The following is a 57,671-nucleotide window of genomic DNA, read 5'->3' on the forward strand; positions in this document are numbered from 1 at the left end:
TTGCCGCCATCCCGGCGGTGTTCGGCTTCATCAAGGGCAGCCTGATCGGGCACAGCATGCTCGGCATCAACGTGAGCACGCCGATCCTGATCGGCCTGTTCGGCATGGTGCTCGGCTACGTGCTGGGTCTCGTGGTGCTGTACGTCGTGGCGATGAGCGTCAACGCGCTGGCGCCGTCGTTCGGCGGCCGGAAGGACCAGGTGCAGGCACTCAAGGCGGTCGGCTACGCATGGACGGCGGCATGGGTGGCCGGCATCGGGGTGGTCATCCCGTGGCTCGGCTGGCTGGTCGCGCTGGCCGGTGCCGCGTACAGCATCTACCTGCTGTACCTCGGCTTGCCGCACACCATGAAGTGCCCGCCGGAGAAGTCGCTGGGCTACACGGCGGTCAGCGTGGTCATCACCTTCGTGCTGAGCCTGATCCTGGGCGCGATCCTGGCCGGAATCACCGGCGCGGGCGCGCTCGCCAGCGGTGCGCTGGGCGGCAGCGGCAGCGGCGTGACCTTCGACGAGGACAGCCGGCTCGGCAAGCTGGAGCGGATGGGCAAGCGCATGGAAGACGCCGCCCGCGACGTCGAAGCGGCCAAGGCGAGTGGTGACGGCAATGCGCAGGCCAGGGCGCTTGGCGCGATGATGGGCGCCATGTCCGGCAGCACGGGCGCGGACGGCGAGCCCGTGCCGGCACTTGCGCCCGAAGAGCTCCGCGCGCTGTTGCCCGACAGGCTCGGCAACAGGACCCGGACCAGCATTTCCGCGAGTCGCAACAGCGGCATGGGCATGGAGATCAGCCAGGCATCCGCCACCTATGCGTCGGACGACGGTTCCGGCGAGATCCAGGTCGAGATCGTCGACCTTGCCGCCATGGGCTCGATGATGGCGATGGCCAGTGCCTTTGGCGTCGAGGAGAGCACCGAGACCAGCGACGGCTTCGAGCGTACCTACAGCCGCGACGGCCAGCTCTTCAGCGAAGAATGGAACAGTGCCCGGAAGTACGGCACGTACAGCGTCACCGGGACCAACCACTTCAAGATCGAGGCGAGCGGCAACGTGGACAGCTTCGACGAGCTCAGGGGTGTCGTAGGCCAGATCAAACCCCGCCGGAACTGATCCGGCAGCGGCCCGGAAAGGGGCGCCCGGGACCGGGCGCCCGCATCCGGTCAGTCGCCGTGGCGGGCGTATTCGATCGTGCTGCCATCGCGTTGGACAAGCTCGACCGCATAGGGATGGACCGTGCCGTCGGGGAGCTCCATCCCCGGTGATCCCGCCGGCATTCCGGGCACGGCAAGTCCGCGCGCATCCGGGCGCTCGGCCAACAGGCGCTTTACATCGTCCGCTGGCACGTGGCCTTCGACGAAATAGCCTTCGATCTCGGCGGTATGGCAGGAGCCCTTGGCGTAGGGCACGCCCACGCGGTCTTTCACCGGCCCCATGTCGTCGTGGTCGTGGACTTCGACAGCGAAGCCGGCGCCGCGCATGTGCTCGATCCAGGCGACGCAGCAGCCGCAGGTGGGGTTTTTGTGCACCACCAACAGTGACGACCCGGGAGTGTTCGCCGGCGCGACGGCAGTGTGCGCAGGCACGGGCGACCGGAGCGCGGGCGCGGCGGGGGCGCTGCTGTCGGCCGTGCAGGCCGCGAGCACACCGAAGACACCCGCCAACACCATTGCCAAACCCTTGTTGATGTCATTCATCATAAATATCCTGTAAGTAGCTGTTTAAAACCAGAATCTAAGGCCGAGAACAGCGCTCGTGTCGCGGATCGACCCGCCGTCGCCCCGACGCAACCGACTGGTGTTGCCGAACGTCCGTTCGTGGACCACGCCGATGTACGGCGCGAAGTGGCGATTGAACGCGTAGCGCAGGCGCAGGCCCGTTTCCACCGAGGACAGTCCCGAGCCGACACCACGGACCGGGTCGTCCTTGCCGAAGAAGGTGGCTTCCACCACGGGCTGCAGGATCAGGCGATTGGTGAGCAACAGTTCGTACTCGACTTCCGCGACCAGCGCCGTACGGCCGGATTCCGCGACATAGCCGGTCACCGAGACCTCGAACATATGGGGGGCGAGCCCCTGCACGCCGAACGCCGCCCAGGTCTGCGCGTCGCCGGGGGCGAACTCGTGCTTCACTCCTGCGACCACGTCCCACCATGCCGAGACGCTGCGCCCGTAGAGCAGCTCGAGCTCGGCCGACTCGGTCGTGCCTCCGCTGCGCTCGCCCTCGGTGCGCAGCCACAGCCGATGCAGGTCGGTGCCGAGCCAGCCTTGCGCTTCCCAGGCCAGGCCGCTGCCGGGGTCGGCATCCCGGGCCTCCAAGCGGTTGAACAGCAGATAGCTGTTGACCGCCGGGGCGTGCTGCATGTGTTGTTCGAGCTCCGGGAAGGCGGCTGCGCGATCGGCGTCGGTGAGTACCGGGATTGGCGTGATGGGGGCCGGGGAGTCCGACGGCCTGGCATGACCGGAGTGGTCCCCCGTCGAATGGTGCATCTTTGAATGGTCCTGCGCCTGGACCTGGCCAGCTGCGACTCCCGCCAGCATGGTGGCCAGCGCGAGCAGCGTGGCGTGCGTGCCGCTCATGCCTGCTCCTCCACACGCACTTCGCGCATCATGCCCGCCTCCATGTGGTACAGGAGGTGGCAGTGGAAGGCCCAGCGGCCGAGCGCATCGGCGCGCACGCGGAAGCTGCGCTTCGTGCCCGGCGGCATGTCCACGGTGTGCTTCCGCAGCTGGAAATCCCCGTCCGCGCCTTCGATGTCGCTCCACATCCCGTGCAGATGGATCGGGTGGGACATCATGGTGTCGTTGACCAGCACGATCCGCAGGCGCTCTCCGTAGGTCATGCGCAGCGGTTCGGCGTCCATGAACGCTTCACCGTTGAACGACCAGGCGAACTTCTCCATGTGCCCGGTCAGGTGCAGCTCCACCTCGCGGCCGGGATCACGGCCATCGGGATCGTCGAACAGGCTGTGCATCGCGCCATAGGTCAGCACGGTGCGGCCGTTGCCGCGCAGACCGACGCCGGGATCATCCAGCTTCGGCGCCAGCGACATCGCCTGCATGTCGATCAGCGGATTGCCGTCCTCGCTGGCCGGGTGCTGCTGCATGCCGCCCGGCCCATGGTCCATTCCCGCCATCGGCTGCGCGCCGTGGCCGCCGTGCGCGCCGTGCCCGGAGTGGTCCATGGCCGCGTGGTTCATCGCGCCATGATCCATCCCGCCATGATCCATCCCGCCGTGGCCCATGTCGTCCATGGTCAGCAGCGGGCGCGGGTCCAGCGCCGGTACTGGCGGCGCCAGGCCGTGGCGCACGGCCAGCGTGCCGCGGGCATAGCCGGTGCGGCCGCTGTCCTGGGCGAAGATGGCGTACGCATCCTGGCCGCCCGGTTCGACCAGCACGTCGAAGGTCTCGGCGGTCGCGATCCGGAACTCGTCCACCGTGATCGGATGGATGTACTGGCCATCGGCCGCGACCACGGTCATCTTCAACCCCGGAATGCGCACGTCGAAGTAGGTCATTGCCGAACCATTGATGAAGCGCAGCAGCACCTTCTCGCCGGGTTGGAACAGGCGGGTCCAGTTGCCCGCCGGCGCGGCGCCGTTGAGCAGGTAGGTGTAGGTGTGGCCGTTAATGTCGGAGATGTCGGTCGGCGTCATCCGCATCCGGCCCCACATGGCGCGGTCGCGCAGCGTGGAACCGAAGCCATCGGCACGCGAGTCGCGGATGAAATCGCCAACGGTTCGCTGATAGTAGTTGTCGTAGGCGGAATCCTTCTTCATCCGCCGGAACAGCGCCTCCGGATCCATGTCCGTCCAGTCCGACAGCAGCAGCACGTGCTCGCGGTCGTAGTGGTAGGGAGGCGGCTCGCGCGGATCGATGACGATCGCGCCGTACAGCCCGGCCTGCTCCTGGAACATCGAGTGGCTGTGGTACCAGTACGTGCCCGACTGGTTGACCTGGAAGCGGTACTGCCAGGTTTCGCCGGGCGCGATGCCGTCGAAGCTCAGGCCCGGCACGCCGTCCATGTTCGCCGGCAGGATCAGGCCGTGCCAGTGGATCGATGACCAGGCGTCACGCAGGCGGTTCGCCACCCGCAGGGTGACCGTGTCGCCTTCGCGGAAGCGAAGGATGGGGCCGGGCAGGCTGCCGTTGACGGTGGTCGCCAGGCGCGGGCGCCCGGTGAAGTCGACCGCAGACCGGCCGATCGACAGATCGAACCGGCTGCCGCGGAGCACGGGCACCTGCGGATGCGGCGCGGCAAGGCCGGCCCGGGGGGCGATGCCCAGTGCGGCCATCGCGCCGCCAGCGGCCAGGCCCTGGACGAAACGACGTCGGGGGAAGTTCGCGCCAGGGCGCGGGGGAGGGTGGTGCATGGAATCTCCGGATCACGCTGCAACGCCGCGGGCCGTGCCGCGACATCGAGCTTCGATGGATCACCGCCCGGACAGTGCCGGGCGACAGCCGAAAACCGGCGCCTGGTGGCGCCGCGGTCAGGCGATCGGAGGGCGGATGGGACTCGTCAGCGGCGGGGCCGGATGGCCGGCGGCCAGCCGGTGCAGGCTCGCATCCGTCCGCGGCCGCGCCACGCCGACCATGGGGGACGGCGCCACCGCCACCGCCAGCGACGCGTGCATGCAGGCCTGGCGGCACTGCGGGGTGTTGCCGCAATCGGAGCCGCAATCGGAGCCGCCGGTGGAGTGGCAGTCTGCCGCGGGATCGGGCGCGACGGTCCCGGGCCCGGCCGCGTTGGCCACGGCATCGGCATGGCCGGCGCAGTCGCCGGGCATGGCCGACAGGGCGTTGTCCGCGACGGTCGCGGCCGGCGCCACGACAGGCGGCGGCAGCCCGGCCAGCACGCCCGCCACCGCACCGCCGATCCCGTTCAGGACCAGGACCAGGGCAAGCAGGATCTGCAGGGGCAGGGCATACGCGCGCACAGTGCCGCCAGTCTAGCGCGTCCCGTCCCCGCCGGACGGCTGCGAGCCGCGCGCCATGGGCAGCTGCCACCCCCAGCGCAGGGCCGCCATCCGCAGGCCGAAGCAGACCAGCCCGCCGATGGCCGCGGACACCAGCACGGGCGCTTCCAGCAGGTTGCCGGCAACGACGATGGCCGCCCCTGCCAGCGCGGCAACCGCGTAAAGGTCCGAGCGCAGCACTGCCGGGACCTCGGCCAGCAGGATGTCCCGCGCCATGCCGCCGCCGATGCCGGTCAGCATGCCCATCAGCGCCGCCATCACCGGGCTGAGCCCGAACACCAGTGCCTTGTGGGTGCCGGCGACGGCGAAAAAGGCCAGGCCGACCGCATCAAGCATCCGCACCGGATTGCGCAAGCGCTCGACCAGCGTCGACCAGTAGAACGCGATCACGCCCGCCGCCATGGCGACCGCCAGGTAGCGCCAGTCCTGGAACGCGGCCGGCGGCGTCGCGCCGATCAACACATCCCGGCTGATTCCCCCGAAGGTCGAGGCCGCGAAGGACAGCACCAGCACGCCGAACAGGTCCAGGCGCTGGCGCACGCCAGCGGTCGCGCCGCTGACGGCGAACGCAAAGGTGCCGCACAGGTCCAGTACCAGCACCAGGGTGCGGTGGAATTCGGGGGACCCCTGGAGTTCGGCGGCAATCATCGCGGGCAGCTTACACAAGCCCTGCATGGTCCAGAAATGTGAAGCCGGACAATGGCTTAGGGGGGTCCCTAGGTTGTCGCGCGGCGCCGGTTGCAGGACTGTCACGGTATTGCCGAAAGGAAGCACCGCCCATGACCTTCGATTCCATTGCCGCATCCCCGTCCCACGCCGCCAACGCTGCGTTCGTCGACCGGCCCGGCGATTTCATCAGCCCCAGCGGCTATGACTACAACGACATCATGGGCGTGCGCGGCAGTCCGCACGTGACCCAGGCTTTCATCGACAAGGTGGAAGCCATCGCGGCGCGCATCGGCACCAAGCCCGAGTACCTGATGGCGGTGATGAGCTTCGAGTCGGGGCAGAGCTTCCGGCCGGACGTGGTGAACCCGCTCAGCGGCGCCACCGGGCTGATCCAGTTCATTCCGCCGACCGCGCAGGGCCTGGGCACCTCGACCTACGCGCTTTCACAGATGAGCGCGATCGAACAGCTGGACTATGTCGAGAAGTACTTCGGCACCTACAAGGGTGAACGGCTGGGCACGCTGGAAGGCCTGTACACCACCGTGCTTTACGGGCATCCGGTCTCCGACCCGGGCGCCACGTTGTTCGACAGGGGCGACGGCAAGGCCTATACCCAGAACGCCGGCCTGGACGCCAACCGCGACGGCCGCATCACCTCCGGCGAGGCGACCAGCCGCGTGCGCCAGCAGGCCACGACGGAGCTGCCGCCGCCGGGTGGCAACGTCTCCAACCCGGGGCCCACGCCCGATCCGGGCCCGGCACCGACTCCCACTCCAACGCCCACGCCGGCGCCATCCGGCGGCACCTACACCGTGCGTGCGGGTGACTCGCTGTGGGCGATCGCCAATGCCAACAACACCGACTGGCAGACCCTGGCCCAGCTCAACGGCCTGCGCGACGCCAACACCATCCATCCCGGCCAGGTACTGCAGCTTCCGGGCGGTGGCGGCCAGGCCGATCCGGGCTCCTATACCGTCCGCGCCGGCGACACGCTCTCGGGCATTGCCAGCGGATTGGGGACCGACTGGCAGACGCTGTCCCGGCTGAACAGCCTGGGCGATCCGAACATGATCTATCCGGGCCAGGTGCTGCGGACGCCGGGTGGCGGCGATACCGCGCCGGCCACGGGCACGCATACCGTGCAGTCCGGCGAGAGCCTGTCGACGATCGCCGAGGCCCGCGGCACCGACTGGCAGACGCTGGCCCGGCTCAACGGCCTGAGCAATCCCAACCTGATCTTCCCGGGGCAGGTGCTGAGGACGCCGGGTGGCGGCGACGCGCCGGCACCGGTCCCGGAGACCGGCACGCATACCGTGCGGGCGGGGGAGACGCTGTCGGGCATCGCCGGCCAGTTCAACACCAGCTGGCAGACGCTGGCACAGCTCAACGGCCTGGCCAATCCGAACCTGATCCACGTCGGCCAGACGCTGACCGTGCCCGGCAACGGCGATGTGGCACCGGTGCCGAATCCGGTGCCGGGTCCCGGCGGTGCCAGCACCGATCGCAGCAGCTTCTTCCTGGCCCAGCCCGATGGCTGGTCCTGCGGCCCGACCTCGCTGACCATGGCGCTGGCCGCCTGGGGCGTGCGCCCGAACACCATCGCCACCCGCAACGAGGCGGTCGGCCTGATCGGGCAGAACTGGGGTGAGGGCGTGCCGGGCAACGCCTCGCTGATCGCCCAGGGCGCGCGCAACGCCGGCCTGCAGGCCAGCTTCAACCCCAGCGGCTCCGCGGCATCCGTGCGCGGCGCGCTCGAATCAGGCCAGACCGTGATCCTCAACGGCGGTTTGCCCGGCGGTGGCGGGCACTTCATCTATGTGGCCGGCATCGATGGCAACGGCAACTTCATCGTCGGCGACCCCGCGCGCCCCGGGATCACCACCATGACCGCCAGCCAGCTCGAGGCCTTCTCCTACGCCAATCCGGGCCAGCACCCGAACGGCTTTGCGGCGATCTGGAAGTAACAGGCGGGTAGGCCGGCACGGATCCGTGCCGGCCCTCACCGGCGGGCTCGCTGATGCGCCGGCAGGGCGCGGGTGCAGGGGTGGCTTCGCCGGAATCGTTCCGCTGGCGATGTTCCACCGGTAGAGTTCGAGCGGCGCTATGCGCAAAGCGGCCAGTGAGTGTCTGTGGAGTTCTGGCCGGTCCACCTGTCGCCGGAGCTCGTGATGAACAACCGCATCGCTGTGCGCACAACACGCTGGCCCGTCCGGGTCGCAAGCCTCCTCGTTCTCGCCGTCGGCCTGTTCATGACCGTCGGCGGTGCGCGCCTGGTGCTGCTGGGGGGCAGCGCGTACTTCGTGCTCGCCGGCCTCGCGCTGACGGTGTCCGCGGTGCTGATGTTCCGCGGTCGTCGCCTCGGCGCGTGGATCTACGCAGCGACGATGCTGGCCACGCTGGGCTGGGCGCTGTGGGATGCAGGACTGGAGACCTGGCCACTGATCTCGCGGCTGTTCGCATTCGGCGTGCTCAGCGTGCTGGTGGCGCTGGCCTACCCGTGGTTGGCGCGGATGGACGGGCGGCCGGCGCGGCGCGCGGCACCGTACGCGCTCGCCGGCGTGCTTGCCCTGGGCTTGGCGGCCGGCGTTGTGCTCATGTTCCGACCGGTGGTGCCGGTCCAGGCCGATGCCGACTCGACCCCGATGCCCGCGCCCGCGACGCCCATCGGTGACGGACGCTGGCAGGGCAACGACATTACCGGCATGCATTTCGCTACGCCGGACCAGATCACCCGCGACAACGTCGGCCGGCTGGAAGTGGCCTGGACCGCGCGCACCGGCGACATCCCCGAAAGCACCGGCTCCGGCGCCGAAGACCAGAACACCCCGCTGCAGATCGGCAGCGACCTGTTCGTCTGCACCGCCTACGGCACCGTCCTGGCGCTTGATGTCGATACCGGCCGGGAGCGGTGGCGCTTCAATCCGAAGGCCACTGCGCCGAACTGGCAGCGCTGCCGTGGACTCGGCTATCACGAGGCGACCGCCGCGCGGGCCGCTGAAGGGGTCTCCGCCGAGTCGCAGCCCACAACGATGTGCCCGCGCCGGCTGTTCCTGCCGACCCTCGACGCCCGCCTGATTGCGCTCGATGCCGACAGCGGACTGCCCTGCGCCGGCTTCGGCACTGGCGGCACCGTCGATCTCTCCATCGGCATGGGCGAGATCAAACCCGGCTACTACCAGCAGACCTCGACCCCGCTGGTCGCGGGCAACCTGGTCGTGGTCGGCGGCCGCGTCGCCGACAACTTCGCCGTCGACGAACCGCCCGGCGTGGTGCGCGCGTTCGATGCCATCACCGGCGCGCTGGTCTGGGCCTGGGACCCCGGCAATCCTGCTACCACCGGAATGCCGCCGGCGGGCGAGACCTACACCCGCGGCACCCCGAACGTCTGGGCGTCGATGTCGTATGACCCCGCGCTCGGCCTGATCTACGCGCCCACCGGGAACGCAACGCCCGACTTCTGGTCCGGCCACCGCAGTCAACTGGACGAGAAGTATTCGTCGGCCGTGGTCGCACTCGACGCCGCCACCGGCCGTCCGCGCTGGCATTTCCAGATGACCCATCGCGACCTGTGGGACTTCGACATCCCCGCGCAGCCGCTGCTCTACGACCTGCCAGATGGCGCGGGCGGCACCATGCCCGCGCTGGTGCAGATCACCAAGCAGGGCGAGATCTTCGTGCTCGACCGCCGCAGCGGCGTGCCGATCACCCGGGTCGTGGAAAAGCCCGTGCCGCAGGGGAGCCTGCCCGGCGAGCGCTACGCACGCACCCAGCCGTTTTCGGTGGGCATGCCGTCGATCGGCAATGCGACGCTCACCGAGTCGGACATGTGGGGCGCCACGCCACTCGACCAGCTGCTGTGCCGGATCCAGTTCAAGGCCATGCGCCACGAGGGCGTGTACACGCCGCCCGGGCTCGACCGTTCGCTGCAGATGCCCGGCTCGCTCGGCGGGATGAACTGGGGCGGTGCGTCGGTCGACCCGGCCACGCACACGCTTTTCATCAACGACATGCGCCTGGGACTGGCCAACTACATGGTCAGGCGCGCGGACGTGCCCACGTCCGCCAGCGGCATCGAGATGGGCATCGTGCCGATGGAGGGCACGCCCTACGGCGCGATGCGTGAGCGCTACATGTCGCAGCTCGGCGTGCCGTGCCAGAAGCCGCCGTTCGGCACCATGACCGCGATCGACCTGGTTGGCCGCAAGGTGCTGTGGCAGGTACCGATGGGCACCGTGCGCGATACCGGCCCGCTCGGGATCAAGATCGGGCTCCCGATCCCGATCGGGATGCCGACCCTCGGCCCCTCGCTGGCCACCGCATCCGGGCTCGTGTTCTTCGCCGGCACCCAGGACTACTACCTGCGCGCGCTCGACGCGCGCACCGGCAAGGAGCTGTGGAAGGGCCGGCTGCCGGTCGGCAGCCAGGGTGGCCCGGCCAGCTACGTCTCGCCGCGCACCGGCCGGCAGTACGTGGTAATCACCGCGGGCGGCGCACGCATGTCGCCGGACCGGGGTGACTACGTGGTCGCCTATGCGCTGCCCGGGGGTAACGAGGCGCGGACGCCGCAGTGACGCTGCTTTGACGGAAGGCCCGGCCTGTTTGCTTCCGCCCACTGTGGCGGCTCCGCGCGCTCGTATGGCAATCCCCCCACATGTACGCTACGGATCGCGCCGCCCTCGTTTTCCCAGCTTGCAAGTGCTTTCGCGCGAAGCTGCAACGGGGTCGGGAATTGCAGGTCTTCGTCAGGCATAAAAAGCTCCGAAGCAGCAAGGCTCGCACACTGGATTCAGTGGTAACCGACGGTCATCACATAGTCTCGAAGCAGCGATTCCTCGTACTCGACTTCCTGCATGAGCGCTTGCAGCGCATCGCGGGCATTGAGCACTCCCATTGGCCGGGAATCCTCGTCTGTCACCGGAACGTTCTTCAAGCCACGCGTTTTCATCTTCGACCACACCTCGTCCATCCGATCTCCGGGCCGACAAGCAAGAACATCGCGCACCATTACAGATGAAACCGCGGTGGTGCAGCCGCATCCTTGGCATCGACTGATCTGGTCGACGACGTTGGTCTTGGTCACGACGCCCACCAGCACACCATTCACGTCGCAAATCACCACAAGGTCGGTCCCGGTATTGCGCAAGAGTTTGGCGGCCTCGATGAGTTGCGCGTCGTCGGCAAGCATGACGAGCCGCTCGCGCGCTACAGGCAGCGATGCTTCAATGAATATCATGGTGCTCCTCCGGGTTCACGCTCGCGTTCATTTGAAGGCTGTTTGCATGGTAGCCATGGCACCGGCAACGGCCAATGCGACACAGGCCAGACGCATCGCTACCAGCACCGCGAACCTGGCAGGTGAGTGCATGTAATCCTCAATGACCACCTGCAGGCCGAGTGCCGTGTGATGGAACAACGCCAGCAGCAACAGGATCATCGCAACGGCATTCAATTCCGGGTGCAGTTGAGATGGTGTGGCATCGGTAAAGGCGGAAGGGGTCTTCGAGTGCGTCGAGCCGTTCATCCGCTGCGTCGTCACGACTGTCGGCAAGCCAACGCCAAGCTTGGAGCAGTACCGCAGGGCCCAGGAAACGGTCGCCATTCCACCAATGACTGGGGCAGCCCGACGTGCAGCAGAAACATAGAATGCACTCGTAAAAACCATCGAGCTTGCGACGCTCCTCCACCGATTGAAGTCGTTCGCGCTCGGGTTCTGGCGTTCTGGACTTGAGCCATGGCTCGATCGCGGTGTATTGCGCGAACACATGCGTGAGGTCCGGAACAAGATCTTTGACGACCGGCATGTTCGCCAGTGGATAGATGGTTGCTGGCGAAGCCAGGTCGGTGATGAATCGCATGCAGGCGAGCCAGTTCGTGCCATCCATGGTCATGGCGCAGGAGCCGCAGATGCCTTCGCGGCATGAGCGTCGGAACGTAAGGGTTGGATCGACCTTGTTCTTGATCCAGAAAAGTGCGTCCAACGTCATTGGGCCGCAGTCGTCGAGATTGACTTCAGACGTATCCAGGCGCGGATTGGCCGTGGAATCTGGGCGGCGCGCGGCAAGTCATTGATCGGTTTGCGGGACATGATTTGTGGTTCGTGCCCGGAGTCACCGAGAAAGGTCATGCGAAAGTAGTCCCGCGAGCGGGAGATGCCCGTGAAGGTCCTTCAATGTGCGCGATCTGCGTGGCATTTATTGAAGGTGCTGACCATGTTGAACTCCCAGCGGTCGCACTTGCGTGCCCGCGGCCAAGCGGGAGAACTCCGAGCAGTACGCCATCTGCCAAGGTTCCCACCCATGCCGCATACCGCGTCGGTGCCGGAGTTGACCTTGGCCGAACTCCTGTGCATGAGGCTGCGGCCCTGGGCGGACGCCCCGGCGATGACCCGGCATTAACCCGGGGCCCATTAGCATGGCGGGCGCACCGCACCCAGGACAGGAGTCCACTTGACTTCCGTTTCCGACGCATTCGTGCTTTTCGGCGCCACCGGCGACCTTGCCTACAAGAAGATCTTTCCGGCATTGCAGGCGCTGGTCGCGCGCGGCCGCTTCGACATGCCGGTGATCGGCGTGGCCCGCGCCGGCTGGACGGTCGACCAGCTGCGCGAACGTGCCCGCGAGAGCCTGGTGCACAACGGCGGTGTGGATGAAGCCGCCTTCGCCCGGCTTGCCGCGCAGCTGCGCTACATCGACGGCGACTACACCGACGCCGGCACCTTCGAGCGCCTGCGCAGGGAACTCGGGGCCGCGCAGCGGCCGCTGCACTACCTGGCCATCCCGCCGGGCCTGTTCGGGACCGTGGTCCGCGCGCTGGGCGCCAGCGGTTGCGCACGGGGCGCGCGGGTGGTGGTCGAGAAGCCCTTCGGCCGCGACCTGGCCTCGTCCCGGGTGCTCAACGCCACCCTGCACGAGGTGTTCCCGGAATCCTCGCTCTTCCGCATCGACCACTACCTGGGCAAGGAAGCAGTACAGAACCTGCTGTACTTCCGCTTCGCCAACGCCTTTCTCGAACCGCTGTGGAACCGGGAGTACGTCGACAACGTGCAGATCACCATGGCCGAGGCCTTTGGCGTGCAGGGCCGCGGCGGCTTCTACGACGGCGTCGGCGCGATCCGCGACGTGATCCAGAACCACCTCCTGCAAGTGGTCGCGCTGCTGGCGATGGACGCGCCGATCGGCGGCGATCCCGAGTCGATCCGGGCGGAGAAGCTGCGCCTGTTCCGCGCCATGCGCCCACTGGAGCCCGGCGAGCTGGTGCGCGGCCAGTTCCGCGGCTATCGCGACGAGCCGGGGGTGGCGAAGGATTCGGACGTGGAGACCTTCGCCGCGCTGCGCCTGTACATCGACACCTGGCGCTGGGCGGGGGTGCCGTTCTACATCCGCGCAGGCAAGTGCCTGCCGATCACCTCGACCCAGGTGATGGTGGACCTCAAGTGCCCGCCGCTGTCGATCTTCGACGAGAGCCAGCCGGCGCATTCAAACTATTTCCGCCTGCGCCTGAGCCCGGAAGTGGTGATCTCGACCGGTGTGCGGGTCAAGCGCGCCGGGGACCAGATGTGCGGCGAGGCCGTCGAACTGACCGCGCGCCACCAGCACGTCGACGAAAAGTCGCCGTACGAACGCCTGCTCGGCGATGCGGTGCGCGGCGACGCCGGCCTGTTCACCAGCGACGAAGCGGTGGAGGCCGCCTGGCGAGTCGTGGATCCGGTGCTGCAGGAGCACGCGCCGGTCGAGTCTTACGAGCCGGGCAGCTGGGGGCCGGCGTCGGCGACCGGAATCGTTGTCAACGACGAAGGCTGGCACGACCCGCAGCCCGAGACGAGCGAGCCGTGCTAGACCGCGAGCCCGCCACCCCTGAACCCGCCACCGCTGAATCCGTATCGACACGACAGGAGTCGTCATGAACCACCTGCAATCCCTGCGCGAGCTCGGCCAGAGCCTGTGGCTGGACAACATCACCCGCGAGATCCTCGACGACGGCACGCTGCAGCGCTACATCGACGAGTACGCGATCACCGGCCTGACTTCGAATCCCACGATCTTCGACCAGGCGATCGGCGACAGCGACGCCTACGATGCCGGCATCGGCGAGAAATCCGCCGCCGGCAAGCGCGACGCCGAGCTGTTCGTCGAGCTGGCGCTGGAGGACCTGCGCCGGGCGGCGGACCTGTTCCGCCCCGTGTTCGATGCCACCGGCGGCGTCGACGGCTGGGTGTCGATGGAGCTCTCGCCGCTGCTGGCCGCAGACACCACCGGCAGCATCGAGGCCGCCAGGCGAATCCACGCGCAGGCCGGGCGCGACAACCTGTATGTAAAGATCCCGGGCACGCCGGAAGGCGTGTCGGCGATCGAGGAATCGATCTTCGCCGGCGTGCCGATCAACGTGACCCTGCTGTTCTCCATGCAGCAGTATGTCGCGGCGGCAGACGCGTACATGCGCGGCATCGAGCGGCGCATCGAGGCCGGCCTGGACCCGGTGGTGGGCTCGGTCGCTTCGCTGTTCATCAGCCGCTGGGACAGGACCAGCGCGGAGCAACTGCCGGAAGAGCTGCACAACCGCCTGGGCATCGCGGTGGGGCAGCAGACCTATCGCGCCTATCGCGATCTGCTGGCTTCGGATCGCTGGAAAAAGCTCGCCGCGGCAGGCGCGCGGCCCCAGCGCCTGCTGTGGGCAAGCACCGGCACCAAGGACCCGAAGGCGTCCGACACGCTCTACGTCGAAGCGCTGGCCGCACCCGACACGATCAACACGGTGCCCGAGAAGACGCTGCATGCCTTCGCCGACCACGGCAAGGTGCGCGGCGCGCTGGCCGACGATGGCGGCGACTTCGCCACCACGCTTGCGAAGATCGCCGCGGCCGGAGTCGACATCGACGCGCTGGCCGCGCAGCTGCAGCGCGACGGCGCCGACGCCTTCGTCAAGTCCTGGAACCAGCTGCTGCAGCGCATCGCCGACAAGGCGCGGTCGCTGGCCGGCGGCCGCTGAGCAAGGTGGCCATGGACACGAACATCAGCCCGATGGCCGGCAAGCCGGCGCAGCCCGCGCAGCTCGTCGACATCGACAAGCTGCTTGCCGCCTACTTCGACGTGACGCCGGATCCGTCGGTCGCCGCGCAGCGCGTGGCGTTTGGTACCTCCGGCCACCGCGGCAGTTCGCTGGACGGCAGCTTCAACGAGCACCATGTGCTTGCCATCACCCAGGCGATCTGCGAATACCGCAAGGCGCAGGGCGTCGACGGGCCGCTGTTCCTCGGCATCGACACCCACGCGCTGTCCGCACCCGCGCGCGACAGCGCGCTGGAGGTGCTGGCCGCGAACGGCGTGGAAGTGCGGATCGCGCAGGGCGACGAGTTCACGCCCACGCCCGCGGTTTCGCATGCGATCCTCGTCCACAACCGCGACCGTGACTCGCACCTGGCCGACGGCATCGTCGTCACGCCTTCGCACAATCCGCCTGGCGACGGCGGCTTCAAGTACAACCCGGCCAACGGCGGGCCGGCCGACACCGCGATCACCCGTCAGGTGCAGGACCGCGCCAACGCGCTGCTAGAAGCGGGCCTCAAGGGCGTGGCGCGCGTGCCGCTGGCGCAGGCGCACGCCGCGAATACCACGCGCGAACACGATTTCCTCAATCACTACGTCGCCGACCTCGGCAAGGTGCTCGACTTCGACCTGATCCGCGGCTCGGGCATCCGCATGGGCGTCGATCCGCTGGGCGGTGCCGGCGTGCACTACTGGGCGCGCATCGCCGAGCGCTATCGGCTGGATCTCGATGTCGTCAGCGAGCAGGTCGACCCCACGTTCGCCTTCATGACCCGCGACTGGGACGGCAAGATCCGCATGGACCCGTCATCGTCGTACGCGATGCAGCGGCTGATCGGGATGAAGGACCGCTATGACGTCGCCTTCGCCTGCGACACCGACCATGATCGCCACGGCGTGGTGACGAAGGCGGGCCTGCTGCCGTCGAACCACTACATGGCCGCGATGGTCGACGACCTGTTCCGCCACCGCCCGCAGTGGGACGCGAATGCCGCCGTGGGCAAGACCGTGGTCAGCAGCAGCATGATCGACCGCGTAGCCAAGCAACTCGGGCGCAGGCTGTACGAAACGCCGGTAGGCTTCAAATGGTTCGCCGACGGCCTGTTCGACGGTTCGCTGGGCCTGGGCGGCGAGGAAAGCGCGGGCGCCAGCTTCCTGCGCCGCGACGGCAGCGTCTGGACCACCGACAAGGACGGGATGGCGCCGGCGCTGTTCGCCGCCGAGCTCACCGCGCGCCACGGGCACGACCCGGCCGAACACTACCGCGGGCTGTGCGAGGCCTTCGGCGAGGTCTTCTCTGACCGCGTTGAGGCGCCGGCCAGCGCACAGCAGAAGGAGCTGCTGGGCAAGCTCTCGCCCGCGCAGCTGAAGGCCGACAAGCTCGCGGGCGCCGACATCCGCCAGGTACTGGACAAGGCGCCTGGCAACGACGCGCCGATCGGCGGCATCAAGGTCGTCGCCGACAATGGCTGGTTCGCCGCACGGCCGTCGGGCACCGAGGACATCTACAAGATCTACGGCGAGAGCTTCGAGAGCCCCCACCACCTGCAGGCGATCCTCGCCGAGGCGCAGGGCATCGTCGATGCGGCGCTCGCCGAAAGCTGAAGACACCCGCATCCCCCTGTGGGAGCGGCCATGGCCGCGATGCAGTTCGCAAGGCAGGCCATCGCGGCCATGGCCGCTCCCACCCAGTCACCGGAGCAGGATCATGGCACCAGACAAGGCATCCGCCTCCCTCGACCAGCGCTGCATCGACACGCTGCGCTTCCTTTCCGTCGACATGGTGCAGAAGGCCGACAGCGGCCATCCCGGCCTGCCGCTTGGCGCCGCGCCGATGGCCTACGTGCTGTGGCAGCGATTCCTGAAGCACAACCCGGCCAATCCGCTGTGGTCGGACCGGGACCGATTCGTGCTCTCGGCCGGGCACGGCTCGGCGCTGCTGTACAGCCTGCTGCACGTCACCGGCTACGACCTGACGCTCGACGACATCAAGCAGTTCCGGCAGTGGGGCAGCAAGGCGCCGGGGCACCCCGAGCGCGGCCACACGCCGGGCGTGGAAGTCACTACCGGGCCGCTGGGGCAGGGCTTCGCCAACGCCGTGGGCATGGCGATGGCCGAGGCGCAATTGGCGGCGCGCTACAACCGCCCCGGCCACGTCGTCGTCGACCACCGCACCTGGGTCATCGCCAGCGACGGCGACCTGATGGAAGGCGTCGCCTCCGAGGCCGCATCGCTTGCCGGGCACCTGAAGCTGGGCAAGCTCAACGTGTTCTACGACGACAACAGCGTGACCCTGGCCGCCGGCACCGACATCACCTTCACCGAGGATCGCGCCGCACGTTTTTTCGCCTACGACTGGCACGTGGAAACCGTGGACGACGGCAACGATGTCGCCGCGATCGAACGGGCACTGCAGCGGGCGCACGACGAAACCACGCGGCCGTCGCTGGTGCTGGTGCGCACCCACATCGGCTATGGCTCGCCGGAGCAGGACAGCTACAAGGCCCACGGCTCGCCGCTGGGCGAGGAGGGCGTGGCGGCGACCAAGCGCAAGCTCGGCTGGCCCGAGCAGCCGGCGTTCCTGCTGCCCGACGACGCGATGGCGCACTTCCGCTCCGCGCTCGACCGCGGCAAGCGCGGGCAGGACGCGTGGCAGCAGCGTTTCGATGCCTACGCCGATGCCTATGCCGATGACGCGCGCGAGCTCCGCACCAGCCTCGAAGCGACTTTGCCCGACGGCTGGGACGCGGACATTCCGGTGTTCCCGGCCGATGCGAAGGGCATGGCCACGCGCGAGGCCGGCGGCAAGGTGCTGTCGGCGATCGCGCCGAAGCTGCCCGCGCTGACCGGCGGTTCGGCGGACCTCGATCCTTCCACCTACACCGCGGTGAAAGGCCTGGGCGATTTCGATCCGCGCGCCACGCCTGGCGAGGACGAACAGGGCTCGGCCGGCGGCGGCTGGAGCCATGCCGGCCGCAACCTGCATTTCGGCGTGCGCGAGCACGCGATGGGCGCCATCTGCAACGGGCTGGCCGCGCACGGCGGCATCATTCCCTACGACGCGACCTTCCTGATCTTCTCCGACTACATGCGCCCGCCGATGCGCCTGGCCGCGTTGATGCGCCTGCACGTGGTGCACGTGTTCACCCACGACAGCATCGCGCTGGGCGAGGACGGTCCGACACACCAGCCGGTGGAGCAGCTTGCAGGCCTGCGTTCGGTGCCGGGGCTGCTGGTGATCCGGCCCGCGGATGCGAACGAAACGGCCGTCGCCTGGCGCGTTGCCATCGAAGCACGCGACCGGCCGGTCACGCTGGCGCTTTCGCGGCAGAAAGTGCCCACGCTTGATCGCGACAAGTACGCATCGGCCGATGGCCTGCGCAAGGGCGCCTATGTATTGCTCGATGCGGAAGGCGGCAAACCCGACGTCATCGTGATCGGCACCGGCGCGGAAACCGGTCTCGCGCTGGCCGCCGTGGAAAAACTGCAGGGCGAAGGAGTCGCCGCGCGTGCGGTCTCAATGCCGTGCTGGGAGCTGTTCGACGAACAGCCGCAGAAATTCCGTGAATCCGTGCTGCCGTCGTCCGTGCCTGCGCGACTGGCGGTGGAAGCGGGGTCGCCGCAGGGCTGGCACCGCTACGTCGGCGACCACGGCGACGTGCTCGGCGTCGACCGCTTCGGTGCTTCGGCACCGGGCAGCGAGATGCTGGAGCGCTACGGGTTCACCGTTGACAACGTATGCGCGCGCGCCCGTGCGCTGCTCGGAACGGAGCCAAGCTGATGGCGGGTGCGCCTATTCCTTCTTCATCGCATGCCCACCGAACTCGTTGCGCATCGCCGACAGCAGCCGGTCGGCGAACGATTCGCCGTCGCGCGAGCGCAGGCGGGCGATCAGGGACTGGGTGATCACCGGCGCCGGCACGTTGAGGTCGATCGCCTCGGCCACGGTCCAGCGGCCTTCGCCCGAGTCGGGCACGAACGGCGCGATACCGTCCATCGTCGGGTTCTTGCCCAGCGCGTCAGCGGTCAGGTCCAGCAGCCAGGAGCGCACGACGCTGCCAGTGCGCCAGATCTCGGCCACCTGGTGCAGGTCGAGGCCGAATTCCTGCTTGTGCCCGAGGATCGAGAAGCCTTCCGCATAGGCCTGCATCAGTCCGTACTCGATGCCGTTGTGGACCATCTTGGTGAAGTGCCCCGACCCGGACGGCCCGACGTGGCCCCAGCCCTGGTCCTTGCCCGGCGCCAGCGTCTCGAACACCGGCCGCAGTCGCTCGACCGCATCGGTTTCGCCGCCGACCATCATGCTGTAGCCCTCGGCAAGACCCCACACGCCGCCGCTGGTGCCGCAATCGACGTAGTGCAGGCCTTTGCCGGCGACGGCCCTGGCGCGATCCACGGTGTCCTTGTAGTTGGAATTGCCGCCGTCGACGATGGTGTCCCCTGCCGCCAGCAGCTCGACGAGCGCATCCACCGTGCTGCCGGTGATGGCCCCGGCCGGCACCATCATCCAGGCCACGCGTGGCGACGACAGCTTGCCGACGAGCTCCTCCAGCGAGGTGGCGGACTCCGCGCCGAAGCCCTCGGCCAGTGAACGCGCCTCGGGTTTCGGGTCGAAACCGACCACGCGGTGGCCGCCGCGCACCAGGCGCTGCGCCATGTTCGCGCCCATCTTGCCCAAGCCGATCATGCCGATTTCCATGCCTTCCTCCTCGTTGTGAAACCGCGCTGTTCGTCACGCCCCTGGCGACACGGGATGCTCGAGGCACCAGGCCCGCGCCGCCGCGCCGATCGCGGACGACTCGGTCGGGTAAGGGTGGATGACCCGCGCCAGCCCGCGCACGCCGGTGCCGTTGACCATCGCCTGGGTCACCTGACCGATCAGCTCGCCGGCGCGGCGGGACACGATCGTCGCTCCCAGGATGCGGTCGGAGCCGTCGGCGACGTGCAGCTTGATGAAGCCGATCTCGTCGCCGTCGAGCACCGCCCGGTCCACCGCGTGCAGCGGGATCGTGCTGGTGGAGATGGGGATTCCGCGCAGCATGGCCTCGCGCACGTACAGGCCCACGTGTGCGATCTCCGGATCGGTGTACGTACACCACGGAATCACCAGATCGCCCAGGCGCTGCCGTTCACCGCGCAGGGCATTGGCCACCGCCATGCGCCCGGTGGCCACGGCGACATGGGTGAAACGGTGGGCCATGCAGACATCGCCGGCCGCGTAGATCGCGGGGTTTGCCGTGCACAGGTGATCGTCCACCCGGATGCCCTCGACCGCATCATGTCCAACACCCGCCGCCTCCAGGCCCATGTCGTCGATGCGCGGCAGCCGCCCGGTGCCGACCAGCACGGCATCGGCAACCACGCTCGTCACGTAGTCGTCGGTGCGCAGGTCGGCGTGGATCCCGTCGCCGACGCGACGCACGGCGGTCACCTCGGTATTCAGGCGCACCTCGATCCCGTCGCGAGCGAACGCCACCGACAGGATCTGCGCCGCATCGCGCTCTTCGTGGGGCAGGAACAGCGGCATGTCCTGGACGATGATCACGCGACTGCCGAAGCGGCGAAACACCTGCGCCAGTTCGCAGCCCAGGGGGCCGCCGCCGATGACCAGCAGCCGCCGGGGCAGGGCGGCGATGCCGAAGATCGTTTCGTTGGTCAGGTAGCCCACGTCGCGCAGGCCGGGGATGTCGGGCACGTCGGGCTCGGCACCGGTCGCGATCAAGGCCTTGTCGAACCGCAGCTGCACGCCGTCCAGCTCCAACCGGTCCGGGGCCTTGAACATGGCATGGCCGAAGAACAGGTCGATGCCGGCTTCGCGCAGCATCCGCGGCGAGCTGGCGCGGCTCATGCGCGCGCGCAGCCGCAGGACGCGCTCCATCGCGGCGTGGAAGTCCACCTCGACCCGTGGCGGTGCGATGGCGCCGTATTTCCGGGCATCGCGCATTTCCGCGTACACACGAGCGGTGCGTACCAGGGCCTTGGAGGGCTGGCAGCCGAAGCTGAGGCGGTCACCGCCGAGCAGGTCGCGCTCCACCAGCGCAACGCGCGCGCCGGTGGCGGCAGCATCCTGCGCGGCCGCCAGGCCGGCGGCGCCAGCACCGACGACGACCAGCCCGTAGCGTTCGGCCGGCTCGGGATTGCGCCATCGGGCCGGGCGTAGATTGTCGTGCAGTTCGTCACGGACGAACGGGTCGACCACGGTGCCGATGCCGATGCCGGAGTCGCGGTGGTGCATCAGCCTCGCTCCCCGTCGCACGCGGCGATATCGAGCCAGCCGCCTTCGAAGCCCGCGCGGCGCAGCCCGTCGACCACGTACCGGCAGCGGCGCATCAGCGCCCAGGGCAGGCCGGTCCGATGGTTTTCCAGCATCAACACGATGATGCCCTGGTCGAGCCCGAACAGGCCGGGCGATACCCACGCCTTTCCGGCCTTGTCGCGCAGGTCGGCGTTGAAGCCGCTGGTGAAGCCGTGTTCGTGGACGATCTCCGGATGGCGTCGGCACATCGTGCCGATGGCCTCGAGCGCAAGTTCCGGTTCGAACGGCACGCTCGCCAGCACCGCCGGCGGCGACAGGGTGCCGTCGTCCGGCCCGTAGGGCACGCCGCGCGCGGCATAGCCGAACAGGTGTCGCGGCTCCGCATCCACTCCCTGTACTTCGTCGGTCGGTCCCTCGCAGGCGCTCAGGCCCCAGCAATCCTGCCCGTAGCCCCGGTGGCCGCGCGGGTTGATGCAGGCATAGGCGCGCTGCACATGGATGGCGCGACGGCTGTTCTCGAAATAGTCGCAGGCCTTCTGGCGCATGAAGCTGTCGCGGATGCCGCGGAAGTCGATCCACGCGTGCGAGAACTGGTGGATGAACAGCGGGCCGGCGTACAGGAAGCCGTGGCCATAGAGATTCTCCCACTGGTAGGTGCTGGTCCAGGCCCGGTAGCAGTCCTCGCCGATAGGGTAGGTGGGCGAACCCAGGGCAAGCACGTACAGCACGATCGCCTCGCTGTAGCCTTCCCAGCCGTAGTGAAGGAAGCCGCACTCGGGCTTCCAGCCCTGCATGATCGTTTCGCCGCCGTCTTGCGCCCAGCGCCAGTCGATGCGGCGGTACAACCCGTCGGCAATGGTGCGCAGCTCCGCCTCGTCGGGCGTGTCGGCATCGAAGTAGCGGCTGGCCATGAGCGCCCCGATGATCAGCAGTGCAGTGTCGATCATCGACAGCTCGCAGCGCCAGACGCGGGTGCCGGTGTCGCGGCCGAGGAAGTGGAAGTAGAAGCCCTTGTGTCCCGTGGAACCTGGACTGCCGTCCTGGTTGCTGTCGCGGAAGAAGCGCAGCGCGGCGGCGCAATGTTCGACCGCTTCGGCCCGCCCGATCCAGCCGCGTTCGACCGCGACCGGGTAGGTCGACAGCGCGAACCCGACGACCGCGATGCTGACCGGCGACCATTCGCGCGAGGTGTCGGCGTACAGGCCGTTGACCGGGTTGCGGTGCCGCAGGAAGTAGCCGAAGGCGGCGCGCTGGTAGTGCTCCAGCAAGGGTTCGCCAGCCTCCGCGATGCTGTTTTGTATCGTCTTCGGCACGTTGGCTGCAGTCTAGGGTCCGCGGTGTTAGCAGGTCATGACGTTGACCCCACCGTGACCGCCAACGTGCAATAAGGGGAAGACACCTTCCGGAGTCCTCGTTCCATGCAAGACCAGGCATCCGGAAGCACGCCGCCCGGCCTCCTCCTTCAAACGCCCCGACTGCAGCTGCTGTCGAACGGGTGCTACACCGTGATGCTGACCGCCGCCGGCTCCGGCTACAGCCATCTCGGAAACTGCGCGATCACCCGATGGCGCGCCGATCCGACAGGCGACAACCACGGCTGCTGGCTCTACCTGCGTGACGTCGACAGCGGCGCGACCTGGTCGGCCGGGCTGCAGCCCACCGGGGCCGTGCCCGATACCTATGCGCTGGAATTCATCGATGGCCGCGCAGGCATCCGCCGCCGTGACGGCGACATTGAAACCACCACCGAGGTCGTCGTCGCCGGCAATGCCGATGCGGAGGTCCGGCGCGTCAGCCTGCGCAACAGCGGCGACCGCGAGCGCATCATCGAACTGACCAGCCACGCCGAACTGGTGCTTGCGCCGCAGCAGGGCGATGCCGCGCACCCCGCGTTTTCGAAAATGTTCGTGCGCACGGAGTGGTTGGCCGACCGTCGCGTGCTGCTTGCCACGCGTCGCGTGCGCACGCCAGGCGATCCGTCGATCTGTGCCGCGCAGTGGCTGCAGGTCGAAGGCGACGACGGCGGCGAACCGCAGTGGGAGACCGACCGTGCGCGCTTCATCGGCCGCGGCCGCGACGCGCGCGCCCCGGTGGCGCTCGAATCGGAGACGCTTTCGGGGACGGTCGGCACCGTGCTTGATCCGGTGTTCAGCCTGCGGCGCCGGGTGCGCATCGCGCCCGGGGAAACCGCCACGCTGCAGCTGTGGACGGTGGCGGCCGCTGGCCGCGACGAGGCGCTCGCGCTGGTCGATCGGTTCCGCGGCGTGGATGCCTTCGCGCAGGCGTCTGGGGACGCGTCGGAGCGTGCGCAGGCGCTGCTGTCGCGCCTGGGCCTCGATGCGGCGCAGGTGCGGCGCTTCCAGCGTCTCGCGGCCGCGCTGCTGTACCCGGATCCGACGCTGCGCACCGCGGCCGCGGCGCTGGGGAACGGGGAGGGCGGCGCGCCCACGCTCTGGGCCGGCGGCATTTCCGGCGATCGCCCGATCGTGCTGCTGCGCATCAACGACGAGACCGGCCTGGCGCTCGCGGATGACGTCCTGCGCGCCGAAGCGTACTGGCGCGCACACGGTCTCGAGGCCGACCTTGTGGCCGTCGCCGGGTCGGCGGCGGCGTACGACGCGCTGCAGGATCGCTTCATGGGGCACGCGACGCGGAATCCACCGCCCGGCGGCAAGCAGAACCTGTTTGTACTCCGCGCCGACGAGGCGCCAGACGCATTGCAGGCCGGGCTGGCGACGGCGGCCGCGATTGCCCTCGACCAGCGCGACGGTGGCCTCGCGGCACAGGTCGATGCGCTTCCGGCCGCGACAGGGACGGGCTTGCCGCCCGATGCCGCCCGCCAGCCGACTGCGGCCGCCGGGTCGCCGTCGCGCGGATCGGGCGGCGGCATCGAGGCGTCCCTGGAGTTCTTCAACGGCCACGGCGGCTTCGCCGAAGACGGGCGCGAGTACGTCACGATCATCCGCAACGGCGCGCTGCCGCCGATGCCATGGCTCAACGTCGTCGCCAATCCGGACTTCGGCTTCACCGCCACCGAGGCCGGCGGTGGCTACGCGTGGTCGCAGAACAGCCAGCGCAACCCGATCACGCCGTGGACAAACGATCCGGTCTCCGATCCGCCGCAGGACGTGCTTTACGTGCGTGACGACGAGGATGGCCGGCTGTTCACCGCCACAGCGCTGCCGCGCTGCGGCGACGATGGCGAGTACGTCGCGCGCCACGGCCACGGCTACAGCCGCTTCGAGCACGCCGAACATGGCATCGAGCTCGACCTGCTGCAATACGTGCCGGTCGACGACGGCCTGAAGATCTCGCGCCTGCGGCTGCGCAACCGCTCGGGGCGCACGCGCAGGCTGTCGGTGACCGCCTTCGTACAGTGGGCGCTGGGGCCGAACGGCTCGCAGCCGGCGCCGTTCGTCGCGACCTCTCTGGACCGGGACACCGGCGCGCTGTTCGCCGGCAACGCGTGGCGCGCGGAGTTTGGCGAACGCGTGGCGTTCATGGACCTGCTTGGCCGCCAGCACGCGCACAGCGGCGATCGCCTCGAATTCCTCGGCCGGCGGGGAAACCTGGCCGCGCCGGCGGCACTCCAGGGGGGCGAAGCGCTGTCCGGACGCACCGGTGCCGGGCTGGATCCCTGCGGCGCGCTGCAAACCCGCTTCGAACTGTCCGCCGATGGCGAAGAGGAGATCGTTCTCCTGCTCGGCGACGCGATCAACGCCGGCGCCGCGCGCGAGCTGGTGCGCCGCTACCGCGAGGTGGACCTCGACGCCGCCCTGCAGGCAGCCGTCGCGCAGTGGGACGACATCCTCGGCACCGTGCAGGTGCGCACGCCCGACCGGGCGATGGACCTGCTGCTCAACCGCTGGCTGCTGTACCAGGCGCTGTGCTGCAGGGTCTGGGCGCGCACCGGGTATTACCAGGCCAGCGGCGCCTACGGCTTCCGCGACCAGCTGCAGGACGTGATGGCCACCTGCATCGCACGCCCCGGGGAAGCGCGCGCGCAGCTGCTGCGTGCCGCGGGCCGCCAGTTCGAGCAAGGCGACGTGCAGCACTGGTGGCTGCCGCCGAGCGGCGAGGGCATTCGCACGCGCATGACCGACGACCGCCTGTGGCTGCCGTTCGTCGCCTGTCACTACATGGATGCCACCGGCGACACCGACGTGCTCGATACGCGCCAGTCCTTCATCGAAGGCCCGCAGCTCGAGCCCGGGCAGGACGAAGCCTACTTCCGGCCCACGACCGCGGACAGCGATGCCAGCCTGTACGAACACTGCGCACGCGCCATCGACGTGAGCCTGTCGCTGGGCACGCACGACCTGCCGCTGTTCGGCACCGGCGACTGGAACGACGGCATGAACCGCGTCGGCGAGGAGGGCAGGGGCGAGAGTTCCTGGCTGGGCTGGTTCCTGTGCGCCACCATCGATGCGTTCGCGCCACACGCGAAGGCGCGCGGCGAACACGAGCGCGCAGCGCGCTGGGAAGATGTCGCGTGCACGGTGCGCAAGGGTCTGGATGCCGGCGGCTGGGACGGCCAGTGGTATCGCCGCGGCTACTACGACGACGGCACGCCGCTCGGCTCGCACGAAAGCGACGAATGCCGCATCGACACCATCGCCCAGTCGTGGAGCGTGATCGCCGGTGGCGGCGATCCGGCGCATGCGAAGTCGGCGATGGAGCAGGTCCACCGGCAGCTGATCCTGCGCGACGAGAAGGTCGCGCTGCTGTTCACCCCGCCGTTCCAGCACACCGACCACGACCCCGGCTACATCAAGGCCTATCCACCGGGCCTGCGCGAAAACGGCGGCCAGTACACGCACGGCGCGCAGTGGTCGATCTTCGCCTTCGCGAAGATGGGCGACGGCGACCGCGCATTCGAGCTCTTCTCGCTGATCAACCCCGTCCACCATGCATCCGCGCCCGAAGGCGTGGACCGCTACAAGGTCGAGCCCTATGTCGCGGTTGCCGACGTGTACTCGGTCGAGCCGCACGTCGGCCGCGGCGGCTGGACCTGGTACACCGGCTCCGGCGCCTGGCTGTACCGCGCAGGGCTGGAAGCGGTCCTGGGCTTCCACCTGCAGGGCGCGCATCTGCGCCTGGATCCCTGCATTCCACGGGGGTGGCCGGGCTTCTCGATCGAGTACCGCCACGGCGGCAGCCGCTATCTGATCGAGGTCGCCAACCCGAATGGTGCATGTCGCGGCATCGCACGCTGCGAACTCGACGGCGGGATCCTGAACGTTGATCCCTGCCTGATCCCGCTGCGCGACGACGGCCAATCGCACCGCGTGGCCATCGAGTTGGGCCGTTGATCGCGGTTCACGAGCAGCCCTTGCGCGCGCAGCTGTTCAGCGCCGAACAGATGGAGCGGCACGGCCGCGTGCTCGCACAGGCGCACCGGCTGAGCGGGCACCGCGGCGCCGACCTCCTGCTGGCGCGGCTGAGCGCCAACGAGACTGTGATCGACCGCGCCAGCAAGCTGCTCGGCGAGGCCGCGCAGGCCAAGCGCAGGCTGACGCCTGCTGGCGACTGGCTGCTCGACAACCTGTACCTGGTGGAGGAACAGGTCCGCCTCGCCCGCCGCCACCTGCCCAAGGGGTACAGCCGCGAATTGCCGCGGCTGGAAGGCGGCCCGTCCGATCAGCTCCCGCGGGTCTACGACATCGCCCTCAACGCGATTTCGCACGGTGATGGTCGCGTCGATGTCGAAGGCCTGGACCGCTTCATCGCCGCCTACCAGTCGGTCACGCCGCTCACGCTTGGCGAGCTGTGGGCAGTCCCGATCATGTTGCGGCTTGCGCTGATCGAAAATTTGCGCCGGGTCAGCGCGCAGGTCATTGCCGGCCGCATCGACCGCGACCTTGCCGACTTCTGGGCCGACCGCTTCTCGGCGATGGCAGAGTCGGATCCCAAGAGCGTGGTGCTGGTGATCGCCGACATGGCGCGCTCCCGGCCGCCGTCGAGCGGCGCGTTCGTCGCCGAGATCGTGCGCCGCCTGCAGGGGCAAGGCGCGGCGCTGGGCCTGCCGCTGACCTGGATCGAGCAGTGGCTGGCCGACCACGAGCAGGGCATCGCGCAGCTGGTGCAGGTCGAGAGCCAGCAGCAGGCCGCCGACCAGGTTTCGATCAGCAACAGCATCGGCAGCCTGCGTCTGCTGGCGATGACCGACTGGCGCGAGTTCGTCGAAACCGTGAGCATGGTCGAGGCCACGTTGCGCGACGACCCCGCCGGTACGTACGGGCGGATGGACTTCGCCACCCGCGACCGCTACCGCCATGTGGTCGAGTACATCGCCCGTCGCGGCAAACTGCCCGAGACCGAAGTCGCATCGGCCGTGCTGGAACTGGCGCGCGCAGGCGCGGAGCAAACGGGCAGCGACGACTGCAGCGCGCACGTGGGTTACTACCTGATCGATGCCGGGCGCACACAGCTGGAACGGGCGCTGTCCCTGCAGGGTAGGCCGCTGGCTTCGCTGCGTCGCGGAACCCGACACGTGCCGCTGCCGGCCTATCTGGTGCCGATCATCGCAATCGTCGCGCTGTTCACCTCCGGGCTGGTACATGACGCTCAGGCGATCCTTGGCGCGCGCGACGTGCTGTGGCTGGTGGGCGTGCTGTGCGTGATTGCCTTCAGCGAGCTGGGCGTGGTCCTGGTCAACTGGTTCGCGACGCTGCTGGTGTTGCCGCGGGCGCTGCCGCGACTGGACTTCTCCGCGGGCATTCCGAACGATGCGCGCACGCTGGTGGCGGTGCCGACCATGATCGGGGACGCGTCGACGGTGGGCCCGCTGGTGGACGCCCTGGAGGTGAGGTTCCTCGCCAACCGCGACCGCAACCTGCACTTCGCCCTGCTGACGGACTTTCTCGATGCCGACGAACAGGCACTGCCGCAGGATGCCGAAGCGCTGGCGACGGCGCGCAACGACATCGAAGCGCTCAACCGGCGCCACGCCAGCGGCGGCGACGACATCTTCTTCATCCTGCACAGGCCGCGCATCTGGAACCCGCGTGAACACAGATGGATGGGCCACGAACGCAAGCGCGGCAAGCTTGCCGCGCTCAATTCGCTGCTGCACGAAGGCGATGCCAGCGCGTTCTCGATGATTGCCGGCGAGCCGGGCGTGCTGCGTGGCGTGCGCTACGTGATCACGCTCGACACCGACACCCACCTGCCGCGCGACGCCGCGCGCGAACTGGTCGGCACGCTCGCGCATCCACTCAACCGGGCGCGGCTGGATCCGCGGCGGCGCGTGGTGGAAGGGGGTTACGGCATCCTGCAGCCGCGCGTCGGCACCCGCATGGGCGGTGAACGCCGTTCGTGGTACGTGCGCCTGTATGGCAGCGAGCCGGGAATCGACCCGTACACGCGCACCGTTTCGGACGTGTACCAGGACCTGTTCGGCGAGGGTTCGTTCGTCGGCAAGGGCATCTACGACGTGGCGGCGTTCGGGCAGGCGCTGGACGCGCGCTTCCCCGACAACCGGATCCTCAGCCACGACCTGCTCGAAGGCTGCTACGCGCGTGCCGGACTGGTCAGCGACGTGCAGCTGTACGAGGACTATCCGTCGCGCTACGCACTCGACGTCAAGCGCCGGCACCGCTGGATCCGCGGCGACTGGCAGCTGTTGCCGTGGCTGCTGCCGTGGGTGCCGGGGGGCGAAGGCCGCCGCGAACGCAACCCGTTGTCGATGCTCTCGCGCGGCAAGCTGCTCGACAACCTGCGCCGCAGCCTCGTGCCCGTGGCGACGGTGTCGCTGTTCGTGCTTGGCTGGCTGCTCGCGCCTCACCCGCTGCGCTGGACGCTGTGGGTGCTGTCGACGCTGCTGCTGGCGCCGCTGGTGACGGCCATGACCGCGCTGCTCGACAAGCCGGACGAGCTGCCGCTGCGCGCGCACCTGCTGCATCGCGTGCAGGCGGCGGGGCACGATCTTGCGAGGGTCGTCCTGGGCGCGGCGTTCCTGCCGTACGAAGCGTTCTACAGCCTCGACGCCATCGTGCGGACACTGTGGCGGGTGCTGGTGTCGCGCCGGCGCATGCTGCAGTGGAGTCCCTCCAGCGAAGTCGAGAAGACACTGGGCGACGGCCTGGCGGCGTCACTGCGTTCGATGTGGTTCGCGCCCGCGTTCGCGCTTGTGGTGGCGGCCGCGCTCTTCCGCCTGCAGCCGATGGCGTTGCCCGTGGCCGCGCCGCTGCTCGGGCTGTGGCTGCTGTCGCCCTGGCTGGCCTGGTGGACCGGGCGGCCGCGCGCGCGCGCGGCGCACGGACTGTCGGTGGAGCAGGGCAGGTTCCTCGGCCGGTTGTCGCGGCGCACGTGGGCGTACTTCGAGGACTTCGTCACCGCCGCCGACCATTGGCTGCCGCCCGACAACATCCAGGAGCATCGCTCGCCGCCGGTTGCGCGGCGCACGTCCCCGACCAACATCGGTCTGTCGCTGCTCGCCAACCTGTCCGCACACGACTTCGGCTACCAGCAGGCCGATGCCATGGCCAAACGCGTCGGCAACACCCTTGCGACACTGGAGCTGCTGCCGCGGCATCGCGGCCATTACTACAACTGGTACGACACCGAAACGCTGCGCCCGCTGCCGCCGCTGTACGTGTCCACCGTCGACAGCGGCAACCTCTCCGGACATCTGCTGACCCTGCGCCAGGGACTGCTGGCACAGCCCGATTCGGCGGTGCTGGCACCCGCTACCTGGCAGGGCTTGCGCGATGCCGCGGGGGTATTGGAGGAAGCCGGCGTCGGCGTGCCCGAGGCCTTCCGCGTGAGGATCGATGCGCTGCTCGCCGCATCGCCGGTCACCTGCGGCGAAGCCGTGCTGGCGCTTGCCGAACTCACGGTGCTGGCGGAACCACTTGCCGCGCACGACGCACCGGCCGGCGCGGATTCCGATGCGGATGTGTCGACGGAGGCGTCGTACTGGGGGCGGAAGCTGCTGGCGCAGTGCCGTGCCGCGAGCGCCGCGCTGGCATGGCTTCCGACCGCGCTGTCGACGTCGGCGATCCCGACCTTGCGCGAACTGTCGCGCACCTCGCCGGACGCGCAGGTGCAGGCCATCGCAAGCACCCGCATCGCGGAGTTCGAGCGCCTGGCCCACGTCGCCGGCCAGTGCGCGCAGAACGAACTCGATTTCCTCTACGACCGCAGCCGCCACCTGCTCACCATCGGCTACAACGTCGACGAGCACCGCAGCGACCCCGGCTACTACGACCTGCTGGCGTCCGAAGCGCGCCTGGCCAGCTTCATCGGCATTGCCCGGGGCCAGCTGCCGCAGGACGCGTGGTTCGCGCTGAGCCGGCTGCTGACCGACATCGACGGCGACCCGGCGCTGCTGTCGTGGAGCGGCTCGATGTTCGAATACCTCATGCCGCAGCTGGTCATGCCCAGCTACGAGGGCTCGCTGCTCGACCAGACCGCGCAGGTGAGCGTGGCAAGGCAGATCGAATACGGACGCCAGCGCGACGTGCCTTGGGGCATTTCCGAATCCGGCTACAACGCCGTCGACGCGCGCATGAACTACCAGTACCGCGCCTTCGGCGTGCCGGGACTCGGCCTGCGGCGCGGGTTGGCGCAGGACCTGGTGATCGCGCCCTACGCCAGCATGATGGCGTTGATGGTCGCGCCCGTGGAGGCCTGCCGGAACCTGCAGCAGATGGCCGCCGCCGGCTTCGCAGGACGCTACGGCATGTACGAGGCGATCGACTACACACCTGCGCGCTTGCCGCGCGGACAGCCGCACGCGCTGGTGCGCTCGTTCATGGCCCACCACCAGGGCATGGGGCTGCTGGCGCTGGACTACCTGCTCCACGACCAGCCGATGCAGCGCCGGTTCGTGGCCGAGCCTGAGTTCATGGCCACGCTGCTGCTGCTGCAGGAGCGCATCCCACGCACCGGCGCCTTCCATCCGCACACGACCGAAGTCGCCGGCGCGGCCGTGATGTCCGATCCCGCCGAAACCCGCCTGCGCATCTTCCGCAACGCCTCCTCGCCGCGGCCGGCGATCCAGATGCTGTCCAACGGCCGCTACCACGTGATGATGACCACCGCCGGCGGAGGCTACAGCCGCCTGCATGACATGGCGGTGACGCGCTGGCGCGAGGACGGCACGCGTGATCCTTGGGGGAACTGGTGCTATCTGCGCGACGTGGACAGCAGCGAGTTCTGGTCGGCTTCGTACCAGCCCACGGCCGTGGAGGTGTCCGGATACGAGGCGATCTTCTCCGACGCCAAGGCCGAGTTCCGCGGCCGCAAGCAAGGCTTCGAAACCCACCTTGAGATCGCCGTGTCGCCTGAGGACGACATCGAACTGCGCCGGCTGCACGTGACCAACCAGTCGCGCACGGCGCGCACGATCGAAGTCACCACCTACGCCGAGGTGGTACTGGCGCCTGCGATCTCGGACGAACTGCATCCGGCCTTCAGCAATCTGTTCGTGCAGACCGAACTGGTGCCCGAGCGGCAGGCGATCCTGTGCACACGACGCCCGCGCGCGCACGATGAGGTGCCGCCGTGGATGTTCCATCTGGTCGCGGTGCACGACGCCGACATCGTGGAAATCTCCTACGAGACCGACCGCTCGCGGTTCATCGGTCGCGGCCACGACGCGCGCGCGCCGCGCGCCATGCTCGAGCCGGCGCCGTTGTCGAACAGCCAGGGCTCGGTGCTCGACCCGGTCGTCGCGATCCGCTCCCGGATCACCCTGGCGCCGGACCAGACCGCGACCATCGACATGGTCACCGGCTTGGCGGCGGCGCGCGACGATTGCCGGGTGCTGGTCGACAAATACCGGGACCGCCGGCTGGCCGACCGCGTGTTCGACCTGGCCTGGACCCACAGCCAGGTGGTGCGTCGCCAGATCGACGCCTCGCAGGCCGACGCGCAGCTGTACGAGCGCCTGGCCGGGCTGGTGCTGCACGGGAACCCGGCGCTGCGCGCAGGGCCATCCGTGCTGCTGCAGAACCGCCGCGGCCAGTCGGGGCTGTGGGGGCAGGCGATCTCCGGTGACCACCCGATCGTGCTGGTACAGATCGAGGACGCGGAAAACATCGAACTGGTGCGGCAGATGGTGCAGGCCTACGCGTACTGGCGACTCAAGGGCCTGACCGTCGACCTGGTGATCTGGAACGACGAGCAGGGCGGCTATCGCCAGCAGTTGCACGACCAGATCATGGGCCTGATAACGGCCGGCGTGGAAGCCCACGTGATCGACCGCCCCGGCGGCATCTTCGTCCGACCCGCACACCAGCTGCCGCAGGAGGACCGCATCCTGCTGCAATCGGTGGCACGCGTGATCGTGAGCGACGCGCACGGCACGCTGGCCGAACAGATCGCGCATCGGCGGCCGCCGGAGGCGGTGATGCCGCCGCTGCAGCCGCAGCCCACCCAGTACGAGCTGATGCCGATGCCCACCGCCGACGAGCACGCCAGCGCCGGCCGCGGCGGCGACGCGGCCTTCGACCCGTGGCCCTTTGACCAAGGCACCGGACCGCTGCGCGATGGCAACGGCATCGGAGCCTTCTCGGCCGACGGTCGCGAATACGTGATCGACCTGCAGCCGGGCGACAACACGCCCGCGCCGTGGTCGAACGTGCTCGCCAACCCGCAGTTCGGCTGCGTGGTGAGCGAATCCGGCACCGGCTACACCTGGGCGGAGAACGCGCACGAGTTCCGCCTCACGCCGTGGCACAACGATCCGGTGGGAGACAGCAACGGTGAGGCGTTCTACCTGCGCGACGAGCAGACCGGGCGGTTCTGGTCGCCGACGCCGCTGCCCTGCCGCGGCGAGGGTGCGTACCGGGTTCGGCATGGCTTCGGCTACAGCGTCTACGAGCACGAGCAGGACGATGTCGCCAGCGAACTGTGGGTCTACGTGGCGCGCGACGCGGCCGTCAAGTTCAGCGTGCTGCGCGTGCGCAACACCGGCGACCGCACGCGCCGGCTCAGTGCCACCGGCTACGTGGAATGGATCCTCGGCGACCTGCACGCACGCACGCACATGCACGTGGTCACCGAGTCCGCCACGGAACACGCCGCGGTGCTGGCGCGCAATGCCTACAACACCGAATTCAGCGGCCGGGCCGCGTTCTTCGCCGCCGACGTCGCAACCGAGGGATGGCACGGCGAGGAGGCGCGCCGCAGCGCCAGCGGCGATCGCAACGAGTTCATCGGCCGCAACGGCAGCCTGCGCTCGCCGGCGGCGATGACGCGCGAACGCCTGTCCGGGCGACTTGGCGCCGGACTCGATCCCTGCGCCGCGATCCAGGTGCCGCTGGACCTGGCGCCCGGGCAGTCGCGCGACGTGATATTCCGCCTCGGCGCAGGGCGTACGCGCGCCGAGGCGCTGGCGACGCTGCAGGAGACGCGCGGGCGCGACGCGGCCTGGGACGCCCTCGACGAGGTCCGCGTCGGCTGGCTGCGCACGCTCGGTGCGGTACAGGTGGAAACACCCGAACCGGCCGTCGACCTGCTCGCCAACGGCTGGTTGCTCTACCAGACCATCGGCTGCCGTTACTTCGCGCGCAGCGGCTACTACCAATCCGGCGGCGCGTTCGGCTTCCGCGACCAGCTGCAGGACATCATGGCGATGCTGCACGCCGAGCCGAAGCTCGCGCGCGACCACCTGTTGCTGTGCGCCGAGCACCAGTTCATGGAAGGCGACGTGCAGCACTGGTGGCACCCGCCGCTGGACCGCGGCGTGCGCACGCGGTGCTCCGACGACTACCTGTGGCTGCCGCTGGCCACCTGCCGCTACGTCGAGGCCACCGGCGACCGTGACGTGCTCAACGAACGCATGACCTACGTCGAAGGTCGCCAGGTCGACCCCGACGAGGAGTCCTACTACGACCTGCCTTCGCGCTCCGGCCTGCGCGAAACGCTGTACCAGCACTGCGTGCGCGGCCTGCAGCGCGCGCTCGACCTGTTCGGCGAACGTGGCCTCCCGCTGATCGGCACCGGCGACTGGAACGACGGCATGAACCGGGTGGGGGAGGGCGGCCGCGGCGAGAGCGTGTGGCTGGGGTTCTTCCTGTACGACGTGCTCAACCGCTTCAACGGACTGGCGCGCGACCGCGGCGACCTGCTGTTCGCCGAACGCTGCCTCGAACGCGCGACGCAGCTGCGCCAGGCGCTGGAAGACCATGCCTGGGATGGCGCGTGGTATCGGCGCGCATGGTTCGACAACGGGATGCCGCTGGGCTCGGCGCAGAGCGACGAGTGCACGATCGATTCGATCTCGCAGAGCTGGTCGGTGCTGTCGGGCGCTGCCGATCCGGTGCGCGCAAGGCAGGCGATGGAGTCGCTGGACCAGCGCCTGGTGCGGCGCGATGCAGGCCTGGTGCAGCTGCTCGACCCTCCATTCGACAAGACCGGGCAGGACCCCGGCTACATCCGCGGTTACGTGCCCGGCGTGCGCGAGAACGGCGGCCAGTACACCCACGCGGCGGTGTGGGCGACGATGGCCTTCGCCGAGCTCGGCGACCATGCGCGCGCGTGGGAACTGTTCCGCATGATCAACCCGATCCACCACGGCGGCACCGCAGAACGCATCGCGACCTACAAGGTGGAACCCTACGTGGTCGCCGCCGACGTGTACGCGGTCGAACCGCACGTCGGCCGCGGCGGCTGGACCTGGTACACCGGCTCGGCCGGCTGGATGTACCGGCTGGTCGTCGAATCCCTGCTGGGCCTGCGGCTCGAGGGTGACACCCTGCGGCTGTCGCCCTGCATCCCACCCGACTGGCCCGGTTACCGCGTGCGCTATCGCTACCGCGACACGGTCTACCGCATCCACGTGCGCCAGGAAGCCGGGAAAGGCATGTCGCCGCGATTGCTGGTCGACGGCATGGAGCAGCCCGGGCTGGTCGTTCCACTGCGCGACGACCATGCGCAGCACGCCGTGGAGCTGTGGCTTCCGCAGCCGGCCCCATGACAGGCTACAGGGTCATGTCTTCGTAGCTGCGGGGATCGGAGACCGGTTCCAGGTGCCCGGTCACGCGCATGGCCGGGAACTCCGCCACGATCTTCTCCACCAGGTCTTCCATGGCGTCATGCCCGCGCAGCACCGTCCAGTCGCCGGGCACCAGCATGTGCATCTCCATGAACTGGCGGGCGCCGGACTCGCGCGTGCGCACGGCATGGAATTCGATCCGACCCGGTTCGGCGTGCGCGTTCAGGATGGCATGGATCCTGGCGTTGTCTTCCGCGGACAGGGTCGCGTCCATCAGGCCGGAGGCGGATTCGGACATCAGCCGGTAGCCGGTGACCAGGATGTTCACGCCCACCAGGATCGCGATCACCGGATCCAGCCAGTTCCAGCCCGTCAGCCACGCCAGCCCCAGGCCCACCACGACCCCGACCGAGGTGTACACGTCGGTCATCAGGTGCTTGCCGTCGGCGCGCAGAGTGATGGAGCGGTGTCGCGTGCCGACCTTTATCAGGATTCGCCCGACGACGCCGTTGAGGACAGCGGCCACGATCGAAATGGCGAGGCCGAGGCCGAGCGACCCCAGCGGCCGCGGGTTGAACAGGCGATCGATGCCCAGGTAGATGATCGAGGCCGCGGCGACGAAGATCATGATGCCTTCCAGCGCGGCCGAGAAATACTCCGCCTTGCTGTGGCCGAAGTGGTGGTCGTCGTCGGCCGGCCGGGCGGCGATCGTCAGCGAGACCAGGGCGACGATCGCAGCCACCAGGTTGACCATCGATTCGGCGGCGTCCGACAGCAGGCCCACCGAACCGGTGATGGCCCAGGCGCTGCCCTTGAGCAGGACCGTCAGCACAGCGGTCACGATGGCCAGCCAGGCGTATTTCCTCAGGTCCGGCGTGGCTTCGGCCGGTCTGTCGCGGGGTTTCAGGGTGACCATTGTCCGCTGCGCGCATCGGTGGGGCCAGTCGGAAGCCTGCCGGTGCACGATCGCCAGGGCGGCTCGGAACTAGGACGTCGCCTGCGCGGGTATACGTCGTCGTTCCAGCGCGGTGGGCGGCGCTTGCGCGCAGGTCGATCAAAGAGGAGTGCGCATAGCCTGGCAGACGTCAGGGCCACAGGACGAGAAGGGCGGAGCGCTCCTCTGGCCGTCCTGAGCCGAACGAGGTGGGCTGTTAGCTCTTTGCCGGTAGTGGATGTCTGCCCGGGCAGCGGATTAGGGAGCATTATCGGGGGTAGGGAAGGCAGCTTCCCACTCGAAACCCACAGCGTTCCACGAGTTCAACCTGACGATGTCAGCAGGCTTGAGTGGTTGCGCTCAAAGACGACTCACATGGAAGGCGGACGACAGCCAAGTCGACTTTCACGGTATGCGATCGGTGCCGTCGAGCAGAGACAGCTTCGAACTGGCGCCTCCCGTCAAGCCTCACTTGGCCGAGTACTTTGACGTCAATGGTGTGGGCGCTGGGCCAGGAGTTACTGATTGCCAAAGAGCCCACCGTTCCCGAGGAGCGGCAGGCCCTGCCTCGTGCGGCCTGGAATCAGTTTTCCGGCTTCGGAACGGAAGCCTCGGTTGTGATGCGCAGCTGCACTTCGTCGCTGACGTTCGGAACAAACATGCCCAGATCGAAGTCCGTGCGCTTGATCGTGGCAACGGCGTCGAAGCCCGCGGTCGGCTGCCCGCTCATCGGGTTCTCGGCGATCTGGTTGATGCTGGCAACCAGCACCACTGGCTTGGTGATGTCCTTGATGGTCAGGTCGCCGGTGATGGCCAGCCTTCCGTCACCATTCGCCTTCACAGAGGTGCTCTTGAAGGTCGCCTGAGGGAAGTTCGCGGCGTCGAAGAAGTCCGCGCTGCGCAGGTGGTCGTCGAAGGCGGCCACGTGCGAGGACAGCCCGGCCAGCGGGAGCACAACTTCCACGTTGGAAGCGGCGACATCGTCCGGATCGTAGGTGATCGACCCGTCGACCTGGCCGAAGTGCGCGATCGGATTGGAGAATCCGAAATGGTTCCACTGCGCGATGACGTCGGTGTGGGTCGGGTCGATCTTGTAGGTCACCGGGGCGGCGAAGGCGTAGACGGAAGAGGCGAGAAGTACAGCGGCGAGGATGCCGCAGGAAAGACGGTTCTTCATGGAAGGCTCCAGTTGCGTGAGTTGAGACGGGCGGCGATACATAGGGGCAACAGCCGCCGACCACACGAACAAGGATATCGTTCTGATTTCGTTGATAAAGCCGCTTTTCGTGACATGAATGTCTCTGGATTAGAGTCAATGCCTTGGCGGCTTTTGAGAGAGTGAGAGAGACAGAGAGAGAGCGAACCGCGGATATGTCGGCGGCATTGTCGCTAATATAGAAACAATGAAGTCGCTTTCATCCAGTTTATCGACTCAGTCGTGACAATGAGAATAGCTCCGTCGCGGATCATCCGCCTCGATCAAAACGGAGCCGTCCATGCAACTTTGCAATTCCAAGGCCCGCTGGGGTGTGATCAGCCAGCTTTTACACTGGGCCGTCCTGGTGATGATCGTGTGGCTCGCCTGGCTTGGCCTGACCATGGTCGACATGCCGCCCACGCCGGCAAAGATCAACGCGTATGCACTGCACAAGTCGCTTGGCCTGACCCTGCTCGCCCTGGTTGTGCTGCGCCTGGCTTGGCGACTGTTCGCCGGCGCGCCGAAGCCGGTGGCCGGCACGCCCACCTGGCAGGCGCGCATTGCAGACGCCACCCACATCGCGCTCTATGTGCTGCTGTTCGCGATTCCGCTCAGCGGCTGGGTGTTCAACTCCGCCTCGGGCTATCCGCTGCAGTGGTTCAAGAAGTTCAACCTGCCGTCGATTGTCGAGCGCAGCGAAGAACTGGCCGCGCTGTCCATCCAGGTGCACGAGTACGGCTTCTGGCTGCTGATCCTGCTCGTGCTGGCCCACGCGGGCGCTGCCTTCTATCACCACTCCTTCCAGGGCGACGACACCCTGCGCCGCATGCTCCCCAGCCTGCGTCGTGCTGCCGCGCCCACCGCACCCGTTCTGGAGAACTGAAATGAACGTTCGTAACCGCATCCTTCCCTTCGCGCTGGCCGCCGCCTTTGCCGCCACCGCTGCTCCCGTCGCCGCTGCAGACTACGTCCAGTCCTCGGGCGCGCTGAGCTTTGCCAGCGAGTACCAGGGCGAGACCTTCGTCGGCCTCTTCCCCGAATTCCAGGCCAGGTTGAGCTTCGACCCGGCCGCGCCACAGGACGCGAAGCTCGACGTGACGATTCCGCTGGCGACCGCCGACACGAAGAACACAGACCGAGACGGCACGCTCAAGGCCGCGGCTTTCTTCAACGTGGGACAGTTCGCCACTGCCCGCTACACCGCGAGTGGCTTCCGCAGCTTGGGCGGTGACCGCTACGTCGCCGACGGCACGCTGGAGCTGAGTGGGATCAAGAAGCCGGTGAGCCTGTCCATCACCTGGACCCCGGGCAATCGCCCCGTGTTGGCCGGCACGGCCACGGTCAAGCGCCTGGACTTTGGTGTGGGCGCGGGCGACTGGGCCGATCTTTCACTCATCCCGAACAACGTCGCCGTGTCGACAAGGGTGACCTTCCGTCCGGCGCTCTGACCGCCACTCCTGCAGTGGGCACCAACGTTGGGAACACTCCATGACCGACTTCAATGCACTGCTCCTACGCCTGCTAGCGGCAGCGGTACTGGTTTCGATCGAGCCATCGCATCCGAACATCATCAACTGGTCCGGCGCCGCGCTCCTCATGGTCGGCTTCAAGACCCGATATGCCGCCGCCGTGCTGGGAGTGCTTGGACTGTCGGCGCTGGCCCGGCTGCCCTGGGATTTCATCTCACCGTCGGCATTCCTGGAGTTCGCCGGCACCGGCATGTTCACCATGGTCCTGTTCGTGATCGCGGTGCTCGGCGCCGGAGGCTTCAGCATGGATGAATGGGTCCATTCCCGAAGGATTGCGGGGGCGGAAACCGCTTGCAGGACAGCCAATGGGCACGCGGCCGGCAACCCGCAGGGGTCGCTCGAAGCAACGGTCAGCAGGTGCATGGACATCAAGCTTCAATCCAGCTCCCGCCTACGAGCGTGGCTGCAATCACCGTCGAATCCGGAAATCCACACGCGTTAGCCGCAGCTTGGCAGCCTGTCATATGCAGCTATTTGCACTCCAACGATTGCACACAAAATAGGAGCATCCCGTGGGCCTGTTGATTGACAAGCTGGCTCTGCTCGGAGCCATGTCATCACCCGGGTAATCACTCATGCCGGGCGTTTCCTTCCAATCCACCGAGGACAAACAATGATCCAGTTCAAACAAATGTTGATCGTGGCTGCCATCGCCGGAGTGCTGACCGCCTGTGGCAGCAATGTCGGCGAAGAGGCCGCAGTCGTAACGCCGGCGCAGACCGCACCGGCGACAACCCCCGCACCTGAAAACGCAGCGGCCAGCAGCTTCGCCACTGCTGAAGTAACGAAGTTCAACACCCCTTGGGCGATGACTTTCCTGCCTGACGGCAGTCTGCTGGTGACCGAGATGGGGGGCACGCTGCGCCTCTACGACCCGGCGACCGGCAAGACCGGCAACATCAGTGGGGTACCGGAGGTGAAGCATGTGGCCCAGGGCGGCCTGGGCGATGTCGTCCTGCATCCCGGGTACGCCGAGAACGGACTGGTCTACCTCAGCTTCAACGAACCCGGCGACGGGGGCCTGATGGGTGCCGCGGTTGCGCGCGGCAAGTTGATGCTCGATGGTCAGGGTGGTGGCGCGCTCGAGAACCTCGAGGTGATCTGGCGCCAGGACCCGAAGAAGAGCGGCGACGGCCACTTCGGCTACCGCATCGCCTTCGGCAGCGACGGCAAGCTGTTCATCAGTTCGAGCGAGCGCAAGGAGTTTGACCCGGCGCAGGACCTGGGCACCAACCTGGGCAAGATCGTGCGCCTCAACGACGACGGCACGCCTGCAGAGGGCAATCCATTCGCCGACCAGGGCGGCGTGACCGCGCAGATCTGGACGCTGGGCCACCGCAACATCCTCGGCCTGGCCTTCGACGCCAGCGGCCAGCTGTGGGCACAGGAAATGGGGCCCATGGGCGGCGATGAACTCAACCGCATCGAGAAGGGCGCCAACTATGGCTACCCGATCATTTCCAATGGCGACCACTACGACGGCACCGTGATCCCCGACCACGACACCCGCCCGGAATTCCGCGCGCCGGTGGTGAGCTGGAATCCGGTGATCTCGCCCGCTGGCTTCATGATTTACAGCGGTGACCTGTTCCCGGCGTGGAAGGGCAACGGTTTCATCGGCGGCATGTCGTCGAAGTCGCTGGTGCGCATCGAGTTCGATGGCGACAGCGCACGCGAAGCGCAGCGATTCGACATGCAGCGGCGCATCCGCGAAGTTGAACAGGGCCCCGATGGCGCCATCTGGCTGCTTGAAGACGGCACCCGCCAGGGCGAGGGTTGGTTGTTGAAGCTGACGCCGGAGCAAGCAACGTCGGCGACCGAAAGCTGACCCTTCCAATCATGCAGGGCGAGGTTTGACTCCGGGAATTTCGTGGTCAAACCTCGTCAAAGCGGCATCAGACCTGTTCTGGCGTGGCAGCCACGGAGTCCTTCAGCGACGTGGTCGGCCGGCCGATCAGCTTCGACAGGACACGCCCGTCATCGAACAGGGCGTCCTTTCATACGCAGCTGTTCGCATTCCAACGATTGCACACAACGCAGGAGAATCCCGTGGGCCTGTTGATTGAAGGCAAATGGCGCGACAAGTGGTACGACACGGCTGAGGACGGCCAATTCCGGCGCGAGGAGGCCAGCTTCCGAGATTGGCTTAGCGCCGACGGTGGCGTCGGACCGGATGGGCAGCGTGGACACCGCGCCGAGCCCGGTCGCTACCGGTTGTACGTCAGCTACGCCTGCCCCTGGGCGCACCGCACCCTGATCGTGCGCGCCCTGAAAGGGCTCGAGGAGCTGGTGCCGGTGTCTGTCGTGCACTGGCGCATGCTCGAGCACGGCTGGACTTTCGCCAATGGCACGGGGGTCACGCCTGACCCGGTGATGGGCGCGGAGTACCTGCACCAGCTCTACACCCGGGCACGACCCGGGATGACGGGTCGGGTGACGGTGCCGCTGCTCTGGGACCAGGCCACGGACACCATCGTCAGCAACGAGTCTTCCGAGATCATCCGCATGTTCAATGCGGCGTATGACGTTCTGGGCGCGAAGCCGGGCGACTACTATCCGGCGCCACTGCGCGAGGAGATCGACGCGGTCAACGCGCGGGTCTATGCGACCGTCAACAACGGGGTGTATCGGGCCGGCTTTGCCACCACGCAGGAAGCATACGAGGCGGCGGTGCTGCCGCTGTTCGAAGCCCTCGACTGGCTCGAGGAGCACCTTTCCACCCGGGACTGGCTGGTCGGCGACCGGCTCACGGAGGTCGATATCCGCCTGTTCACGACCCTGGTGCGCTTCGACCCGGTTTACCACGGGCACTTCAAATGCAACCTCCGGCGGATCGCCGACTATCCGGCACTGCATGGGTTCACCGCGCGGATGATGAAGATTCCGGGGGTCAGCGATACGGTCCACTTCGACCACATCAAGCGGCACTACTACGAGAGCCACCCCACCATCAATCCGACCGGGGTCGTGCCCTTGGGGCCACTGCAGCCGTTCTGAGCCTGCCATCCCCGGAAAGCACGAGGCCGACCCGTTTCGGGGCCGGCCTCGTGAAGGGCTGACTTGCAGCTCGATCAGAAGTCGAACCGCACCTGCACCTGCGCCAGGTCAACGTCGACATCGCCCAGCTCGAAGCGGCTGTACTCGCCGCGCAGCGCGACGGTGTCGTTGAAGTGCCGACGGCGACCAGGGATTGAACTGCCCAGCGCTGCTCAGGACATCGGTTCCGGCGCTGCCCCGATCTTGGGCGGCAGGGGGATGAACTCGTCGTTGTCCAGGTCCGGCAGCTTCATCCGGCCCGCCGCCCAGTCGGCGCGCGCCTGTTCGATGCGCTCCCTGGACGAAGACACGAAGTTCCAGTCGATGTAGCGCGGTCCCACGGGCTCTCCGCCCAGCGCCATGACGACCGCGTCGCTGCGCGCCATGACCGTCGCCGTCTTGCCCGGCGCCAGGACGGCCATGCTCCCGACCTCCAGGCGCTGGCCGGCCACTTCGACATCGCCGCTGGCGACGTAGACCGCCCGCTCGCTGTACTCCGCCGGCAGTGTCGTTCGCGACCCGGCCGGCAACTGCCAGTGCACGTAGAACTGAGGCGAATCGACCTTCACCGGTGACTCGATGCCCGCCAGCCGCCCCGCGATCAGGCGCCCGACGATGCCGTCGCCGTCGAACACCGGCAGCGCCTCGCTCGGGTAATGCCAGAAGCCCGGATCCATCTCCTCGCGCTCGTTCGGCAGCGCCACCCAGGCCTGGATGCCATCCATCGGGCCGCCGTTGGCACGGAGCTCTTCAAAACGCTCGGAGTGGGTGATGCCGCTCCCGGCGGTCATCCAGTTGACCTCGCCCGGCCGGATGGGCTGTTCAGAGCCGATGCTGTCGCGATGCATGATCTCGCCGTCGAACAGATAGGTGATCGTCGACAGGCCGATGTGCGGATGGGGTCGCACATCGGCTTCGCGGGGCAGTCCGCGCTCGATCTGCTTGGGGCCCATGCGGTCGAAGAAGATGTAGGGACCGATCATGCGGCGCTTGGCGAACGGCAGCACGCGGCCGACTTCGAACGCGCCCAGGTCGCGGCAGCGCTGCTGGATGATGAGTTCGATCATGGGAAGTCTCCTGTCAGGGTGGGCGAACAGCAATGGGCGACTATTGCAGCGATGGCATGTGGTGGTGGTTACGCGTCGCCGGGTTGAAGCCGGCAGGTCTCCATGGGCAGACCGTGCAAGCGCCAGGCTTCCAGCCCACCCGCCAGCGGTCGTACGCGGCCAAAGCCGAGCTGCTTGAGCTGGCTGGCCACGCGTGCGGCTGAAGCTTCGTTCGGGCAGTCGCAATAGACCACCACTTCGCCGCTGACGCTGGATACCAGGTCGGCCACCCGGGTCGCGTGGACCGCGCCGGGAATCCATCCGGTCTCGGCACGTTCGGCGTCGGTGCGGACATCCACGACGAGCGGCCTTTCGGGATGCGCCATCAACGCATGCAGCTCGGGTACGGAGATGCGCTCCATGCGCAGCTCGCGCAGGAACAGGTGGCGCTTCCAGACCTTGCGCAGGACGAACACCAGCAATGCCACCAGCACCAGGCCGATCCCGACGCGTCCCAGAGACTCCAGGGTCAGCAGTGCTTCGTTGACCGCGTCGTGGAACACCACGCCCGTCGCGATCGCGACACCGGCCCAAAGCATGGCCCCGGTGCCGTCATAGATCGCAAAGCGGCCCAGCGGCGTGCGCTGGTGGCCGGCCAGCGTGGTGCCGACCGCGGCGAAGCCGGGGATGAACTTGGCCAGTATCAGCGAGGGCGGACCCCACTTCGCGTAGATCGCGCGCGTGCTGGACACGCAGCTGTCGGGAGAGAGCGAGACGCGGCAGATCAGGCGCAGCATGCGGGCGCCGTGTCGGCGCCCGGCGAGGTACCACAACATGTCGGCCAGCAGCGCCGCCGCGGTGGCCGCCAGCAGAATGGGCCACACGGGTTCCAGGCGCTCCGCAGCCTGCGCGCTGGCGACCACGAGCGGCGGCCACGCGGGAATCGGAATCCCGCCCTGGTCGAGCAGGACCACGATGAAGACCAGCCACAGACCATAGGTCGACAACAGTGCGTCCAGTGCCTCCATCATTGGTCCATGCCGCCGTGGTCACTTCCGCGGGCGCGTCACGCGCCGCGCGGAAGCACCGTCAGGACACGCGCGATGAACTCGTGGAACTCCTTGAGATAGCCGCGCAGGAACTCGGCGGTCGATGCGTCGGCGATCTCGCCGGCGTCGTTGAGGAAGCCGTCCTTGAACTGGATGTAGGCCTCCGGCGAGTTCATCTGCGGCGAGTTGAGGAAGCCGAGGATGCTGCGCAGGTGCTGCTGGCCCACCGCGGTGCCGATCGCGCCGGGCGAGGTGCCGATCACGCCCGAGGGGATGTTGGCGAAGGAGTTGGTGCCCCAGGGGCGGCTGGCCCAGTCGATGGCGTTCTTGAGCCCGCCGGGGATCGAGCGGTTGTATTCCGGGGTCACGATCAGGATCGCATCGGAGCCTTCGATGGCTTTCTTGAACTTGCTTCCGACCTCCGGATAGTCGGCGTCGTAGTCGTAGCTGTACAGCGGCAGGTCCTTGAAGGAGATCTCGTGGAACTGGAGCTGCTGCGGCGCAAGCTTGAACAGCGCCTGGGCAAGTTTCCGGTTGATCGAGCCTTCGGCAAGGCTTCCGATCAGATAGCCCACTTTGTATGTCTTCATCATCCTCTCCTGGTTTGCAACGCGACCACGATGGTCGCGTTGCAGCTTACGGCACGGTTACGGTTGGCACTGACAGATGCGTGGTCGAAGTCGAGAGGCGGTCAGGCCGCGGTATCGACCAGCACGAGCTCGGCATCCTCGATGGCCGTCACCCGGATGCTTTCCACCTCGCTGATCGCGGCGCCATCGCGTGCGTCAAGGACCACGCCGTCGACTTCGACCTTGCCCTTGGCCGGCACCAGGTAGCCGAAGCGACCGGGGCCTGCGAAGCGGTACTCGGTGGTTTCACCGGCCTTGAGCGTCGCGCCGAGCACCCGTGCGTCGGTGCGGATCGGCAGTGCGTCGTCGTCGTCTTCGATGCCGCTGGCGAGGGTGATGAAGCGTCCCGAGCGCGCGCCCTTGGGAAAGGGCTTTGCGCCCCAGGAGGGAGGGCGCCCCTGCTGGTTCGGGATGATCCAGATCTGGAAGATCCGTGTGGTACCCGGTTCGTGGTTGTACTCGGAGTGGCGGACACCGCTGCCAGCGCTCATGACCTGGACGTCACCGGCTTCGGTGCGTCCCTTGTTGCCCAGGTTGTCCTCGTGGGTGATCGCGCCTTCGCGGACGTAGGTGATGATTTCCATGTCGGCGTGGGCGTGGGGAGGGAAGCCGGTACCCGCCTGGATGGTGTCGTCGTTCCAGACCCGCAGTGCGCCCCAATGAACGCGCTTCGGGTCGTGGTACTCGGCGAAGGAAAAGTGGTGCTTGGCGTCAAGCCAACCGTGGTTGGCTCCACCGAGGCTGGCGAAGGGGCGACGTTCAATCATGGGATGTACTCCTGTTGGGGGAGGGGATTTGATGATTGAGTCTATGTCGCGAATTGCGTGCCAAATACCGGGCTAGGATCATTTCATTGTTTCTTAAAACGATACGATCCCACTTCGGCGTCGCACGGGATTCGTGGTGATTCATCGCCAATCGGCGGTGGGGCAGGGATCGACCATCCGGGACATGAGGCCCGCGGCTGCCTGTACCTCCAGGCAGCCAGAACCAGATCATGCGCCCGAGGGGCGTACTCAGCTCTCAGCTCTCGCCCATGCCCGCCGCCGGCTCCGGCGCGCCGCCTGTCCGCACCTTGTCCTCGATGCGCGCGCCCACCTCTTGGTCGATGCTCTTCCAATACTCGAACGCGCGTTCCAGCACCGGGCTGCGCACGCCGCCGAGCAGGCTGCCGGCGACCTGTTCCACCAGTGCATCGCGGTCGGCATCGTTGAACACCTCGCGCACCAGGATGCCGGGCTGGGTGAAGTCGTCATCGTCCGAACGCAGCGTGTAGGCGCTGCGCACCATCGTGCCGTCCGCCTCCCAGCCGTCATCCACCTGGCCGGGCGACTCCGCCCACGGCCGGCCGCCGCTGTTGGGCACGTAGACCGGCGCGGCGCCGCTGTGGTGATAGGCCATCTGCCCGTCGAACATGTAGGTGTTGACCGGCACCTTCGGCTGGTTGACCGGGAGCTGGTGGAAGTTGGCGCCGATGCGGTGGCGCTGGGCGTCGTTGTAGGCGAAGGCCCGACCGAGCAGCATCTTGTCCGGCGACAGCCCGATGCCGGGCACGGTGTTGCCGGGCGAGAAGGCGGCCTGTTCGATCTGCGCGAAGAAGTTCTCCGGATTGCGGTCGAGGGTCATCGTGCCCACCTCGATCAGCGGATAGTCGGCGTGCGGCCAGGTCTTGGTCAGGTCGAATGGGTTGAAGCGATAGGTCTTCGCGTCTTCGAAGGGCATGACCTGCACGCTCAGGCGCCAGCGCGGGTGCTCGCCGCGGGCGATGGCGTCGAACAGGTCGCGGCGGTGGAAGTCGGCGTCGCTGCCGGCCATGGCCTGGGCTTCGGCGTTGCTGAAGAACGCCATCCCCTGGCGGGTGTGGAAGTGGTACTTGACCCAGAACTTTTCGCCGGCGGCATTCACCCACATATAGGTATGCGAGCCGTAGCCGTTCATGTGTCGCCAGGTGCGCGGCAGGCCGCGCGGGCCCATCAGATAGGTCACCTGGTGCGCGGACTCGGGATTGTTGGTCCAGAAGTCCCACTGCATGTGGTTGTCGCGCAGGCCGGAATCGGGCAGGCGCTTCTGGCTGCGGATGAAGTGCGGGAACTTCATCGGGTCACGCACAAAGAAGATCGGCGTGTTGTTGCCCACTAGGTCGTAGTTGCCCTCGCTGGTATAGAATTTCAGCGAAAATCCGCGCACGTCGCGCCAGGTGTCGGGGCTGCCCATCTCGCCGGCCACGGTGGAGAACCGCGCGAGCATTTCGGTCTTCGCGCCCGGCTGGAACAGCGCGGCCTTCGTGTAGCGCGACACGTCCTGGGTGGTTTCAAAGCTGCCGAACGCGCCTGCGCCCTTGGCGTGCGGCTGGCGCTCCGGCACCTTCTCGCGGTTGAAGTGCGCCATCTGCTCGAGGAAGTGGACGTCGTGGAGCAGGATCGGGCCGTTCGGCCCGATCGTGAGCGAGTCGCGGTCGCTGGGAGCGGGTGCGCCGGTGCTCATGGTCGGGCGGGGCGTGTCCTTGTCATTTGGGTTGGTCATGAAGGTCTCCTCAAGGTTGCTTGGCACCGCTGCATCCGCAGCTGTTACGGGTTTTCGTTCTGGTAGCCGCCGAAGTGCGCAACAGGCGACCAGGCGGGGCTGACGGGGGGAAGCTCCGGCACCGCGATGTCGTCGAACGGTCCCGCCGCGTAGACCACGTTTCCACCGACGACGGTCAGCAGCGACTGCAGGTTCTTGATGCGCTCTTCCGGAACGGTCAGGTAGTCCTCGGTCAGGATGGCGAAGTCGGCGTACTGGCCGGGGGCGATCCGGCCCTTGACGTCCTCTTCCTGGCTGAACCACGCCGCGTTCGCGGTGAACAGTCGCAGGGCTTCTTCGCGCGACAGCCGGTTTTCGTCAGCGAACAGTTGCGTTCCGCCCATCGTCTTTCCGGTCACCAGCCAATGGATGGCCGGCCACGGGTTGTAGCTGCTCACGCGCGTGCCGTCGGTTCCGCCGCCGACCGGAATTCCAAGATCGAGCATCTTGCGGACCGGTGGGGCGCTCAATGCCGCTTCCTTGCCATAGCGTTCGGCGAAGTATTCGCCCGCGAAGCCCATGCGGTTCTGGATGGCGATGCCGCCGCCCATGTCCTTGATCCGCTGCAGGTCTTCGTCGGTCACGGTTTCCGCGTGGTCGATCGCCCAGCGCGGCACGAACCGGCCCTGTTCTTCCTTCACCCGCTCGAAGACATCCAGGATCCGGCTCACGCTCTCGCCGTAGGTGGCGTGCTGCCGCAACGGCCACTGCTTCTCGACCAGGATGGAAGCGACTTCGTGGAGATCGGTGTCCCAGTCGATGCCGCGCGCCTTGCGCTCATCGAGGTCGGGCTTTGCCGCCATGAAGTTTTCCCAGTCGCCAACGCTGTGCGCCAGGAACTCACCCGCACCCTCCAGCTCGTAGCCATGCTCGAGCGCTTCGTGCTGGTTGTCGTCCAACCCGTAACCGTCGGCCCAACGGCGGAAATCGGCCGCCTCTTGGCCAGCGGTCTGCGCAAAGAGGTAATAGCTCACGCGCAGGGGCAGCTTGCCGTCGGTCGCGATTTTCAGGCTGGTGGCGTAATCGTCGGGAAACAGCTGGCCGCCACCACCTGCATCAACGGCGCTGGTCATGCCCAGCCGGTTGAGCTCGCGATAGAAGTGCAGGGTGGAGTTGACCTGGTCGTCGGCCGAGAGCGCCGGCGGCTTTGCGATCATTGCGTAGAGGATGGCGGGATTCGGCTCGGCGTGCAGGATCGCGCCGCCATCGACAAACTCGTACCTGCCGCCGTCCGGCGCCTTGGTGTCTTGGGTCAGGCCCAGAGCCTCCACGGCTGCACGATTGATCATGCCCTGGCTGTACAGGAATACGACAACGGTCGGCGTATCAGGCGCCGCCGCGTTCAATTCCGCGATCGTCGGCATCCGCTTCTCTTGGAACTGGTACGGCGACCAGCCGCCGATGACCCGGACCCACTGACCTTCTGGCGTCCGCTCTGCCTGCTCGCGCACCATCTGCAGGGCGCGATCCAGCGAACCGACACCATCCCAGCGGAGCTCAAGGTTGTAAAAGCGTCCGCCGCGGACCACGTGGGTGTGCGAGTCGTTCAGGCCGGGAATGACGGTCCTGCCGCCCGCGTCGATGACGCGGGTGCTGTCGCCGCGCCGGGCTGCGATTTCCGCCTCGTCGCCGACCGCCACGATCCGTCCGTCCACCACCGCGAACGCGCGGGCGCTGGGGCGTTCCGCGTCCATGGTGACGACGTTCGCGTTCGTCACGATGAGGTCGGCCTGGCCCGCTTGCTGTTGTGTCCCGGACTGCTGTGCCGTGGCAGGTGGCTGCGCCGGATTCGAGCACGCAGCCGCCATCAGCGTCGCGCCGATCAAGATCAAGTACCGCATGGATGCCTCCTTCAATGGCGGGGGCCGGACGGTCGGTCCGGCCCCGCGTTCACTTCGCTTCCGAGGGAAGCGCGGACGGCGAGTCTTACTTCGCCGCTTCCTGGGCCCGCTGGTAGCTCTCTGCAACGGCACGGTAGTTCGGCACGAGCTCGGAGTAGAGCGCGCCCCACGCGGCGGCATCCTTGCGGTTCCAGGTGCGGTGGGTTTCGCTGAGGATGGTGTTGGTGGTGACCGGTACGACGCCGCCGTTCGCCATGCGCAGCATGGCCGCGTCCGACGCGAGCTTGCTGACGTCGCCCGAGGCATCCATCACCGCCAGCACGTTGTAGCCATCAGCTTCGGCCTGGAGAGCCGGGAAGGCGACGCAGACGCTGGTCCACACGCCGGCCATGACCAGGGTCTTGCGGCCGGTGGCCTCGACGGCCTTCACGAAGTCGGCGTTGTCCCATGCGCTGACCTCGCCGGTGCGGCCGACGTAGATCGCATCGGGCGCGGCCTCAAGCAGCTCTTCCATGATGGGACCGTTCGGACCACCCGGTTCCGATGCCGTGTAGATCACGGGTATCCCCGCCTGTACGGCGATCTTTGCCAGGGCCACCGTGTTCGCACGCAGCTCGGCGAGCGGAATGTCCTTCACCGTCTGGAAAAGACCCGTCTGATGGTCCAGGAGGAGGAGAACGGCATCGTTGGGGTCATAGAGCGCCGCACGTGCCGCCGGCGTCGGCTGGCGTGAAAGCCCTTCAATGGGCGCCTGCGAACTGGCTTGCTGCGCACTCGCCATGGGCGAATAGGCGAGCGGGATGGACATCACCGCGACCATTGCCACCGTGTGGAAGAGATTGCCGAAGAAATTCGAGTGTTTCATGGTTGTCGCCTCTCGTTCGAAATGAATGACGATGACGGGAGCAAGCTCATCGGACGTGTTGCCCGTGCACCAGCGCCCGAAAGTTCATTCGTTGGCAGCACGTGGTCGAAGCGTAGATCTCCGGGGGCCGCGCAGATACCGGATGATCGCCACTTCATTGATTCCGGATTCGATACAATCCGGGCCTGAAGAGGCAGAAATCACGAACCGGGATGGGCGGCCACCGCGTCCATGACGCGGGCCGAGTACACCAGTGCCGCCCCGGCGTTGAGCGCGACCGCAACACCGAGTGCCTCCGCGATTTCCTCGCGGGTCGCGCCATGCTTGAGCGCGGCGTCCACATGCACGGTGATGCAGCCGTCACAGCGCGTGGTGACCGCGACCGCCAGGCCGATCAACTCACGTGTCTTTGCATCGAGGTGTTGGGTCTTGTTGCCGGCGCCCGCGAGGGTGGCATAGCCGCGCACGGTGTCCGGAGAAAGCTTGCCGATCTCGCCGATGCGGCCCTTGAGTTCATCGCGATAGCTGTTCCAATCGAGCATGGTCGTATCTCCAAGGTCATTGCGGCTCAACCGGGCCGCGTATTGAAGGAACATATCCAACAAGAACAACCGCAAAAGCCGGTAAGACCGTCCAGGTTTCGCCGCAATTCCGGTACGTCTCAGGGCGGCGGGGTGTCACCGTCGCCGAGCTCACTGACCAGGAAGTCCACGAACCGCCGCAGCCGTAGCGGCATGTTGCGAGACTGCGCGAACAGGGCATGCACAGCGATCGGCGGGGCGCTCCAATCCTCGAGCACGCGCACCAGTCGTCCGGTGTCCAGATCGTCCTGGGCAATGAAGTCCGGAACAAGCGTGATGCCCAGCCCGGCAACGGCCATGACCGCAAGGAAGTCACCGTTGTCGGCAATGACCGGCCCGCGTGTACGCACCCGCTGCACCTCTTTCCCGCGGGTCAGCTGGATGGTGATGCCGCCCTGCAGGCAGCCGTAATTGAGGAAGGCATGCGATGCCAAGCCATCGGGAGAGTCCGGCACTCCATGGCGCGCGAGATAGTCGGGCGATGCCACCAGGCTGCGGGCAGCCGGCATGATCTTCCGCGCAGCAAATGATGAGTCGGCCAGGTCGGCGATGCGGATGGTGACGTCGAAGCCTCCCCGCACCGGATCGATCAGGTGGTCGGTCAGCGACAGCTGAAGCTCGATGTCCGGATACTTCTCGAGAAATCGCGGAACCAGCCCGCTGACGACTCGCATCCCGAAGGAGACCGGCACGTTGCACCTGACAATGCCGCGGATGCCGGAGGTTCCCCTGGCCCGCTCCTCCGCCTCATCGATGGCGGCGAGCACATCCTGGGCATCTTCGTAATAGGCGGCGCCGGCTTCGGTCAGGTGCAGGCTGCGCGTGGTCCTCATCAGGAGCTGGACGCCGAGCGCCTCCTCCAGCGACTGGACCTGCTTGCTGACCTTGGACCGCGGAACGTCCAGCGTTCGCGCCGCTGCGGCGAAGCTTTCAGCCCGTACCGCCTCGACAAAGGCCCGCATGCATTCGATCCGGTCCATCTGGAGCTCCATTCACGGCTGGGCATTGTTCCCACACTCTTACGTATCCCGCAAGGAACCGAATCTTTGTATCTAGTTTGGAAACATTGAGATTCCAAAGACGCGACTATTCGCGGCGGTCTCCAAGGTCTAGCGTCGGACGTTTCGCACTCCGGAGATGATGATGAGCAAGGTTCTGGTCCTCTATTACTCGGCCTATGGCCATATCGAGCAGATGGCGCAGGCCGTGGCCGAAGGCGCGCGCGAGGCCGGCGCGACCGTGGACATCCGCCGCGTGCCCGAACTGGTACCCGAAGAGGTCGCGCGCGCATCGCACTACAAGATGGACCAGGGAGCACCGCTCGCGAAGGTGGACGAACTTCCCGACTACGACGCGATCATCATTGGCACGGGAACGCGCTACGGCCGCATGACCTCGCAGATGGCGAATTTCCTCGACCAGACCGGCGGCCTCTGGGCACGTGGTGCGCTGCACGGCAAGGTCGGCTCGGCGTTCACCTCCACCGCCACGCAGCATGGCGGCCAGGAAACCACGCTCATGGCCATCCATACCAATCTGATGCACTTCGGCATGGTGTGCGTCGGGCTGCCTTACAGCTTCCAGGGCCAGATGCGGCTCGACGAGGTGACTGGCGGCGCACCCTACGGTGCCTCCACCATCGCCGGCGGCGACGGCTCGCGCCAGCCGAGCGAGAACGAGCTGGAGGGTGCCCGGTTCCAGGGCCGCCTCGTGGCCGAGGTCGCCACCAAGCTCGCGGGCTGATCCAGGCTGCCGGAAGCACGATGCAGGACCCTTGTGGTCCTGCATTGGCGAAGGGCAGGGCGCATCCGGAGCCCCCGCGAACGCCTTCACGAAGGCACTGGAGCCGCTACCATGGCCCGGCACCGCGGCGGCTCCGGAGGAAGGTTGAGCAGGGCAATTCGATTCTGGAAGGCCTGGATGCCCGCCCTGGCCGCGTGCCTTCTGGCCGCGGGCTGCCAGTCCCTGGGACTCGACCGCGACGCCCGCCTGCAGGTCTCCACCACGATCGATGGCCTGCGCCTGCCGGCGCGCCCCTGGGCCACCACGCGCGAAGTCATCTCGATGCTGGGGCTGGAAGAGGCGTGCCGCAGCCCGGGCCCGGCCTGCGCGGACGCGATCCTCGATTCGCCCGACCCCATGCGCCCGGGAATCCGCCTGATCGCGGCCGCGGATGTGCTGTTCCTGCATGGCCGCGGTGCGACCGCTGACGCGCGCACGCAGGCGCTCACCCGCTGCGGCGTCCTGACCCATCGCTATCTTTTCGGGCCCAACCTGCCCGGGCGCTTCGGTCCGCTGGATGCGCGCTCGCAGATGGCGCTGCGCCTGCACAACGCCTGCACTTCGGGCCTGGTGCAGGACATTGCCGACCGACCCCAGTCGATCCGATGGCGGGTGGACGAGCGACGCTTCCCCCGGTCGGCCGTGGAGCGGCTCGAGCTGGCCGCGGCGCTGAGGCCGAAAGGGCTTCGCACCCGCCAGATCAAGGACGGCATCGGTGCGCCTGCCGTGGCGTTCGGGCGCACGGAAGAAGCGGTGGGTGCGTTCCCGGCACAACCCTTCGCGCTGCCGGTCACGGTGCAGTTGATCGTCGATGCGGAGGGCAACGCCAGCCTGCTCGCCACCGACGCCTCGCGCGAAGAGTCGGTCGCGACCGTCTTCGGCGACATCCCGCTTGCACGCGACCTGAGTGCGGCCTATGCCAGCGCCGCGATCGCGTTCGAAGAAGAACTGGACATGTGGCGCCTGCTCCGCGGTGCGCCGGACGATGATGGCGAGCCCCAGATCAGGCTGCTGGCGCCGATCGATTACCACAAGGACGTCGTCGTGCTGGTGCACGGCTTCGCGAGCAGCCCGATGACCTGGGCCAACATGGTCAACGAGCTGCTTGGCGATCCGAGGGTTTCCGACCGCTACCAGTTCTGGCTCGCACGCTATCCCACCGGGCTGCCCTTCCTCGTCAACCGCCAGGGCCTGGCTGGCACCATCACGGACTTTCGCGAACGCGGGCGCCTGTCGCCCTATCATCCGCAGCCGCCGATGGTGATCGTGGGCCACTCGATGGGCGGCGTGCTGACGCGGCTGCTCGCCACCGATTCGGGGACGGCGCTGTGGGACGCGGCATTCACCGTGCCGCCGGATGCCTTGCAGGCCGATGCCGCCGACATCCAGGCGGCCCGCGAACTCTTCATGTTCGAACCCTTGGAGGGCGTGGACGACATCGTGCTGATCGCCGCACCGCACCGCGGCAGCCTGATGGCGGAAGGGATGATGGCGCGCCTGGTCCGCAGGTTCATCGGTGGTCCGCGGGACGTGCTCGACTACCTGGTCCGGATGACCCTCGGGCATCCCGACCAGGTCCAGCCCGAGCTGCGCGACAACTACCTGGCCGGCGGGCCGGACAGCCTGGCGACGCTGTCGCCAGCACAGCCGGTGAGTCGTGCGGCGAGTGAACTGCCGACGGCGCCGGGCGTAGGCGTGCACTCCATCATCGGCATACTCGATCCGGAGGATGCGGCGCGCGGCGATGGCGTCGTCTCGCTGGAGAGCGCCTCATGGCCCGATGGTGCCGAGTACCGCGTCCGTGGCGGCCATGACCTGCAGACCCTCCCGGAAACCATCACCGTGCTCAAGCGGATCCTGCTTGCCAGGCTGCCAGCCTCACGGCTAACCCCGCAGCCAGCCCCGGCGGAGTGAGTGACGGGGACCTCCCCATGCCGCCAATGCGCCGGGTGGGGGAGGGGGCTATGCCGGTTCGGCGTCGGTGGCGCTGGCCATGTCGTTTGCGTGTTGGCCCGGCTTCTCGGCGGCGCCATCCGGCATCGTCTCGCCGAGTTCGGTTTCCACCGCAGCGCCCCGCTCCAGGGTCCGGTGCACGGGGCACTTGTCGGCAATTTCCGCGAGCCGCTGCCTCTGATGGTCCGACAGCTCGCCCGCCAGCAGCAGGCGCCGCGTGAACACGTCCGCGGGCTCGTTCCCTTGCCGGCGGCTATGGCCGACCGTCACCGTCACCCGGTCCAGTGGAAGCTGCTTGTGCTGTGCATACATGCGCAGCGTCATGGCCGTGCACGCGCCGAGGCCGGCGGCAAGCAGATCGTAGGGCGTCGGGCCGGACCCGAGCCCGCCCACCTCGGGCGGCTCGTCGGCGAGGAAATGGACGCCGCCGGCACTGACCTCCACCTGGAAGGCCCCTTCACCGGTTTCCGCGACGGTCACCACGCCGGACTGCGCGTCGCTCCGCGCCGGCATCGCGCTCTTCAGCGAGCGTGATGACCATGCAGCAATCATCGTAGCGACGAAGTCCGCGTCCTTGCGATCGGTCAGCAGATGATCCGCGCCGTCGAGCGAAATGAAGCTCTTGGGATGGAGTGCCGCCTTGTAGATCGCGGTCGCGTTGTCGATGCCGACGATTGAATCCTGTGGCGAATGCAGGATCAGCAGGGGCTTCCTGAGCGCGCGGATCCGATCTCCCTGATCGTGGGATGCAAGATCGTCGACGAAGGACTGGCGGAGCTTGAACGGTCGACCGCCGATCCGGACTTCCGCCTCGCCTTTCTCACGGAGTTCATCGAGGCCTCCGGCGAAGAGATGCGTGACATGTTCGACATCGAAAGGCGCGCCGATCGTCGCCACTGCCTGGATCCCGGGTATCTGGCCGGCCGCCGCCAGGACCGCGGCGCCGCCGAGGCTGTGGCCGATCAACAGCGCAGGCGGCCGCCCGGCCTCACGCATCGCATCGGCGGCGGCGATCAGGTCGGCAATGCTGCCGCTGAAGCTGCTGTCGGCGAACTCGCCGCCGCTCTGGCCCAGGCCGGTGAAGTCGAAGCGGAGCACTCCGTAGCCCAGCGCCGTCAGCGCCTTGCCCAGCCGGACGGCCGCGAGCGAGCTTTTTGTACAGGTGAAGCAATGCGCGAACAGCGCGTAAGACGATACGGGGCCATCGGGCAGATCCAGTGCACCCGAAAGCGGTTGACCATCCGCGCCGGTGAAATCAAATGCTTGAGTCGGCATGGGCTCTGCGCCTTTCCTGTTTCGGTAGACGGTACATCATGTGGCGCGGGCGGCAGCGCCTGACTTCGTCTGCATGCAGTTGGTGTGATAGTCGGGGCAACCATTCGCGGTAGTTCCCTGTGCACTGGCAGCAACACGTGGTTCGCACGCGTCTTTGGTCGCGAAACGGGTATTAGGCTAAGGAGTGATTAGGGCGCGTTATCGGGGTAGGGAGCCCCTACTGGCCGAAAGCGGAACAACACCTACTGACGCGAGCCTCCCATGCAGCGGGATCACAAACCCGGACGCATGCCGAAGGGAACCGTCAGTTTTCGAAGTGCGCGCCTGCTCATGAGATCGGTTCTCGGATCACGGGGCGACGCGGCGCGACATGCCGCTCGCTCTGCCCGACCGCGAGACCTACTACGGTGGGGGTGCCACGGGCTATACGGATTACCCGGCCACCAGCTGATCGAGCGCTGTCGTATCGACGCTTGTAGCCGGTACAGCTGCTTCTCGCCGATAGCTGACACTCCAAGGCAAGGGGTCAGGGATGGTTGGCTGGGGCAGGGGACTTCTAGTCACGACTCGGAAGTACAGGTACCGCGCAGGGCGAGGGAAGTAACCGGGTCGGTCCAAGGCTACGAGATACAGGGCTGGTAGCATCCACACGAGGACAAGGTCGTAGGGGACGATCATGATTCGATGGATGGGGGTGTTGCTGGCGGTCGTGGTGTTTCCGACCTCTGGCCAGACGGTGCAGAAGTGCGAGGGCCGCGACGGCTCAATCACGCTGACCAGCGGTGCATGTCCTCAGGGGCAGCGTGAGTCGGCAAGCTACGACGCTGCGCCCGAACGCGTCACGCCGGCGCAGCTGAGTCGGCAAGCGGAGTTGGAACGCTGGAAAGCGGCGCAGGATCAGCGGCATGCCGCCCAGTCTGCGAACGTTTACAGCGCACCGCGTTCGACTGATCAGTCCCGACATCAGCGATGCGAAGCGGCCAAGCGCTGGCGTGATAGCCAGATCGAGTCCGTAGGTCTCAAGCGCACGCACGCGATGCTCAGGAGTTGGGATGATTACGTCTATCAGCAATGCAAGTAGCAGATCCTGACCAGGGGATTGACTACATCCGGCATCCTGCGGGGCGAGAATAGAACGGTCAACATGGCCTCTGCATCTGGATGAAGCCGCTGTCGATCTGCCGGAAGCGCTGCCCGTCGATGCAGCGTTCGCCAGGGCCTAACGCCTTGTCCGCTTCGCCCGCGCTTCTCCGCGTTCGTTCCGCGCGGTCACGTTGTGCGGCCGCCTTCTGCCATCCGAGCGGGTCGGGGTCGGCTACGGCGCGTTGGAACGCGGTGATCGCTGCCTCTTGTGCGCGGGCCTGCTGCCATCGCTCGACGCCGGCAAATGTGATCAGGGCCAGCAGCACGCCGGCTGCAATGGTCCACACCGGGCTATTCGCCCACTCGTTGCGCTTCTTGGTCATGATGTCCCCCAGGGCGCGACCATAGCGCCTCCGGCTGTCAGCCGGCGTGGATCTCGGAGTCGCCGCTAAGGTGCTGACGGCAAACGCCTTTCCTCGTGGATCTGCCGATCGCGACGCTGGTTCACTACTACGTGAGACTCCGATCGCAGGCCGATTGCACAACTGCAAAGTGCCAGCCGGCCCACGGCCCATGCAGCGGCGTGGAGTTGTAGACGACTCGGTTTAGCTGGCCGCGGGCGCAGTCGTTGGGCAGGTGCCTTCACGCCAGCACGGCGGGCGATTCATGCCGGCACCATGCCTTCATCCAGATCAGTGTTGCGCGAAGCATCTACCGCAACTTCGCATAATGCACATTATGTAAAATCGAGCTCGTCGGGAAGGCGGTGTCCAATCCCAAATGCGTCAGGAACTCGCCGGCGCGTCCCCACCCAGGTCGTCCAAGATCGGACAATCCGGCCGCTGGTTGCCATGGCATCGCCGCGCGAGCTCTTCAAGCGTCCGCTGCATGGCCTGCATCTCCGCAACGCGCTTGCCCAGGTCCCGGGCATGGTCCAGCGCCAGCGACTTGACCTCGGCGCTGGCACGAGAGCGGTCCGACCAGAGCGCCAGCAGGATTTCGATCTGCTTCATCGAAAAGCCCAGTGCGCGCGCTCGTTTGACGAAACGCAGCCGGTGCACGTCCTGCCCGCTGTAGAGGCGGTAGCCGGCCGCGGTCCGGGCTGCCTCGGGGATCAGTCCGATGCTCTCGTAGTGGCGGATCATCTTGGCGGTGACCCCGGACAGGCCGGCGGCCTCGCCGATGTTGTGGAAGCCCTGTTCGCGCGCTTCGCCAAGCTCCGGTGGCGGTGCTTTATGCGACATGGCCCGCCTCCTGGCTGGTGTGGGAAGGCGCCGGGCGCCAACGCTTGAGCAGCAACGTATTGCCCACCACGCTCACCGACGAGAACGCCATGGCGGCGCCGGCGAAGATCGGGTCGAGCAGACCCATCGCGGCCAGCGGGATGCCGATCACGTTGTAGGCGAAGGCCCAGAACAGGTTCTGGTGG

At 67.5% G+C, this 57,671-nt stretch carries 42 protein-coding genes and 2 pseudogenes (2 of these 44 running past the window's edge); 18 read left to right on the forward strand and 26 right to left on the reverse strand.

Annotated features, from left to right (window positions below; genetic code table 11):
• On the forward strand, window positions 1-1,106 hold the 3' portion of the coding sequence (locus ACW7G5_RS05950; RefSeq protein ID WP_457002636.1) for a Yip1 family protein. Its footprint begins 160 nt before the window's first position; only the last 1,106 of its 1,266 coding nucleotides appear in the window; its start codon lies beyond the left edge, outside the window; it ends in the stop codon at window positions 1,104-1,106.
• Between the two features lie 50 nt (window positions 1,107-1,156).
• On the opposite strand, the gene ACW7G5_RS05955 is transcribed toward ACW7G5_RS05950, so the two are convergent.
• Complete coding sequence (locus tag ACW7G5_RS05955; protein ID WP_457002899.1) at window positions 1,157-1,579, reverse strand: DUF411 domain-containing protein; 423 nt, start codon at window positions 1,577-1,579, stop codon at window positions 1,157-1,159.
• Here ACW7G5_RS05955 and ACW7G5_RS05960 point away from each other — a divergent pair.
• On the forward strand, window positions 1,473-1,706 hold the full coding sequence (locus ACW7G5_RS05960) for a hypothetical protein (RefSeq protein WP_457002915.1): 234 nt from the start codon (window positions 1,473-1,475) through the stop codon (window positions 1,704-1,706). The two genes, ACW7G5_RS05955 and ACW7G5_RS05960, sit on opposite strands and share 107 nt — an antisense overlap.
• A gap of 8 nt (window positions 1,707-1,714) precedes the next feature.
• On the opposite strand, the gene ACW7G5_RS05965 is transcribed toward ACW7G5_RS05960, so the two are convergent.
• From ACW7G5_RS05965 to ACW7G5_RS05980, 4 genes are all read right to left on the reverse strand, one after another.
• Window positions 1,715-2,572, reverse strand: a complete 858-nt coding sequence (locus ACW7G5_RS05965; RefSeq protein WP_457002638.1) for a copper resistance protein B — start codon at window positions 2,570-2,572, stop codon at window positions 1,715-1,717.
• Window positions 2,569-4,365 carry a copper resistance system multicopper oxidase gene (locus ACW7G5_RS05970; RefSeq protein WP_457002640.1) on the reverse strand — a complete coding sequence of 599 codons (1,797 nt, stop codon included), beginning with the start codon at window positions 4,363-4,365 and terminating at the stop codon, window positions 2,569-2,571. Before ACW7G5_RS05970 ends, ACW7G5_RS05965 begins: the two co-directional genes overlap by 4 nt.
• Window positions 4,366-4,482: 117 nt before the next feature.
• Entirely contained in the window at window positions 4,483-4,929 is a 447-nt protein-coding gene (locus ACW7G5_RS05975) for a CopL family metal-binding regulatory protein (RefSeq protein WP_457002642.1), read from the reverse strand.
• A 12-nt stretch (window positions 4,930-4,941) separates the two neighbouring features.
• Window positions 4,942-5,616: a trimeric intracellular cation channel family protein gene (locus ACW7G5_RS05980; protein ID WP_457002901.1), complete on the reverse strand. Its 675-nt coding sequence runs from the start codon at window positions 5,614-5,616 to the stop codon at window positions 4,942-4,944.
• 131 nt (window positions 5,617-5,747) lie between these two features.
• Between ACW7G5_RS05980 and ACW7G5_RS05985 the strand changes: the two genes are divergently transcribed.
• Together ACW7G5_RS05985 and ACW7G5_RS05990 are read left to right on the forward strand one after the other, a co-directional pair.
• Window positions 5,748-7,601 (forward strand): LysM peptidoglycan-binding domain-containing protein, encoded by a 1,854-nt coding sequence (locus ACW7G5_RS05985; protein WP_457002644.1) that lies wholly within the window; start codon window positions 5,748-5,750, stop codon window positions 7,599-7,601.
• Window positions 7,602-7,805: 204 nt separating this feature from the next.
• Window positions 7,806-10,208 (forward strand): membrane-bound PQQ-dependent dehydrogenase, glucose/quinate/shikimate family, encoded by a 2,403-nt coding sequence (locus tag ACW7G5_RS05990; protein WP_457002646.1) that lies wholly within the window; start codon window positions 7,806-7,808, stop codon window positions 10,206-10,208.
• A 215-nt stretch (window positions 10,209-10,423) separates the two neighbouring features.
• Here ACW7G5_RS05990 and ACW7G5_RS05995 read toward each other — a convergent pair whose 3' ends face one another.
• From ACW7G5_RS05995 to ACW7G5_RS06005, 3 genes and pseudogenes are all read right to left on the reverse strand, one after another.
• A complete protein-coding gene (locus ACW7G5_RS05995) occupies window positions 10,424-10,870 on the reverse strand; it encodes a CBS domain-containing protein (RefSeq protein WP_457002648.1) in 447 nt (148 codons plus the stop codon).
• 27 nt (window positions 10,871-10,897) lie between these two features.
• Window positions 10,898-11,071 carry a hypothetical protein gene (locus ACW7G5_RS06000; RefSeq protein WP_457002903.1) on the reverse strand — a complete coding sequence of 58 codons (174 nt, stop codon included), beginning with the start codon at window positions 11,069-11,071 and terminating at the stop codon, window positions 10,898-10,900.
• Window positions 11,072-11,102: 31 nt separating this feature from the next.
• Window positions 11,103-11,684, reverse strand: a pseudogene (locus tag ACW7G5_RS06005) (succinate dehydrogenase iron-sulfur subunit); the annotation flags it as partial.
• Window positions 11,685-12,083: 399 nt separating this feature from the next.
• On the opposite strand from ACW7G5_RS06005, the gene zwf reads away from it, so the two are divergent.
• The 4 genes from zwf to tkt all read left to right on the forward strand — a co-directional run bounded on the left by zwf (window position 12,084) and on the right by tkt (window position 18,459).
• Entirely contained in the window at window positions 12,084-13,472 is a 1,389-nt protein-coding gene (gene zwf, locus ACW7G5_RS06010) for a glucose-6-phosphate dehydrogenase (RefSeq protein WP_457002650.1), read from the forward strand.
• A gap of 64 nt (window positions 13,473-13,536) precedes the next feature.
• Entirely contained in the window at window positions 13,537-14,622 is a 1,086-nt protein-coding gene (tal, locus tag ACW7G5_RS06015; protein WP_457002652.1) for a transaldolase, read from the forward strand.
• An 11-nt stretch (window positions 14,623-14,633) separates the two neighbouring features.
• A complete protein-coding gene (gene pgm / locus ACW7G5_RS06020; protein ID WP_457002654.1) occupies window positions 14,634-16,283 on the forward strand; it encodes a phosphoglucomutase (alpha-D-glucose-1,6-bisphosphate-dependent) in 1,650 nt (549 codons plus the stop codon).
• Between the two features lie 103 nt (window positions 16,284-16,386).
• Complete coding sequence (tkt, locus tag ACW7G5_RS06025; RefSeq protein ID WP_457002656.1) at window positions 16,387-18,459, forward strand: transketolase; 2,073 nt, start codon at window positions 16,387-16,389, stop codon at window positions 18,457-18,459.
• A 12-nt stretch (window positions 18,460-18,471) separates the two neighbouring features.
• On the opposite strand, the pseudogene gnd reads toward tkt, so the two are convergent.
• From gnd to ACW7G5_RS06040, 3 genes and pseudogenes are all read right to left on the reverse strand, one after another.
• Window positions 18,472-19,386 (reverse strand): annotated as a pseudogene (gnd, locus tag ACW7G5_RS06030) (phosphogluconate dehydrogenase (NAD(+)-dependent, decarboxylating)); the annotation flags it as partial.
• A 24-nt stretch (window positions 19,387-19,410) separates the two neighbouring features.
• A complete protein-coding gene (locus ACW7G5_RS06035) occupies window positions 19,411-20,913 on the reverse strand; it encodes a mercuric reductase (RefSeq protein ID WP_457002658.1) in 1,503 nt (500 codons plus the stop codon).
• Window positions 20,913-22,247, reverse strand: a complete 1,335-nt coding sequence (locus ACW7G5_RS06040) for a glucoamylase family protein (protein WP_457002659.1) — start codon at window positions 22,245-22,247, stop codon at window positions 20,913-20,915. The genes ACW7G5_RS06035 and ACW7G5_RS06040 overlap by 1 nt, the downstream gene beginning before the upstream one ends.
• Before the next feature lie 105 nt (window positions 22,248-22,352).
• On the opposite strand from ACW7G5_RS06040, the gene ACW7G5_RS06045 reads away from it, so the two are divergent.
• Window positions 22,353-26,246 (forward strand): GH36-type glycosyl hydrolase domain-containing protein, encoded by a 3,894-nt coding sequence (locus ACW7G5_RS06045; RefSeq protein WP_457002661.1) that lies wholly within the window; start codon window positions 22,353-22,355, stop codon window positions 26,244-26,246.
• Window positions 26,247-26,296: 50 nt separating this feature from the next.
• Entirely contained in the window at window positions 26,297-34,861 is an 8,565-nt protein-coding gene (locus ACW7G5_RS06050) for a GH36-type glycosyl hydrolase domain-containing protein (protein WP_457002905.1), read from the forward strand.
• A 4-nt stretch (window positions 34,862-34,865) separates the two neighbouring features.
• On the opposite strand, the gene ACW7G5_RS06055 is transcribed toward ACW7G5_RS06050, so the two are convergent.
• Window positions 34,866-35,795, reverse strand: a complete 930-nt coding sequence (locus tag ACW7G5_RS06055; RefSeq protein WP_457002663.1) for a cation diffusion facilitator family transporter — start codon at window positions 35,793-35,795, stop codon at window positions 34,866-34,868.
• A 601-nt stretch (window positions 35,796-36,396) separates the two neighbouring features.
• The gene (locus tag ACW7G5_RS06060; RefSeq protein WP_457002664.1) at window positions 36,397-36,990 is read right to left on the reverse strand and encodes a YceI family protein; all 594 of its coding nucleotides are present in this window, start codon (window positions 36,988-36,990) and stop codon (window positions 36,397-36,399) included.
• 319 nt (window positions 36,991-37,309) lie between these two features.
• Between ACW7G5_RS06060 and ACW7G5_RS06065 the strand changes: the two genes are divergently transcribed.
• From ACW7G5_RS06065 to ACW7G5_RS06085, 5 genes are all read left to right on the forward strand, one after another.
• Entirely contained in the window at window positions 37,310-37,894 is a 585-nt protein-coding gene (locus ACW7G5_RS06065; protein ID WP_457002666.1) for a cytochrome b, read from the forward strand.
• A 1-nt stretch (window position 37,895) separates the two neighbouring features.
• Complete coding sequence (locus tag ACW7G5_RS06070) at window positions 37,896-38,459, forward strand: YceI family protein (RefSeq protein ID WP_457002668.1); 564 nt, start codon at window positions 37,896-37,898, stop codon at window positions 38,457-38,459.
• A 40-nt stretch (window positions 38,460-38,499) separates the two neighbouring features.
• On the forward strand, window positions 38,500-38,982 hold the full coding sequence (locus tag ACW7G5_RS06075; RefSeq protein ID WP_457002670.1) for a DoxX family protein: 483 nt from the start codon (window positions 38,500-38,502) through the stop codon (window positions 38,980-38,982).
• Between the two features lie 174 nt (window positions 38,983-39,156).
• Window positions 39,157-40,368 (forward strand): PQQ-dependent sugar dehydrogenase, encoded by a 1,212-nt coding sequence (locus ACW7G5_RS06080; RefSeq protein WP_457002906.1) that lies wholly within the window; start codon window positions 39,157-39,159, stop codon window positions 40,366-40,368.
• A 221-nt stretch (window positions 40,369-40,589) separates the two neighbouring features.
• Window positions 40,590-41,537 carry a glutathione S-transferase family protein gene (locus ACW7G5_RS06085; protein ID WP_457002671.1) on the forward strand — a complete coding sequence of 316 codons (948 nt, stop codon included), beginning with the start codon at window positions 40,590-40,592 and terminating at the stop codon, window positions 41,535-41,537.
• Between the two features lie 212 nt (window positions 41,538-41,749).
• Here ACW7G5_RS06085 and ACW7G5_RS06090 read toward each other — a convergent pair whose 3' ends face one another.
• From ACW7G5_RS06090 to ACW7G5_RS06130, 9 genes are all read right to left on the reverse strand, one after another.
• Window positions 41,750-42,643 (reverse strand): pirin family protein, encoded by an 894-nt coding sequence (locus ACW7G5_RS06090; RefSeq protein WP_457002673.1) that lies wholly within the window; start codon window positions 42,641-42,643, stop codon window positions 41,750-41,752.
• A gap of 68 nt (window positions 42,644-42,711) precedes the next feature.
• Window positions 42,712-43,650 (reverse strand): rhodanese-like domain-containing protein, encoded by a 939-nt coding sequence (locus ACW7G5_RS06095; RefSeq protein ID WP_457002675.1) that lies wholly within the window; start codon window positions 43,648-43,650, stop codon window positions 42,712-42,714.
• Window positions 43,651-43,688: 38 nt separating this feature from the next.
• A complete protein-coding gene (locus tag ACW7G5_RS06100) occupies window positions 43,689-44,261 on the reverse strand; it encodes an NADPH-dependent FMN reductase (RefSeq protein WP_457002676.1) in 573 nt (190 codons plus the stop codon).
• Window positions 44,262-44,362: 101 nt separating this feature from the next.
• On the reverse strand, window positions 44,363-45,067 hold the full coding sequence (locus ACW7G5_RS06105) for a pirin family protein (protein WP_457002678.1): 705 nt from the start codon (window positions 45,065-45,067) through the stop codon (window positions 44,363-44,365).
• 256 nt (window positions 45,068-45,323) lie between these two features.
• Window positions 45,324-46,823 (reverse strand): catalase, encoded by a 1,500-nt coding sequence (locus tag ACW7G5_RS06110; RefSeq protein WP_457002680.1) that lies wholly within the window; start codon window positions 46,821-46,823, stop codon window positions 45,324-45,326.
• A 44-nt stretch (window positions 46,824-46,867) separates the two neighbouring features.
• Window positions 46,868-48,703: an amidohydrolase gene (locus tag ACW7G5_RS06115; RefSeq protein ID WP_457002681.1), complete on the reverse strand. Its 1,836-nt coding sequence runs from the start codon at window positions 48,701-48,703 to the stop codon at window positions 46,868-46,870.
• 85 nt (window positions 48,704-48,788) lie between these two features.
• Entirely contained in the window at window positions 48,789-49,568 is a 780-nt protein-coding gene (locus ACW7G5_RS06120) for an isochorismatase family protein (protein WP_457002683.1), read from the reverse strand.
• Window positions 49,569-49,768: 200 nt separating this feature from the next.
• Window positions 49,769-50,110 carry a carboxymuconolactone decarboxylase family protein gene (locus tag ACW7G5_RS06125; RefSeq protein WP_457002907.1) on the reverse strand — a complete coding sequence of 114 codons (342 nt, stop codon included), beginning with the start codon at window positions 50,108-50,110 and terminating at the stop codon, window positions 49,769-49,771.
• A 119-nt stretch (window positions 50,111-50,229) separates the two neighbouring features.
• Window positions 50,230-51,129, reverse strand: a complete 900-nt coding sequence (locus ACW7G5_RS06130) for a LysR substrate-binding domain-containing protein (protein WP_457002685.1) — start codon at window positions 51,127-51,129, stop codon at window positions 50,230-50,232.
• Between the two features lie 163 nt (window positions 51,130-51,292).
• Between ACW7G5_RS06130 and wrbA the strand changes: the two genes are divergently transcribed.
• Both wrbA and ACW7G5_RS06140 read left to right on the forward strand, forming a co-directional pair.
• The gene (gene wrbA / locus ACW7G5_RS06135) at window positions 51,293-51,892 is read left to right on the forward strand and encodes an NAD(P)H:quinone oxidoreductase (protein WP_457002687.1); all 600 of its coding nucleotides are present in this window, start codon (window positions 51,293-51,295) and stop codon (window positions 51,890-51,892) included.
• 177 nt (window positions 51,893-52,069) lie between these two features.
• Window positions 52,070-53,845, forward strand: a complete 1,776-nt coding sequence (locus tag ACW7G5_RS06140; RefSeq protein WP_457002689.1) for an esterase/lipase family protein — start codon at window positions 52,070-52,072, stop codon at window positions 53,843-53,845.
• A gap of 48 nt (window positions 53,846-53,893) precedes the next feature.
• On the opposite strand, the gene ACW7G5_RS06145 is transcribed toward ACW7G5_RS06140, so the two are convergent.
• Window positions 53,894-55,159: a bifunctional alpha/beta hydrolase/OsmC family protein gene (locus ACW7G5_RS06145; protein ID WP_457002691.1), complete on the reverse strand. Its 1,266-nt coding sequence runs from the start codon at window positions 55,157-55,159 to the stop codon at window positions 53,894-53,896.
• Window positions 55,160-55,835: 676 nt separating this feature from the next.
• Here ACW7G5_RS06145 and ACW7G5_RS06150 point away from each other — a divergent pair.
• Window positions 55,836-56,240, forward strand: a complete 405-nt coding sequence (locus tag ACW7G5_RS06150; RefSeq protein ID WP_457002693.1) for a hypothetical protein — start codon at window positions 55,836-55,838, stop codon at window positions 56,238-56,240.
• A 58-nt stretch (window positions 56,241-56,298) separates the two neighbouring features.
• On the opposite strand, the gene ACW7G5_RS06155 is transcribed toward ACW7G5_RS06150, so the two are convergent.
• The 3 genes from ACW7G5_RS06155 to ACW7G5_RS06165 form a co-directional block, all read right to left on the reverse strand.
• Complete coding sequence (locus ACW7G5_RS06155; protein WP_457002695.1) at window positions 56,299-56,625, reverse strand: hypothetical protein; 327 nt, start codon at window positions 56,623-56,625, stop codon at window positions 56,299-56,301.
• Between the two features lie 402 nt (window positions 56,626-57,027).
• Window positions 57,028-57,486, reverse strand: a complete 459-nt coding sequence (gene cueR, locus ACW7G5_RS06160) for a Cu(I)-responsive transcriptional regulator (RefSeq protein WP_457002697.1) — start codon at window positions 57,484-57,486, stop codon at window positions 57,028-57,030.
• On the reverse strand, window positions 57,476-57,671 hold the 3' end of the coding sequence (locus ACW7G5_RS06165; protein WP_457002698.1) for a heavy metal translocating P-type ATPase. Its footprint extends 2,252 nt past the window's final position; the window shows 196 of its 2,448 coding nt (coding positions 2,253-2,448); the start codon falls outside the window, past its right edge — the gene reads right to left on this strand; its stop codon occupies window positions 57,476-57,478. Before ACW7G5_RS06165 ends, cueR begins: the two co-directional genes overlap by 11 nt.

The organism is Luteimonas sp. A501 (genome assembly GCF_054052085.1).

Excerpts from the sequence above, each read along its gene's own strand:
- ACW7G5_RS05960 (WP_457002915.1), top strand. The coding sequence starts at position 1,473 with ATGTGCTCGATCCAGGCGACGCAGCAGCCGCAGGTGGGGTTTTTGTGC.
- ACW7G5_RS05965 (WP_457002638.1), bottom strand. The coding sequence starts at position 2,572 with ATGAGCGGCACGCACGCCACGCTGCTCGCGCTGGCCACCATGCTGGCG.
- ACW7G5_RS05970 (WP_457002640.1), bottom strand. The coding sequence starts at position 4,365 with ATGCACCACCCTCCCCCGCGCCCTGGCGCGAACTTCCCCCGACGTCGT.
- ACW7G5_RS05980 (WP_457002901.1), bottom strand. The coding sequence starts at position 5,616 with ATGATTGCCGCCGAACTCCAGGGGTCCCCCGAATTCCACCGCACCCTG.
- ACW7G5_RS05985 (WP_457002644.1), top strand. The coding sequence starts at position 5,748 with ATGACCTTCGATTCCATTGCCGCATCCCCGTCCCACGCCGCCAACGCT.
- ACW7G5_RS05990 (WP_457002646.1), top strand. The coding sequence starts at position 7,806 with ATGAACAACCGCATCGCTGTGCGCACAACACGCTGGCCCGTCCGGGTC.
- ACW7G5_RS05995 (WP_457002648.1), bottom strand. The coding sequence starts at position 10,870 with ATGATATTCATTGAAGCATCGCTGCCTGTAGCGCGCGAGCGGCTCGTC.
- ACW7G5_RS06000 (WP_457002903.1), bottom strand. The coding sequence starts at position 11,071 with ATGATCCTGTTGCTGCTGGCGTTGTTCCATCACACGGCACTCGGCCTG.
- tal (WP_457002652.1), top strand. The coding sequence starts at position 13,537 with ATGAACCACCTGCAATCCCTGCGCGAGCTCGGCCAGAGCCTGTGGCTG.
- pgm (WP_457002654.1), top strand. The coding sequence starts at position 14,634 with ATGGACACGAACATCAGCCCGATGGCCGGCAAGCCGGCGCAGCCCGCG.
- tkt (WP_457002656.1), top strand. The coding sequence starts at position 16,387 with ATGGCACCAGACAAGGCATCCGCCTCCCTCGACCAGCGCTGCATCGAC.
- ACW7G5_RS06035 (WP_457002658.1), bottom strand. The coding sequence starts at position 20,913 with ATGCACCACCGCGACTCCGGCATCGGCATCGGCACCGTGGTCGACCCG.
- ACW7G5_RS06045 (WP_457002661.1), top strand. The coding sequence starts at position 22,353 with ATGCAAGACCAGGCATCCGGAAGCACGCCGCCCGGCCTCCTCCTTCAA.
- ACW7G5_RS06050 (WP_457002905.1), top strand. The coding sequence starts at position 26,297 with ATGGAGCGGCACGGCCGCGTGCTCGCACAGGCGCACCGGCTGAGCGGG.
- ACW7G5_RS06055 (WP_457002663.1), bottom strand. The coding sequence starts at position 35,795 with ATGGTCACCCTGAAACCCCGCGACAGACCGGCCGAAGCCACGCCGGAC.
- ACW7G5_RS06060 (WP_457002664.1), bottom strand. The coding sequence starts at position 36,990 with ATGAAGAACCGTCTTTCCTGCGGCATCCTCGCCGCTGTACTTCTCGCC.
- ACW7G5_RS06065 (WP_457002666.1), top strand. The coding sequence starts at position 37,310 with ATGCAACTTTGCAATTCCAAGGCCCGCTGGGGTGTGATCAGCCAGCTT.
- ACW7G5_RS06070 (WP_457002668.1), top strand. The coding sequence starts at position 37,896 with ATGAACGTTCGTAACCGCATCCTTCCCTTCGCGCTGGCCGCCGCCTTT.
- ACW7G5_RS06075 (WP_457002670.1), top strand. The coding sequence starts at position 38,500 with ATGACCGACTTCAATGCACTGCTCCTACGCCTGCTAGCGGCAGCGGTA.
- ACW7G5_RS06090 (WP_457002673.1), bottom strand. The coding sequence starts at position 42,643 with ATGATCGAACTCATCATCCAGCAGCGCTGCCGCGACCTGGGCGCGTTC.
- ACW7G5_RS06095 (WP_457002675.1), bottom strand. The coding sequence starts at position 43,650 with ATGGAGGCACTGGACGCACTGTTGTCGACCTATGGTCTGTGGCTGGTC.
- ACW7G5_RS06100 (WP_457002676.1), bottom strand. The coding sequence starts at position 44,261 with ATGAAGACATACAAAGTGGGCTATCTGATCGGAAGCCTTGCCGAAGGC.
- ACW7G5_RS06105 (WP_457002678.1), bottom strand. The coding sequence starts at position 45,067 with ATGATTGAACGTCGCCCCTTCGCCAGCCTCGGTGGAGCCAACCACGGT.
- ACW7G5_RS06110 (WP_457002680.1), bottom strand. The coding sequence starts at position 46,823 with ATGACCAACCCAAATGACAAGGACACGCCCCGCCCGACCATGAGCACC.
- ACW7G5_RS06115 (WP_457002681.1), bottom strand. The coding sequence starts at position 48,703 with ATGCGGTACTTGATCTTGATCGGCGCGACGCTGATGGCGGCTGCGTGC.
- ACW7G5_RS06120 (WP_457002683.1), bottom strand. The coding sequence starts at position 49,568 with ATGAAACACTCGAATTTCTTCGGCAATCTCTTCCACACGGTGGCAATG.
- ACW7G5_RS06125 (WP_457002907.1), bottom strand. The coding sequence starts at position 50,110 with ATGCTCGATTGGAACAGCTATCGCGATGAACTCAAGGGCCGCATCGGC.
- ACW7G5_RS06130 (WP_457002685.1), bottom strand. The coding sequence starts at position 51,129 with ATGGACCGGATCGAATGCATGCGGGCCTTTGTCGAGGCGGTACGGGCT.
- wrbA (WP_457002687.1), top strand. The coding sequence starts at position 51,293 with ATGAGCAAGGTTCTGGTCCTCTATTACTCGGCCTATGGCCATATCGAG.
- ACW7G5_RS06140 (WP_457002689.1), top strand. The coding sequence starts at position 52,070 with ATGCCCGCCCTGGCCGCGTGCCTTCTGGCCGCGGGCTGCCAGTCCCTG.
- ACW7G5_RS06145 (WP_457002691.1), bottom strand. The coding sequence starts at position 55,159 with ATGCCGACTCAAGCATTTGATTTCACCGGCGCGGATGGTCAACCGCTT.
- ACW7G5_RS06150 (WP_457002693.1), top strand. The coding sequence starts at position 55,836 with ATGATTCGATGGATGGGGGTGTTGCTGGCGGTCGTGGTGTTTCCGACC.
- ACW7G5_RS06155 (WP_457002695.1), bottom strand. The coding sequence starts at position 56,625 with ATGACCAAGAAGCGCAACGAGTGGGCGAATAGCCCGGTGTGGACCATT.
- cueR (WP_457002697.1), bottom strand. The coding sequence starts at position 57,486 with ATGTCGCATAAAGCACCGCCACCGGAGCTTGGCGAAGCGCGCGAACAG.